The sequence below is a fragment of the Microbacterium sp. zg-Y818 genome, from assembly GCF_030246905.1.
Taxonomy (GTDB): domain Bacteria; phylum Actinomycetota; class Actinomycetes; order Actinomycetales; family Microbacteriaceae; genus Microbacterium.
This window is the reverse complement of record NZ_CP126741.1, coordinates 1,314,049-1,371,719: the sequence shown is the minus strand read 5'-3', so window position 1 is coordinate 1,371,719 and position 57,671 is coordinate 1,314,049. Positions and strand designations below refer to the sequence as shown.

General features: G+C 69.6%; 45 protein-coding genes, 1 tRNA gene and 1 other RNA gene (2 of these 47 only partly in view). 25 read left to right on the top strand and 22 right to left on the bottom strand.

What is annotated here, in order from left to right:
• The 4 genes from QNO21_RS06280 to QNO21_RS06265 all read right to left on the bottom strand — a co-directional run.
• On the bottom strand, positions 1-659 hold the 5' portion of the coding sequence (locus QNO21_RS06280; RefSeq protein ID WP_257518922.1) for an ACP S-malonyltransferase. Its footprint begins 253 nt before the window's first position; the window shows 659 of its 912 coding nt (coding positions 1-659); it begins with the start codon at positions 657-659; its stop codon lies beyond the left edge, outside the window.
• Between the two features lie 85 nt (positions 660-744).
• Positions 745-1,965, bottom strand: a complete 1,221-nt coding sequence (locus QNO21_RS06275) for a PucR family transcriptional regulator (RefSeq protein WP_257518921.1) — start codon at positions 1,963-1,965, stop codon at positions 745-747.
• A gap of 8 nt (positions 1,966-1,973) precedes the next feature.
• The gene (gene aceE, locus QNO21_RS06270) at positions 1,974-4,703 is read right to left on the bottom strand and encodes a pyruvate dehydrogenase (acetyl-transferring), homodimeric type (RefSeq protein WP_257518920.1); all 2,730 of its coding nucleotides are present in this window, start codon (positions 4,701-4,703) and stop codon (positions 1,974-1,976) included.
• Between the two features lie 170 nt (positions 4,704-4,873).
• Positions 4,874-4,945, bottom strand: a tRNA-Val gene (locus QNO21_RS06265).
• 53 nt (positions 4,946-4,998) lie between these two features.
• Here QNO21_RS06265 and QNO21_RS06260 point away from each other — a divergent pair.
• Both QNO21_RS06260 and QNO21_RS06255 read left to right on the top strand, forming a co-directional pair.
• Positions 4,999-5,730, top strand: a complete 732-nt coding sequence (locus tag QNO21_RS06260) for a zinc ribbon domain-containing protein (protein WP_257516654.1) — start codon at positions 4,999-5,001, stop codon at positions 5,728-5,730.
• 12 nt (positions 5,731-5,742) lie between these two features.
• A complete protein-coding gene (locus QNO21_RS06255) occupies positions 5,743-7,464 on the top strand; it encodes a bifunctional 3'-5' exonuclease/DNA polymerase (RefSeq protein WP_257518919.1) in 1,722 nt (573 codons plus the stop codon).
• A gap of 1 nt (position 7,465) precedes the next feature.
• Here the strand turns inward: QNO21_RS06255 and QNO21_RS06250 are convergent, their stop codons facing one another.
• Together QNO21_RS06250 and QNO21_RS06245 are read right to left on the bottom strand one after the other, a co-directional pair.
• Positions 7,466-9,202: a DUF4012 domain-containing protein gene (locus QNO21_RS06250; protein WP_257518918.1), complete on the bottom strand. Its 1,737-nt coding sequence runs from the start codon at positions 9,200-9,202 to the stop codon at positions 7,466-7,468.
• 32 nt (positions 9,203-9,234) lie between these two features.
• Positions 9,235-9,918 (bottom strand): cell wall protein, encoded by a 684-nt coding sequence (locus QNO21_RS06245; protein WP_257518917.1) that lies wholly within the window; start codon positions 9,916-9,918, stop codon positions 9,235-9,237.
• A gap of 139 nt (positions 9,919-10,057) precedes the next feature.
• Between QNO21_RS06245 and rnpB the strand changes: the two genes are divergently transcribed.
• Positions 10,058-10,418, top strand: an RNA gene (gene rnpB / locus QNO21_RS06240) — RNase P RNA component class A.
• Between the two features lie 6 nt (positions 10,419-10,424).
• Here rnpB and ppgK read toward each other — a convergent pair.
• Entirely contained in the window at positions 10,425-11,243 is an 819-nt protein-coding gene (gene ppgK / locus QNO21_RS06235; protein WP_257518916.1) for a polyphosphate--glucose phosphotransferase, read from the bottom strand.
• A 71-nt stretch (positions 11,244-11,314) separates the two neighbouring features.
• Here ppgK and QNO21_RS06230 point away from each other — a divergent pair, with 71 nt between their 5' ends.
• Genes QNO21_RS06230 through QNO21_RS06215 form a run of 4 tightly spaced genes read left to right on the top strand, consistent with a single transcriptional unit; the run spans position 11,315 to position 16,481 of the window.
• A complete protein-coding gene (locus tag QNO21_RS06230; protein WP_257518915.1) occupies positions 11,315-11,545 on the top strand; it encodes an SPOR domain-containing protein in 231 nt (76 codons plus the stop codon).
• Positions 11,546-11,579: 34 nt separating this feature from the next.
• Complete coding sequence (gene glnA, locus QNO21_RS06225; RefSeq protein WP_257518914.1) at positions 11,580-12,917, top strand: type I glutamate--ammonia ligase; 1,338 nt, start codon at positions 11,580-11,582, stop codon at positions 12,915-12,917.
• A gap of 12 nt (positions 12,918-12,929) precedes the next feature.
• Positions 12,930-15,929 (top strand): bifunctional [glutamine synthetase] adenylyltransferase/[glutamine synthetase]-adenylyl-L-tyrosine phosphorylase, encoded by a 3,000-nt coding sequence (locus tag QNO21_RS06220; RefSeq protein WP_257516199.1) that lies wholly within the window; start codon positions 12,930-12,932, stop codon positions 15,927-15,929.
• 9 nt (positions 15,930-15,938) lie between these two features.
• Positions 15,939-16,481, top strand: coding sequence for a GNAT family N-acetyltransferase (locus QNO21_RS06215; RefSeq protein WP_257518913.1), 543 nt, complete (start codon positions 15,939-15,941; stop codon positions 16,479-16,481).
• A 276-nt stretch (positions 16,482-16,757) separates the two neighbouring features.
• Here the strand turns inward: QNO21_RS06215 and glnA (QNO21_RS06210) are convergent, their stop codons facing one another.
• The gene (glnA, locus tag QNO21_RS06210) at positions 16,758-18,182 is read right to left on the bottom strand and encodes a type I glutamate--ammonia ligase (RefSeq protein WP_257516200.1); all 1,425 of its coding nucleotides are present in this window, start codon (positions 18,180-18,182) and stop codon (positions 16,758-16,760) included.
• 130 nt (positions 18,183-18,312) lie between these two features.
• On the opposite strand from glnA (QNO21_RS06210), the gene QNO21_RS06205 reads away from it, so the two are divergent.
• Positions 18,313-18,735, top strand: a complete 423-nt coding sequence (locus QNO21_RS06205; protein WP_257518912.1) for an RDD family protein — start codon at positions 18,313-18,315, stop codon at positions 18,733-18,735.
• A gap of 15 nt (positions 18,736-18,750) precedes the next feature.
• Here QNO21_RS06205 and QNO21_RS06200 read toward each other — a convergent pair whose 3' ends face one another.
• Positions 18,751-19,461 (bottom strand): DUF4191 domain-containing protein, encoded by a 711-nt coding sequence (locus QNO21_RS06200; RefSeq protein ID WP_257517166.1) that lies wholly within the window; start codon positions 19,459-19,461, stop codon positions 18,751-18,753.
• Positions 19,462-19,578: 117 nt separating this feature from the next.
• Between QNO21_RS06200 and QNO21_RS06195 the strand changes: the two genes are divergently transcribed.
• Positions 19,579-20,919, top strand: coding sequence for a hypothetical protein (locus tag QNO21_RS06195; protein WP_257518911.1), 1,341 nt, complete (start codon positions 19,579-19,581; stop codon positions 20,917-20,919).
• A gap of 12 nt (positions 20,920-20,931) precedes the next feature.
• Here QNO21_RS06195 and sucB read toward each other — a convergent pair whose 3' ends face one another.
• From sucB to QNO21_RS06180, 3 genes are all read right to left on the bottom strand, one after another.
• Positions 20,932-22,719: a 2-oxoglutarate dehydrogenase, E2 component, dihydrolipoamide succinyltransferase gene (gene sucB / locus QNO21_RS06190; protein WP_257518910.1), complete on the bottom strand. Its 1,788-nt coding sequence runs from the start codon at positions 22,717-22,719 to the stop codon at positions 20,932-20,934.
• 63 nt (positions 22,720-22,782) lie between these two features.
• A complete protein-coding gene (gene lpdA, locus QNO21_RS06185; protein WP_257518909.1) occupies positions 22,783-24,153 on the bottom strand; it encodes a dihydrolipoyl dehydrogenase in 1,371 nt (456 codons plus the stop codon).
• Entirely contained in the window at positions 24,153-25,625 is a 1,473-nt protein-coding gene (locus QNO21_RS06180) for a leucyl aminopeptidase (RefSeq protein WP_257518908.1), read from the bottom strand. Before QNO21_RS06180 ends, lpdA begins: the two co-directional genes overlap by 1 nt.
• An 83-nt stretch (positions 25,626-25,708) precedes the next feature.
• On the opposite strand from QNO21_RS06180, the gene QNO21_RS06175 reads away from it, so the two are divergent.
• The 3 genes from QNO21_RS06175 (at position 25,709) to QNO21_RS06165 (ending at position 28,942) form a co-directional block, all read left to right on the top strand.
• On the top strand, positions 25,709-26,644 hold the full coding sequence (locus tag QNO21_RS06175; protein WP_257516705.1) for a proteasome assembly chaperone family protein: 936 nt from the start codon (positions 25,709-25,711) through the stop codon (positions 26,642-26,644).
• A gap of 202 nt (positions 26,645-26,846) precedes the next feature.
• Positions 26,847-28,229, top strand: coding sequence for an RNA polymerase sigma factor (locus QNO21_RS06170; RefSeq protein ID WP_257518907.1), 1,383 nt, complete (start codon positions 26,847-26,849; stop codon positions 28,227-28,229).
• A gap of 14 nt (positions 28,230-28,243) precedes the next feature.
• Positions 28,244-28,942, top strand: coding sequence for a coenzyme F420-0:L-glutamate ligase (locus QNO21_RS06165; protein WP_257518950.1), 699 nt, complete (start codon positions 28,244-28,246; stop codon positions 28,940-28,942).
• A gap of 286 nt (positions 28,943-29,228) precedes the next feature.
• On the opposite strand, the gene QNO21_RS06160 is transcribed toward QNO21_RS06165, so the two are convergent.
• Entirely contained in the window at positions 29,229-30,254 is a 1,026-nt protein-coding gene (locus QNO21_RS06160) for a sugar-transfer associated ATP-grasp domain-containing protein (RefSeq protein WP_257516875.1), read from the bottom strand.
• 77 nt (positions 30,255-30,331) lie between these two features.
• Positions 30,332-30,556 (bottom strand): DUF7455 domain-containing protein, encoded by a 225-nt coding sequence (locus QNO21_RS06155; protein WP_374113686.1) that lies wholly within the window; start codon positions 30,554-30,556, stop codon positions 30,332-30,334.
• A gap of 188 nt (positions 30,557-30,744) precedes the next feature.
• Between QNO21_RS06155 and QNO21_RS06150 the strand changes: the two genes are divergently transcribed.
• Together QNO21_RS06150 and QNO21_RS06145 are read left to right on the top strand one after the other, a co-directional pair.
• Positions 30,745-32,829: a DNA gyrase/topoisomerase IV subunit B gene (locus tag QNO21_RS06150; protein WP_257518949.1), complete on the top strand. Its 2,085-nt coding sequence runs from the start codon at positions 30,745-30,747 to the stop codon at positions 32,827-32,829.
• 76 nt (positions 32,830-32,905) lie between these two features.
• Positions 32,906-33,289 (top strand): hypothetical protein, encoded by a 384-nt coding sequence (locus QNO21_RS06145; RefSeq protein ID WP_257518906.1) that lies wholly within the window; start codon positions 32,906-32,908, stop codon positions 33,287-33,289.
• 34 nt (positions 33,290-33,323) lie between these two features.
• Here QNO21_RS06145 and QNO21_RS06140 read toward each other — a convergent pair whose 3' ends face one another.
• Positions 33,324-35,801, bottom strand: coding sequence for a DNA gyrase/topoisomerase IV subunit A (locus QNO21_RS06140; protein ID WP_257518905.1), 2,478 nt, complete (start codon positions 35,799-35,801; stop codon positions 33,324-33,326).
• A gap of 68 nt (positions 35,802-35,869) precedes the next feature.
• On the opposite strand from QNO21_RS06140, the gene QNO21_RS06135 reads away from it, so the two are divergent.
• A complete protein-coding gene (locus QNO21_RS06135; RefSeq protein ID WP_257518904.1) occupies positions 35,870-37,000 on the top strand; it encodes an alkaline phosphatase family protein in 1,131 nt (376 codons plus the stop codon).
• On the opposite strand, the gene sepH is transcribed toward QNO21_RS06135, so the two are convergent.
• Complete coding sequence (gene sepH, locus QNO21_RS06130) at positions 36,997-38,046, bottom strand: septation protein SepH (RefSeq protein ID WP_257518902.1); 1,050 nt, start codon at positions 38,044-38,046, stop codon at positions 36,997-36,999. The genes QNO21_RS06135 and sepH overlap by 4 nt on opposite strands.
• Before the next feature lie 218 nt (positions 38,047-38,264).
• Between sepH and QNO21_RS06125 the strand changes: the two genes are divergently transcribed.
• Positions 38,265-38,558: a DUF4193 domain-containing protein gene (locus QNO21_RS06125; protein ID WP_257516535.1), complete on the top strand. Its 294-nt coding sequence runs from the start codon at positions 38,265-38,267 to the stop codon at positions 38,556-38,558.
• Positions 38,559-38,564: 6 nt separating this feature from the next.
• Here QNO21_RS06125 and QNO21_RS06120 read toward each other — a convergent pair whose 3' ends face one another.
• Positions 38,565-39,041, bottom strand: a complete 477-nt coding sequence (locus QNO21_RS06120; RefSeq protein ID WP_257516536.1) for a DUF3093 domain-containing protein — start codon at positions 39,039-39,041, stop codon at positions 38,565-38,567.
• Between the two features lie 12 nt (positions 39,042-39,053).
• Here QNO21_RS06120 and dut point away from each other — a divergent pair, with 12 nt between their 5' ends.
• The 6 genes from dut (at position 39,054) to pepN (ending at position 48,502) form a co-directional block, all read left to right on the top strand.
• Positions 39,054-39,506, top strand: coding sequence for a dUTP diphosphatase (dut, locus tag QNO21_RS06115; protein ID WP_257518900.1), 453 nt, complete (start codon positions 39,054-39,056; stop codon positions 39,504-39,506).
• The gene (locus QNO21_RS06110; RefSeq protein ID WP_257516538.1) at positions 39,503-40,108 is read left to right on the top strand and encodes a DUF3710 domain-containing protein; all 606 of its coding nucleotides are present in this window, start codon (positions 39,503-39,505) and stop codon (positions 40,106-40,108) included. The genes dut and QNO21_RS06110 overlap by 4 nt, the downstream gene beginning before the upstream one ends.
• On the top strand, positions 40,105-40,851 hold the full coding sequence (locus QNO21_RS06105; RefSeq protein ID WP_257518898.1) for a DUF3159 domain-containing protein: 747 nt from the start codon (positions 40,105-40,107) through the stop codon (positions 40,849-40,851). Before QNO21_RS06110 ends, QNO21_RS06105 begins: the two co-directional genes overlap by 4 nt.
• A gap of 85 nt (positions 40,852-40,936) precedes the next feature.
• The gene (locus QNO21_RS06100; protein WP_257518897.1) at positions 40,937-43,858 is read left to right on the top strand and encodes an aconitate hydratase; all 2,922 of its coding nucleotides are present in this window, start codon (positions 40,937-40,939) and stop codon (positions 43,856-43,858) included.
• A 120-nt stretch (positions 43,859-43,978) separates the two neighbouring features.
• Positions 43,979-45,958, top strand: coding sequence for a 1-deoxy-D-xylulose-5-phosphate synthase (gene dxs / locus QNO21_RS06095; protein ID WP_257518896.1), 1,980 nt, complete (start codon positions 43,979-43,981; stop codon positions 45,956-45,958).
• A 51-nt stretch (positions 45,959-46,009) separates the two neighbouring features.
• Positions 46,010-48,502 carry an aminopeptidase N gene (gene pepN, locus QNO21_RS06090; RefSeq protein ID WP_257518895.1) on the top strand — a complete coding sequence of 831 codons (2,493 nt, stop codon included), beginning with the start codon at positions 46,010-46,012 and terminating at the stop codon, positions 48,500-48,502.
• Positions 48,503-48,559: 57 nt separating this feature from the next.
• On the opposite strand, the gene QNO21_RS06085 is transcribed toward pepN, so the two are convergent.
• From QNO21_RS06085 to QNO21_RS06065, 5 genes are all read right to left on the bottom strand, one after another.
• The gene (locus QNO21_RS06085; RefSeq protein WP_257518894.1) at positions 48,560-49,033 is read right to left on the bottom strand and encodes a hypothetical protein; all 474 of its coding nucleotides are present in this window, start codon (positions 49,031-49,033) and stop codon (positions 48,560-48,562) included.
• Positions 49,034-49,209: 176 nt separating this feature from the next.
• Positions 49,210-51,363, bottom strand: coding sequence for a 3-hydroxyacyl-CoA dehydrogenase NAD-binding domain-containing protein (locus QNO21_RS06080; RefSeq protein WP_257518893.1), 2,154 nt, complete (start codon positions 51,361-51,363; stop codon positions 49,210-49,212).
• A gap of 7 nt (positions 51,364-51,370) precedes the next feature.
• Complete coding sequence (locus tag QNO21_RS06075; RefSeq protein ID WP_257518892.1) at positions 51,371-52,576, bottom strand: thiolase family protein; 1,206 nt, start codon at positions 52,574-52,576, stop codon at positions 51,371-51,373.
• A 73-nt stretch (positions 52,577-52,649) separates the two neighbouring features.
• The gene (locus QNO21_RS06070) at positions 52,650-53,846 is read right to left on the bottom strand and encodes a ribonuclease D (RefSeq protein WP_257518891.1); all 1,197 of its coding nucleotides are present in this window, start codon (positions 53,844-53,846) and stop codon (positions 52,650-52,652) included.
• Positions 53,839-54,429, bottom strand: coding sequence for a DUF3000 domain-containing protein (locus QNO21_RS06065; RefSeq protein WP_257518890.1), 591 nt, complete (start codon positions 54,427-54,429; stop codon positions 53,839-53,841). Before QNO21_RS06065 ends, QNO21_RS06070 begins: the two co-directional genes overlap by 8 nt.
• 25 nt (positions 54,430-54,454) lie before the next feature.
• Between QNO21_RS06065 and QNO21_RS06060 the strand changes: the two genes are divergently transcribed.
• The 3 genes from QNO21_RS06060 to QNO21_RS06050 all read left to right on the top strand — a co-directional run.
• A complete protein-coding gene (locus QNO21_RS06060) occupies positions 54,455-55,678 on the top strand; it encodes an alpha/beta hydrolase family protein (protein WP_257518889.1) in 1,224 nt (407 codons plus the stop codon).
• Positions 55,679-55,718: 40 nt separating this feature from the next.
• Complete coding sequence (zapE, locus tag QNO21_RS06055) at positions 55,719-56,747, top strand: cell division protein ZapE (RefSeq protein ID WP_257518888.1); 1,029 nt, start codon at positions 55,719-55,721, stop codon at positions 56,745-56,747.
• Between the two features lie 188 nt (positions 56,748-56,935).
• Positions 56,936-57,671 carry the 5' portion of an ammonium transporter gene (locus tag QNO21_RS06050; protein WP_257517236.1) on the top strand. 491 nt of this gene lie beyond the right edge of the window, so 736 of the gene's 1,227 nt are visible here — the first part of the coding sequence; it begins with the start codon at positions 56,936-56,938; its stop codon lies beyond the right edge, outside the window.

Here is a 57,671-nt window from a genome sequence, read left to right as displayed (position 1 = left end):
CACAGGGTGAGCGCGGGGTCCGCAGGCTCGAGGTCGGCAGCGGCGGTGCGCAGCGTCTCGACGGCGGGCACCATGTAGCGGGTGTGGAAAGCCCCCGCCACCTGCAGCGGGATCACGCGGGCGCCCTTCAGCGGTTCCGCGGACAGTTCCGCGAGCGCCGCCAGCGCTCCGGCTGCAACGATCTGCCCACCGCCGTTGTGGTTCGCCGCGGTGAGGTCGAGGTCCGCAAGTCGCGCGAGCACGGCATCCTGGTCGCCCCCGAGCACGGCGCTCATGCCGGTCCGCTCCAGGGCGGCGGCGTCCGCCATCGCACGACCCCGAACTCCCACCAGTCGCATGCCTTCGTCGAACGAGAGCACGCCGGATGCCACGAGGGCCGCAACTTCGCCCACGGAGTGGCCGGCGACCCCTTCGGGCCGGGCCGGCGCGGCGGCCAGCAGCGCCTCCCACGACAGCAGGCCGGCGGCGACGATGAGCGGCTGGGCGACGCTGGTGTCGCGGATGCGGTCGGCATCCCACTCGGTGCCGGCGGCGATCAGATCGACTCCTGCCGCGTCGGACGCGGCGGCGAGGCGCTCGCGAGCACCGTCGATCTCAAGCCAGGGGGAGAGGAACCCGGGGGTCTGCGAGCCCTGACCGGGGAAGACGGCGATGATCACTTCACCCATCCTGCCAACAAGAACGACCGGTCATCTGGCGAACACGTCACAAGAATCGCTGAATCCCTTGTACTGCCCCCACAGCTCACGCGTGCGGGCGACGGTGAGGGGAGGGTCGCCGACGCGCGGCATCCGTCCCGATCGAACCCAGGATGAGCGCAGTCTGCAGGATGAGTGCCTCGCGCGGCCCGGTCGCGTCCCAGCCGATGACGTCGGAGACGCGCTTGAGCCGGTACCGCACGGTGTTCGGGTGAACGAACAGCTCCCGGGCGGTCGCCTCGAGCGAGCGCCCGTTGTCGAGGTAGCTCCACAGTGTCGCCACCAGATCAGGGCTGTGCGCCTGCAGCGGCCGGTAGATGCGCTCCACGAGCGTCTGCTTGGCGACGGAATCGCCCGCCAGCGCACGCTCGGGGAGCAGATCGTCCGCCTCGACGGGCCGCGGGGCGTTGCGCCAGGCGCGGGCCACGGCGAAGCCCGCCAACGCCGCACGAGCGCTCTGACTCGCCTCGACCAGCGCCGGAACGGCGGGGCCGAGCACCAGGTATCCCGGGCCGAAGCACGGCTCGAGCCGCTGAGCGATCTCGGGGAACGGAAGCTCGTTCTCGGGTGCTTCCTCGCGTCCGGCGGGCTGCGAGCGCCCGATGACGAGCACGAGGCGCGAGCCCTGCACTCCGATCAGCACGTCGACGTCGAGCTTGCGCGCGGTGCGGCGCACCTGGTCGACGTCGAACTGCGGGGGCGTCGTGCCGACGAGCACCGCGACCTCGCCGTGACCGTGCCAGCCGAGGGCGGCGATGCGACTGGGAAGCTCTTCGTCGGTCTCGCCGGTGAGGATGGAATCGACCACCAACGCCTCGAGTCGTGCGTCCCAGAGACCGCGGGCCTCGGCAGCACGGGCGTAGACGTCGGCGGCGGCGAAGGCCACCTCGCGCGAGTAGAGCAGGATCGCCTCGCGCAGGTCCTCGTCGCGGCCCGCCACCCGCTCCTCGGTGACCGCGACGGTCACCCGGATGAGCTGCAGGGTCTGCGTGAGGCTGACGCTGCGCAGCAGCTCACGGGGAGCGGCGGCGAAGATGTCGGCGGCTATCCAGGGCGTGGACGTGGGGTCTTCGTACCACTGGATGAACGACGTGATGCCGGCCTGGGCGACCAGCCCCACCGCCGACCGGCGCGCCGGCGGCATCTCTGCGTACCAGGGGAGAGTGTCCTCCAGTCGCTTGATGGTCGCCGACGCGAGGTCGCCTGAGACGCGCCGGAGCCAGGCGAGGGTCTCGGCTTTCTCGGACGCGGTCGGTGGTGAGGCCATACGGTTTATCAGCTTTCGCCGCCCGCATTGCCGCTGGTGCCGGCGGTGACGTCGTACAGACGGTACTTGTCGATCGCCTGCGCCGAGAGGCCACGGTCGACGACGCCCTCCTGCGCGAGCGCCTGGAGCGTGCGCACCACGATCGACGGACCGTCGATCTTGAAGAAGCGACGCGCTGCGGGGCGGGTGTCCGAGAAGCCGAAGCCGTCGGCGCCGAGCGTGGCGAAACGCTGCGGCACCCAGGGCCGGATCTGGTCCTGCACCGCGTGCATGAAGTCGCTGACCGCCACCACAGGACCCTGCGCGTCGCGCAGCTTCTCGGTGATGTACGCGGTGCGGGGCTCTTCCGTGGGGTGCAGGAAGTTGTGCTCGTCGGCTGCGAGGCCGTCGCGACGCAGCTCCGACCACGACGTGACCGACCAGACGTCGGCGATCACGCCCCAGTCGTCCTTGAGCAGCTTCTGAGCCTCGAGCGCCCACTGCACGCCGACACCCGACGCGAGCAGCTGGGTGCGGGGACCCTCGCCCTCGCCGACCGAGATGCGGTGGATGCCGCGGACGATCCCGTCCACGTCGACGCCCTCGGGCTCCGTCGGCTGCACATACGGCTCGTTGTACACCGTGAGGTAGTACATGACGTTCGGATCCGGGTGGTTCCCGCCGTACATGCGCTCGAGTCCCGTGCGCACGATGTGGGCGATCTCGTAACCGAAGGCCGGGTCGTAGGAGATCGTGGCCGGGTTCGTGGATGCCAGCAGCTGGGAGTGACCGTCGGCATGCTGCAGACCTTCACCAGTGAGCGTGGTGCGGCCGGCGGTCGCGCCGATGATGAACCCGCGGGCCATCTGGTCGCCGGCTGCCCACTGAGCGTCGCCGGTGCGCTGGAAGCCGAACATCGAGTAGAAGATGTACACCGGGATGAGCGGCTCGCCGTGCGTGGAGTACGAGGTACCCACGTTGGTGAACGCCGCCACGGCACCGGCCTCGTTGATGCCGACGTGCAGGATCTGGCCCTGCGGGCTCTCCTTGTACGCCAGCAGCAGCTCGCGGTCGACCGAGGTGTAGTTCTGGCCGTGCGGGTTGTAGATCTTCGCCGTGGGGAAGTAGGCGTCCATACCGAACGTGCGCGCCTCGTCGGGGATGATCGGCACGATGCGGTGACCGAAGTCCTTCGATCGCAGCAGGTCCTTCAGCAGACGCACGAACGCCATAGTGGTGGCGATCTCCTGAGTACCGGAGCCCTTCTTCGGCAGGGCGTAGGCCTTGTCGTCGGGAAGGGGGAGCGGCACGTGCGTCGTGCGACGCTCAGGCAGGAATCCACCGAGGTTTCGACGACGCTCGACCATGTACTTGATCGTGTCGTCCTCCATACCGGGGTGGTAGTACGGCGGCAGGTACGGGTTCTCTTCGAGCTGCGCGTCGGTGATCGGGATGCGCATCGAGTCGCGGAAGTGCTTGAGGTCCTCGAGCGTCATCTTCTTCATCTGGTGGGTCGCGTTGCGTCCCTCGAAGTGGTGACCGAGACCGTAGCCCTTGATGGTCTTCGCGAGGATGACCGTCGGCTGACCCTTGTGAGCCTTGGCGGTCTTGTAGGCCGCGTAGACCTTCTGGTAGTCCAGCCCGCCGCGGCGGAGCTTGCCCCAGATGTCGTCGTCGGACCAGTCCTCGACCATCTTGGCGGTGCGCTCGTCGCGACCGAAGAAGTGGTCGCGGATGAACTTGCCGTCCTCGGCGCGGTACGTCTGGAAGTCCCCGTCGGGGGTGGTGTTCATGAGGCGCACGAGGGCGCCGTCGTCGTCCTGCTGCAGCAGCTCGTCCCAGCCACGACCCCAGACGACCTTGATGACGTTCCAGCCGGCACCGCGGAAGAAGCTCTCCAGTTCCTGGATGATCTTGCCGTTGCCGCGCACCGGGCCGTCGAGGCGCTGGAGGTTGCAGTTGACGACGAAGGTGAGGTTGTCGAGTCCCTCGTTGGCTGCCACCTGCAGCTGACCGCGGCTCTCGACCTCGTCCATCTCGCCGTCACCGAGGAAGGCCCAGACGTGCGAGTCCGAGAGGTCCTTGATGCCGCGGTTGGTGAGGTACTTGTTGGTCATCGCCTGGTAGATCGCGTTGATGGGGCCGAGGCCCATCGACACGGTCGGGAACTGCCAGTAGTCCGGCATGAGCCGCGGGTGAGGGTACGACGGCAGTCCGTTGGGCGCTTTCGACGCCTCCTGGCGGAACCCGTCGAGCTGCTCGGTGCTGAGGCGGCCTTCGAGGAAGGATCGCGCGTAGATGCCGGGGGAGGCGTGACCCTGGATGAAGATCTGGTCGCCACCGGACGGGTCGTCAAGGCCGCGGAAGAAGTGGTTGAAGCCGACTTCGTACAGCGACGCCGACGAGGCGTAGGTGGAGATGTGGCCGCCGACGCCGATACCGGGGCGCTGCGCGCGGTGCACCGTGATGGCGGCGTTCCAGCGGATCCACCGGCGGTAGCGGCGTTCGAGCTCCTCGTCACCGGGGAACTCGGGTTCGTTCTCGGGCGCGATGGTGTTGATGTAGTCCGTGGTCGGCACCTGCGGCACGTTCAGCTGCAGCTCGTGCGACTTCTGCAGCAGGCTGAGCATGATCTCGCGGCCGCGGCCGGAGCCCTTGGCATCGACGAGCTGCGAGAGCGACTCCTGCCACTCGGAGGTCTCCTCCGGGTCGCTATCGAGGGCCTCCTGCGAGTACGGATCCTGATCGTTGACAGTCACGGAAGACCTTTCTCGTATGGCAGATCGTGCCAGGTATTCGTGGCGCGGATCGCGCGGACGTTGTCCGCACCGCACAAAGCGCCATCGTTCAGCCTACCCACTCAGCGCGCCGCGGTCGCGGGCCTGAGTGGTGCAGTCCGCAACGGTTTTCGCCCGCTGGGGCCGCATCGTGGCCGGTACCAGGATCGAACTGGTGACCTTCTCCGTGTAAAGGAGCTGCGCTACCGCTGCGCCAACCGGCCACCAGCCATCCTAGGCCTCTGTGGGAGCGTCGCTCGGGCGGTAGGTTGAAGGGGTGAACGCCAGCCCCGCCGACCAGCGCCGACTCCTCGACCTCACTGAACTCGATGCCAGGATCGCTCAGGCCGATCGGCTGCGCCAGAACCCCCCGCAGGGAGTCCGGGTGAAGGAGCTGCTCGCGCAGCGCCAGGCCTATTCGCAGGAGCTGTCGCGGCTGCTGGGCGCCCGTGACGACGCCCGCACCGAACTGGCACGCATCGAGTCGGACGTCGCCGTCGTGCAGGCGCGCAGCGACCGGGATGCCGGCCGACTGGCATCCAGCGCCAACGCCAAGGAGGCGCAGGGCCTCGAAAGCGAGATCGCGTCGCTTGCCAAGCGCAAGAGCGCCCTCGAAGACGCGGAGCTCGAGGTTATGGAGCGCCTGGAGCAGTGCGAGGCGGCCGTCGTCGCGCAGGAGGCCCTCATGGCGGAGACCAACGCCGAGGGCGTGCGCCTCTCAGACGAGGCGAAGGCGGTCGTCGCCGATGCGACGGCGCGTCTGGACCAGGCCAAGCGCGACCGCGCGGCCATCGTCGCAGCGCTGCCGGCCGACCTGGTCGCGCTTTACGACCGCACCGCGGCGCGCTCGACGGGCGCCGCCCTGCTGCGCCGCGGCACCTGCGAGGGATGCCGCATGGTGCTCTCGGGCACCGACTTGCAGAACCTCCGCGAGACGCCGGACAACGCCGTCGTCACCTGCCCCGAGTGCGGCTGCATCCTGGTGCGCACGGAGGAGTCCGGCCTGTGACCGTCTCCGTCGGTGCCCGGCGCTGAGTCGTCGCCGACGTGGATCGCCGTCGGACGTGATGGCGACGGCATCACCGCCGCACTGCTGAACGACCAGGGCGGCGAGACCGCCCGCGTGGCGGTCGCCGATCTGCCGTCCTGGGTGGCCGACGCCGAGACGGCCCACGCACCCCGGTGGGTGTGGAGCGACACCCCCACGTGGTACGACGGGCTGCTGGATGCCGGCGTGCGCGTTGCGCGCTGCCACGATCTGCGCCTGTGTCACGCAATCCTGCGCGGCAGCGTCTACGTGACCGACTCCGGGCCCCTGCGCGATGCGGGGGAGTGGGATGCCGCTGCCCCCGATCCCGGCGATTCGCCGCCGACGCTGTTCGAGTTCGAGACGGCATCCGCCCCCTCTCTGCCGCAGTCCCTCGACGCCGCCCTCGCCGAATTCGCCCGCCAGCGGGCGGCACTTGCCGGCGCGACCGAAGCGGGACGTCTGCGCCTGCTGCTGGCGGCGGAGTCCGCCGGCGCGCTGGTGGCCGCAGAGATGCGCGCCGCCGGGCTGCCCTGGGACGAGGCGGCCCATGACGGCATCCTCACCGAACTGCTGGGTCCTCGCCCGGCAGCGGGCAGCCAGCCGCGTGAGCTCGAACGCGCCGCGGCGCAGGTGCGCGCGGCGCTCGGAGACCCGACGGCGGCCCTGGACTCACAGCCGAAGCTGCTGCGGTCGCTGCACCGGGTCGGGGTGCTCGCCACGTCGACGAGCAAGTGGGAGCTGGCGCAGTACGACCACCCGGCGATCGCGCCGCTTTTGGAGTACAAGCGCCTGGCAAGACTGCTGAGCGCCAACGGGTGGGCCTGGCTGGACGAGTGGGTGCATGACGGTCGATTCCGGCCCGTCTACGTCCCCGGCGGCGTCGTCACCGGCCGCTGGGCGTCATCGGGCGGCGGCGCGCTGCAGCTGCCACGCCAGCTGCGTGACGCCGTGCGCGCCGATCCCGGGTGGGTGCTCGTGGTCGCCGACGTCGCCCAACTCGAGCCGCGAGTGCTGGCGGCGATGGCCGGCGACGTCGCGCTGGCCGAGGCGGCCCGCGGGCGGGATCTGTACGCCGGCATCGTCGAGCGCGGCGCCGTGTCGACGCGGTCCGAGGCCAAGTTCGCCATGCTCGGCGCCATGTACGGAGCGACAACCGGCGACAGCGGCCGGCTCGTGCCGGCATTGCGTCGCACGTTCCCTCGCGCCATGGCCCTCGTCGATGACGCCGCTCGGACGGGGGAGGAGGGCGGCATCGTCGCCACCCGGCTGGGCCGCACCTCGCCGCCGCCGTCCGCAGTGTGGCGCGCGGCACAGGGGCAAGCCGGCGACCCGGAAGCCACCGGCGTAGACGAGACCCGCGCGCGGCGCTGGGCACGCGATCGAGGTCGCTTCACCCGCAACTTCGTCGTGCAGGGCACCGCTGCCGAGTGGGCACTGGCGTGGCTGGCGGACCTGCGCGGCAGACTCGCCGCGCTGCCGGCGGTCCCTGCCCACGAGTCGGCCTCACGGTCCGGGCCCGCCTTTGAGCGGCGGGCGCACCTGGCGTTCTTCCTGCACGACGAGGTGATCGTGCACGCCCCCGCTGCGCAGGCGGATGCCGCGGCTCACGCGGTCGCCGAGGCGGCGGCATCCGCCGGGCGACTTCTGTTCGGCACGTTCCCGATCGACTTCCCCCTCGACGTGCGCATCGCGCAGTCCGCCCAGAAGGACTGAGTCACCCGCAGATCGCGGGCTTGATCTCGACCGGCGGCGCGTCGATCATCGGGGTGTGGAGCACGCTCGGCAGCACTTCGCTCTGGACCGGCCCGACGAAACTGAAGGCGAGCGTGCCGGTCCCTCCCGGGTCCAGCCGCAACTCGGCGGCCGTGTTAGCGAACCCCGCCTCGACCGCCTCCACCGAAGGCTGGCCCGTGCCGTCGAGGTGAACCCCGGCGGCTGACCACCCCTCGGGAGCCGCGACGGAGACGATCGTCCCGATCTGACCCGCCGGCACGCCCCAGATCCCGCCGCCGGTGACGCTCGGCGGGAACCGCTCGCCGGCGTCCCCCGGTGCGTCGCTTTCGAGAACGACGGAGACCGTCACCTCGGCGCGGCCGTCGGCGCCGCATGACGCCGCCACCTCGATCCCCGTGTGCAGGAAGACCCCCATCTTGCCGCCGGTGGTGTCGTTGAAGTACACGCCGAAGGCGTCGGGCCCGGCAGCGTCGTGGCGCGCCGCGGCGCCTCCCAGAACCGTGCCGGTCAGCCCGGCTTGAACGTCGGCATCGGGGCTCCACAGAGCCAGCCGCCCGGCCGCGACCGGTTCGGCCAGGACGCGCGCCCAGGCGAGAGGATCGATGCTGCGTGAGGTCAGCGCGCCGAACACCGAGTTGGTGACCCCCTGCAGGAACACCGTCTGCTCTTCGACGCTCAGGTTCTGGTACGGCTCGACCAGCAGCCGGGGGACCAGGTTGTCAGCGGTCAGTTCGCTGCCGTCGGCAAGGGCGATCGGGCCGGTCGCCTCGATGAAGGCGCGCATGACCAGCGGGTCCAGCGAGAGGACGGCATCCGGTGCTGTGCCGGTGCGGCCCAGCCACCACGCCGACGCGAGCTGGCCGGTGACGGCGAAATCGGCCGTCATCGACGCGTTCTGCGCCGATGTGGCCACGCCGTCACCGTAGAGCGCGGTCGTCCCCTCGGGCAGGGCCATGATCGGTTCGCTCTGGCGACGGAACTCGGTCGAATCGGCCTGCTCTTGCAGCGTCAGCGCGCCCCGGTCAGCGCCCACCAGCGCGAACGACTCCGTGATCCCCCCACCCGTGCGCAGTTCGGCGTTGTTCTGGAGCACGACCAGCAAGGTCCGCGGCCCGTCGGCACCGAGGAGACCCGGCAGTACGCCGGACGCCTGCGCCGCGATGTTGAGCGCGGGCTCCACCTGCTCGAGGGCGACCTGCAGCAAGTCCACGCCGGACGCGAGCGGCGGGAGCAGGCCTGCCTGTTCCACGGCATCGATCTCACTTCGCGCATCGGTCGACGCCTCGGCGGCGATCGTCAGGGGTTCGTGTGCGGCTGCGAGGGCGACGACGTCGACCATGGCGCCGTTGCCGGGAGGGCGGAACAGACCTGCGGCGGTATCGCCGACCGCGGCCATCGCGGAGGCGAGCGCGTGCCCGTGTTCCGCGATCACCCCGAGGGCGCCGACATCATCCCCGAACCAGGGCATCGTCTCGGCGACCGCCCACACCGGATCAGTCGCCGCCTGCGCGGCTCTGTCTGCGGAGCCCGACAGCTCGCCGACCAATCCTTGCGCGGCGGCGAGGTCACCTCGGTCCACGGCGCTGGAGAGGTGGCGCGCCGTCGACGCGACTTCGGACAACGCCAGACCCGCGCCGACGACCCGTAAGGCAGCCCAGCCCACCCCGGCGAGGAGCAGGCACAGCATCGCGATGCTCGCCCACACCAACCTGCGCACCGGAACAATCCGGTGCGCAGGAGGTGTCTGACTCACGACCGCGCGGAGCGGTGGCGACGAAGCAGCAGCAGACCCGCGCCGCCGGCGACGAGGGCACCGGCGCCGAGACCCAGCGGCAGCAGAGCGGCTGTCGTGCCGCCGGTGGCGGCCAGATCGCCCGATGCCGCGGCGCGCGGGCCGTTGGAGCCGGCGGTGGTCGCCGTGAGGCACTCAGGCGTCGCCTGCGGGTACGCGAGCGGCACGGAGACCGTCGGATTCACGCTGAGCACAGCGTTGACACCGGCGCGGGTCCACGCGAACTCAGGATCCGAGAGCACCCACTTTCCGTCGACAATCTCGTGTCCCGGCATTCCGAGGTCCGTGCCCTCCGCCCCGACGACGGTGCCGGGCCACGGCACCGTGCCCGACAGCCGGCCGTCGACGAGGTCGCCCAGCGCGATGGGGTCTGTCGACTGCACGCCGTTCGTCAGCACCAACGTCACCGCGGTCTCGGTCACCTGGGAGTCAGGGTCGTCCAAGGTTACGGAGTACTCGATGAACGGTGCGCCGCGAAGGCACTCGCCGACGGCGACCGCCGCGATCAGGCTGGACTCGACGGGCAGCTCCGGCGTGTACTCGTCTGGCGGCGGCGGCGTCGCGGCGGATGCCGCGGCCGGAGCTCCGAAGATCACGAGCGCGGCAAGCGCGAACGCAGAAACGGATGAACGAATCATCATGCCTCCCCAAAGGCTGATTGCGGACACCCCCGTGCCCGACCCCAATGGCGAGAGGCTACCTCAGCTCGGGCCAGGAAGCAACGGTGCGTGGGGCACGTCGGATGCGTCCGGACGGGCACCGGTAGACTTCTGGGGCGAATGGGTCGGCCGGACGGTCGCGTAGCGGGAAACCGCGCCGAGGAACGTCCGGGCTCCACAGGGCAGGATGGTGGGTAACACCCACCCGGAGTGATCCGCGAGACAGTGCCACAGAGAGCAGACCGCCGGGACTACCGTCCCGGTAAGGGTGAAAGGGTGGTGTAAGAGACCACCGGGGTCGTGGTGACACGACCTGCAAGGTAAACCTCGTCCGGAGCAAGGCCAGACAGGGGATGACGACGCGGCCCGCCGAGTCCCCGGGTAGGCCGCTGGAGCGGCACGGCAACGTGTCGCCGAGAGAGATGACCGTCGACGGGGCTTCGGCCCCCGAACAGAACCCGGCGTACAGGCCGGCCCATTCGCTCCGCTCAGCCCGCAACCGTATCCGCGAGAGAATCGGCGGCGCCGCCGACGGCATCCGCCCCGGCCGTCGTCAGTGCGAGAGCCGCAGCGCCGATGATGCCCGCATTGTTGCGGTGCACCGCAGGCACGATCGGGGTCTTCAGATCCAGCAGCGGCAAGAACTGGTCGGCGTGCTTGGACACGCCGCCGCCGACGATGAAGAGGTCGGGGCTGAAGAGGAACTCGACGTGGCTGTAGTACCACTGCAGCCGAGCGGCCCACTGCGGCCAGTCGAGGTTCTCGCGCTCCATCGCCGAGTACGCGGCGTAGGCCTCGGCGTCGGTCTGCTCGCCGGCGCGCTGCAGGTGGCCGAGCTCGGAGTTCGGGATGAGCACGCCGTCGTGGATCATCGCCGACCCGATGCCGGTGCCGAGGGTGGTGAGAATCGTCAGTCCGGCCTGTCCCCGCGCCGCGCCGAAGCGCAGTTCCGCGACGCCGGCCACATCGGCGTCGTTGGCGAAGTGGATCTCGCGCCCGAGACCCTCCTCGAAGAACTTCTCCGCTTCGAAGCCGATCCAGGTGTCGGCGACATTCGCCGCGGACAGCGTGCGGCCGTGCTTGACGATGGCGGGGAAGGCCACGCCCAGCGGTATCTCGGCGTCGCTGACGCCCAGCGAGTCCAGCACCTGGCGCACGGCAGCCAGCACGTCATCCGGCTCCGCGCCGGCGGGCGTGCGGACCTTGACGCGGTCGCTCAGAAGAACTCCGGACTCCAGGTCGACCAGGGCGCCCTTGATGCCGGTGCCGCCGATGTCCACCCCGACTGCCGTGATCGCATTGCTCATGACTCCAGCCTATCCAGGCCGTCGGGGGCCCTCGGTAAGATCGGGCTCGCACACCCACGAAGGAGCGGATCATGAGCAGCGGCGCCGAGAAGTTCTGGTACAACCTGACCACGGGCAAGGTCGAGCGGGGATACGAGTCACCGGCCGTCGATCGCGCCGGTCCGTTCGACACCGAAGAAGAAGCGGCGCGCGCACCGAAGCTGCTCGCCGACCGGTCCCGGGCATGGGCCGACGAAGAGGCCCGAGAGGACTCTTGGGGAGCCGGTTCCGCGCGGAGCGGCGAAGGCGCCGACGACCAGTAGGCTGGCCGAGGCGACACCCGCCGGAGGGGAAGCGATGGACAAGCAGCGTGACTTCGTACTGCGCACGATCGAGGAGCGCGGCGTCAAGTTCGTCCGCCTGTGGTTCACCGATGTCATCGGAACCCTGAAGTCGGTCGCGATCGCCCCCGCCGAGGTCGAAGGGGCCTTTGCCGAAGGTCTGGGATTCGACGGCTCGGCCATTGAGGGCCTCACCCGCTCGTACGAGTCGGACCTGCTCGCGCACCCCGACCCGTCGACCTTCCAGATTCTGCCGTGGCGCGGTGAGATCGACCCGACCGCGCGCATGTTCTGCGACATCACGACGCCAGACGGGCAGCCGGCCGTCGCCGACCCGCGCAATGTTCTCAAGCGCGCCCTTGCCAAGGCAGCCGACGCCGGCTTCACGTTCTACACGCACCCCGAGATCGAGTTCTACCTGCTCAAGTCGTCGTCGTACGGAGCGGATGGCCCCGAGCCCGTCGACTCGGCGGGCTATTTCGACAACGTCCCGGGTGGCACCGCACACGACTTCCGCCGTCGCTCGGTGCGCATGCTCGAAGACCTTGGAATCTCGGTCGAGTACAGCCACCACGAGGGTGGTCCCGGTCAGAACGAGATCGATCTGCGGTACGCAGACGCCCTGGCGACCGCTGACAACATCATGACGTTCCGCACCGTGATCAAAGAGGTGGCCATCGAGCAGGGCGTGTATGCCACGTTCATGCCCAAGCCCCTCAGCGGCAAGCCGGGCAGCGGCATGCACACGCACATGTCGCTCTTCGAGGGCGACACGAACGCGTTCTACGAAGCCGGCGCGCAGTACCAGCTGTCCAAGACAGGCCGTCACTTCATCGCGGGCCTGCTGCACCACGCACCCGAGATCGCGGCGGTGACCAACCAGTTCGTCAACTCGTACAAGCGCCTGTGGGGCGGCGACGAGGCTCCGAGCTTCATCTGCTGGGGCCACAACAACCGCTCCGCGCTGGTGCGCGTGCCCATGTACAAGCCCAACAAGGGGCAGTCTTCGCGTGTGGAGTACCGCGGCATCGACTCGGCGGCGAACCCCTACCTCGCCTACGCGCTGCTGCTGGCAGCGGGGCTCAAGGGAATCGAAGAGGGATACGAGCTGCCCCCCGAGGCGGAGGACAACGTCTGGTCGCTCACCGACGCCGAGCGCCGTGCCCTCGGCTACCCGCCGCTGCCTGCCAGCCTCGACCGGGCGCTCGAGCGCATGGAGGATTCGGAACTCGTCGCCGAGACGCTGGGCGAGACGGTGTTCAACTACGTGCTGCTCAACAAGCGGCGCGAGTGGCAGGAGTACCGCTCCCAGGTGACGCCCTTCGAGCTGAAGAGCAATCTGGAGATGCTCTAAAACCCCGCGCCCATGTCCACGAGCGAACGGTCGTCGGCTCTCACCGCTCTGGCGCGACAGGGGTTCACCCGTCTCGCCGAAGCGGATCAGCTCTTCGGTGAGCTGGAGGAGTGCCTCGGCCTGAGCCGGGCCCAGATCGGCGCGGACGCCGAGATCGCGGCCGACCCGAACGGCGCGCTCGACGCTCTGGCCCGCATCGCACGACGCGACCCCGAGCCGGTGCGCGCGCTCTTCGCCCCGCGCGGCGCGGCGCGATCCGCCTGGACCCTGCTGGGCGCCTCGACGGGGTTCGGCCAGTTCTACCTGCGGCATCCGGGGGAACTCGCGCACCTGCCGGTGACCGCCGAGGTGCTTCCCACCGCGACGGAGCTGCGGCAGAGCCTGCTGCAGTCGGTGGATGCGGTGGACGGGTTCGCCGCGGCGGGCGACGAGGCGGCGTGGGTCGCCCTGCGCGTGCGCTACCGGCGCATGCTCGCGCGCATCGCCGTGTATGACCTGTGCAGCCCCGCGCCCGAAGAGGTGCTCGCCCCGGTCGCCGCAGCGCTGGCGGATGCCGCGGGTGCGGCCTTGGAAGCATCGCTGTGCGTGGCGCGCACCCGGGTGACGGGGCCGACCGGTCCCGGGTTGTTCTCGCGGGAGCACGTGGCGGCGACGCAGCTGGCGATCATCGGAATGGGCAAAGCCGGGGCCCGCGAGCTCAACTACGTCAGCGACGTCGACGTGATCTTCGTCGGCGACGGTGATGACACCGTCGTGTCGGACCTCGGCGAGGGCCGCGTGATCGACATCGCGACGCGGCTGGCGGTGCTGACCATGCGCGGCGTCTCCAGCGTCGAGACGGAGCCGCCGCTGTGGGAGGTTGACGCGAACCTGCGCCCCGAGGGCACGCAGGGCGCGCTCGTGCGCACCCTCGACTCGCACCTGGCGTACTACGACCGGTGGGCCAAGAGCTGGGAGTTCCAGGCGCTGCTCAAGGCACGGCCCCTCGCCGGCGACGCCGACCTCGGCGCGCGCTACGTCGCCGCGGTGCAGCCGAAGATCTGGACGAGCGCCGCGCGGGAGAACTTCGTCGACAGCGTGCAGCGCATGCGCGAGCGCGTGACCGAGCACATTCCGGCGGACGACGTCCCGTACCAGCTGAAGCTCGGCCCCGGCGGCATCCGCGACATCGAGTTCACGGTGCAGCTGCTGCAGCTGGTGCACGGGCTCGCCGACGAAGCGATTCGGCAGCGGGGCACCCTCGACGCCCTCGACGCGCTGGTGGCCGAGGGCTACATCGCGCGCACCGACGCGGGCGTGTTCGGCCGCGACTACCGCATCCTGCGGGTGCTGGAGCATCGACTGCAGCTGCGTGGACTGAGTCGCACCCACCTCATGCCCCGCACGCCCGAGGGCCTGCGCGAGCTCGCCCGCGCCTCGCGCCTGGCCGAAACCGGCGACGCGGTCTGGACCCTCTGGGAATCCGTCAAGCGCGAGGTGCGGGAGATCCACGTGCGGCTGTTCTACAAGCCGCTGCTGTCGGCCGTGGCGGCACTCCCCGCCGAAGAGCAGAGGCTGTCGCCCGCGCAGGCGCACGATCGGCTCGCTGCGATCGGTTTCCGTGATCCCGCGGGCGCCCTCCGTCACATCGGAGCGCTCACCAGCGGCATCAGCCGCAAGGCCGCCATCCAGCGGCACCTCATCCCCGTCATGCTGCGCTGGTTCGCCGACGGCGTCGATCCGGACTATGGCCTCCTCGCCTTCCGCCGCATCAGCGAGCGACTGGGGGACACCCCCTGGTTCCTGCGCATGCTGCGGGATTCGTCGGGCGCGGCCGAACGCCTCACCCACGTGCTGTCGGGCTCGCGCTACGTCGGCGAGCTGATGGAGTGGATTCCCGAGTCGGTGGCCTGGCTCGATTCCGGCGAGCAGCTGCGCCCGCGCGCGGGTGTGGTGCTCGAAGAAGAGGCGCGGGCGATACAGGCCCGGCACCGCACCATCGAAGATGCCATGCGCGCCGTGCGGGCGCTGCGCCGCAGGGAGTTGCTGCGCCTGGCAATGGCATCCATGCTCGAGGATCTGTCGATCGAGCAGATCGCCCACGCGTTGACGACCGTCACCGAGGTCACGATCCAGGCGACGCTGCGGGCGGTGCGCCGCGAGGTCGTGCCGCCCGAAGACGACGAGCTGGACTTCTCGGTCATCGCGATGGGCAGATTCGGCGGCGCGGAGCTCGGCTTCGGGTCGGATGCCGATGTCCTCTACGTCTACCGCGCCAACGGCGTCGACCCGCAGCGGGCGCACGAGCTGGCGCTGAAGCTCGTGGCGGGTCTGCGCGCCCACTCCGAGGACAACCGGGTTCCGCTGGACCTCGACGCCGACCTCCGCCCGGAGGGGCGCAACGGCCCGCTCGTGCGCTCGCTCGAGGCGTATGAGGAGTACTACCGCCGCTGGTCGGTGTCGTGGGAGGCGCAGGCTCTGCTGCGCGCACGCGGTGTGGCCGGCAGCGTGAAGCTCATCGCCGCCTTCACCGAGATGGCCGATGCGGTGCGTTATCGGGCATCCGTCGATCAGCAGGCGGTGCGGGAGATCAAACGCATCAAGGCCCGCGTCGAGAACGAGCGTCTGCCGCAGGGCGCTGACCGATCCCGGCACCTCAAGCTCGGCCCCGGGTCGCTCAGCGACGTGGAGTGGCTGGTGCAGCTGCTGCAGCTGCAGCACGGGCACGAGATCGCAGGGCTGCGCACCACCTCGACGATGACGGCGCTGGCCGCCGCCGTGGAGGCCGGTCTCGTGCCGCAGGCCGCGGCCGAGCGTCTCGCCCACGCGTGGCGATTGGCCAGCCGGTTGCGGTCGGCCAACACCCTGCTGTCGGGTCAGACGAGCGACATCCTGCCCACCGACCGCCGGCGGCTGGACGGCATCGGGCGGCTGCTGGAGTATCCGCCCCGCTCGGCGACGCAGGTCGAAGAGGATTACCTCGGCGCCGCCCGCCGTGCCCGGCGCGTGTTCGAGAAGCTCTTCTACGGCTGAGTGGGGATCATGAGCGCAGCACGGGAGTCGGGTGGGTCCGTGACGACGATCCGCGCCATGACACCGGGGGACTGGCCCGAGGTGGCGGAGATCTATCGCGAAGGCATCGAGGACGGCGAGGCGACGTTCGAGACCCGTGTGCCGTCATGGCACGACTTCGACGCCGGAAAGCTGTCCGAGATGCGTCTGGTCGCCGTGGACGACGACGGCCGAGTGCTCGGCTGGGCCGCGGCGGCGCCCGTGTCGGCCCGTGAGGCGTACCGCGGGGTCGTCGAGCACTCCGTCTACGTCCTGCGCGCCGCCCGCGGGCGCGGCGTCGGCCGCTTGCTGCTCAGCGCGTTCGTCGATGCCGCCGATGCCGCCGGCGTCTGGACGATCCAGGCCAGCGTGTTCCCCGAGAACGCCGCGAGCCTGCGCCTGCACGAAGCGGCCGGGTTCCGCATCGTGGGTCGCCGTGAACGCATCGCCCGCGCCGGTGCCGGCCGGCACACCGGCAGCTGGCGTGACACCATGCTCATCGAGCGGCGCAGCGCCCGCAACGGCATCCGCTGAGTCCCGGCGACGGTGTCGCTGGAGACGCCACAACGCGCGTGCGCGAGCGTGGCCTGCGCATGCTCCCTCGAGGTGCCGCAGCCCGACGCGCACACCGTCGCCGATCCGGGTCGCCCGGCGGCGAAAACCTGACCGGAGAGGCCGCCCAGGCGGGAGATTGCCGACGTTGTGCACAGCGACGACCCAGGACCCGTCCCCACCCGCCCGTGATGCCGCCGCAGACAGCAGAAACCCCCCGGGCCGTGACCCGGAGGGGCTCCTGTGTGCGCTGGTGCGTCAGACGCCGAAGTACAGCTCGTACTCGAACGGGTGCGGACGGGCCGCGATCGGCTTGATCTCGTTCTCGATCTTGTACTCGATCCACGTCTCGATGAGCTCGGGCGTGAACACGTTGCCGCGCGTGAGGAACTCGTGGTCGGCACGCAGCGCCTCGAGCGAGTCGAGCAGCGAGTTCGGCACCTGCGGGATGTTCTTGGCCTCCTCGGGCGGCAGCTCGTAGAGGTCCTTGTCGACGGGCTCGTGCGGCTCGATGCGGTTCTGGATGCCGTCCAGGCCCGCCATCAGCTGCGCCGCGAAGGCGAGGTAGGGGTTGCCCGAGGCGTCCGGCGCACGGAACTCGACACGCTTGGCCTTGGGGTTCGAGCCCGTGATCGGGATGCGGATGGCGGCCGAGCGGTTGCCGGCCGAGTAGACCAGGTTGACCGGCGCCTCGTAGCCCTTGACCAGACGCTTGTAGGAGTTCAGCGTCGGGTTGGTGAACGCCAGCAGCGCGGGTGCGTGCGCCAGGATGCCGCCGATGTACCACCGGGCGAGGTCCGAGAGCTGCGCGTAGCCCTTCTCATCGTAGAAGAGCGGCTTGCCCTCGAGCCACAGCGACTGGTGGGTGTGCATGCCCGAGCCGTTGTCACCGAAGAGGGGCTTGGGCATGAAGGTCGCGACCTTGCCCCACTCGAGCGCGGTGTTCTTGACGATGTACTTGAACTTCAGGATGTCGTCGGCCGCGTGCACCATCGTGTCGAAGCGGTAGTTGATCTCCGCCTGACCGCCGGTGCCCACCTCGTGGTGCGAGCGCTCCAGGTGAAGGCCCGAGTCGATCAGACGCAGGCAGATGTCGTCACGCAGGTCGGCCTGCTTGTCGACGGGGCTGACGGGGAAGTAGCCGCCCTTGTAGGGCGTCTTGTTGGCGAGGTTGCCGCCCTCTTCGACGCGACCGGAATTCCAGGCCCCCTCCTCGGAGTCGACGTGGTAGAAGCTCGAGTTCTGCTTCACCTCGTAGCGCACGTCGTCGAAGATGTAGAACTCCGCCTCGGGCGCGAAGAACGCGGTGTCGGCGATGCCGGTGGAGGCGAGGTACTTCTCGGCCTTCTTGGCGACCTGACGGGGGTCCTTCGCGTAGATCTCGCCGTTGCGCGGGTTGTAGATGTCGAAGATCATGATCAGCGTCTTCGCCTCGCGGAACGGGTCGAGGTACGCCGTCGACACATCCGGGATCAGCTGCATGTCGGATTCGTGGATGTTCGCGAAGCCGCGGATCGACGATCCGTCGAACAGCTGGCCGACGGTGAAGAACTCCTCGTCGACCGTGGATGCGGGGATGTTGAAGTGCTGCTGCACACCGGGAAGATCCGTGAAACGGATGTCGAGGAACTTGACGTCCTCGTCCTGGATGAACTTCAGCACCTCTGATGAATCACGGAACATGCGCTCTCCAAAGGTGGGGCTTGTGTCGGGACCCGTCGGGACGGGCACTATCGAACCTATCCCGAGGGGGTTGCCCTGCAGTATCTCCCGTGTTTCGGGCGTGTTACGTGGAGCCGGTTAGGCTTGATACGTGCCCGAAACGCCTGTCGACAACGTCTATCCCGGCGAGCGGCTGGGTCTTCCCGCCGACGGACCGGGGAGTATCGCCCCGCTGGGGCGTCGCGTCGGAGCGCTCTTCATCGATTACACGAGCGCCTACATCATCGCCATCGCGATCACGCTCGCCACGTCGGGGGACTACTCCGCGCCACCCCTGCTGATCCTGTCGATCTTCGCGGTTCTGCAGGTGCTGTTCATCCCCACGCTCGGCGGCAGCCCGGGGCACCGCCTGCTCGGCATGCGGGTGAACCTCGCCACCGGTGGCTGGCCGGGGCTGTGGCGTCCGATCGTGCGCACGCTGCTGCTGGTGATCGTCATCCCCGCCGCGATCTGGGACGCCGACCAGCGGGGTCTTCACGACAAGGCCGCCGGAACGGTGCTCGTCCGCGGGTGAGACCCCGACGCCCGCTCAGCGGGGACGGGGCGCGCGCACCTTGGTGGGGTCGATGCCCTTGGGGATCGGCAGCGACGTCACAGACTTCGACACCGAGTCCACGCGCTTGATGACGGCGGCCATGGTCGCCCGGTCGATCTTCTTCGGCAGCGCCTTGATGGTGGATGCCAGCTTCGAGATCGGCACCTCGTCCTCGCCGTGGCCGACGTAGAGCACGGTCACCGGCACGCCGGATGCCACGCGCTGCACCTTGGCGCGCTCGTCGGCGACCAGCCGCGTGAGGCGACCGCGAGACCCCTCACCGACGATGACCACACCGCCGCGACCGATCACTCGATACACCGCATCCTGGGTCTTGGGGTTCACGCCGACGGGCATCTCCGTGGCCTGCCACTTGCGACCGAGGCCGGTTGAGAGGATGTGACCCGCTGCACCCGGCATCCCGTCGAGCTTCTGGTACATCGCACGCGTCGACAGTCTCGTCATCGTGATCATCGCGCCGAGGAAACCGGCCATGAGACCGCTGAGGCCCCAGAGGATGACGCTCCAGACGGCGAAGGGCGGGATCAGGAATCCGACCAGGATGCCGAGCGCGATGCCCAGCACGATGATCCCGATCAGGACCCATCCGAGCCACGGATAGACGTTCTTGGTGAAGACGAACAGCGACTTGATCTGGGAGAAGAAACCCGGGCGCTTCTCTGGTGCGGGCGTGCGTGCGGCCATACCCTCCAGCCTACCTTTCGCCACCTCGTCTCCTGCACAGGACTGCGTCACGGCGATGCATCCCCGGATGCCGCCTCCAGCCGTCCCGCCGAGGGGACGCTCGCGCAGACTCGTCGCATGCACAGCGACGCACGCCTCGTCGGGTCGACGCCCCTCCCCGGAGGCGGGGCGGTGCTCCGCGTCGTGCGGGAGGGAGCACCCTGGCCGGGCACCATCGTGCGACACGACGACGGGCACAGCGCCCTGCATGTCGACGTTGACCTGCTCGAGGGCACCGCGGTGTGGCGCGCGGAGCCCGACGGCCACATCCTCGCGCCGAGCGAGGTCGTGCGCACCGCGTCCGGCCACGAGGCGGTGTTCGCGCTGTGTCACGGCAGGTTGGACCACGTGCTTCACGAACGACGAGAGGCGCAGGTCCCGCCTTCGGCAGGGGAGTGCGTGACCGTCGCGGTGAGCGTGCTGCGCGGCACCGACGAGGCCGGGCCGGGTGCGTGCGGCCAGTGGTGGGTGACCGATGAAGGCCGCCCCGTCCTCGCGTTGGGCGGCACGACCCCGGTCGCCGATGCCTCGCGCCACATCCTGGGTCTGATGTGCGCCGACGCCCAGGGCGGGCTCGCCGATGCTCTGCGGGCAGCGGGCGCTGCCCTCGAAGATCCGCTTCGAGACGCCCTCGAGCGCGCCGAGGACGCCCTGTTCGCGGCGGCGCAGGCGGCGCCGCTGCTGACCGCCCTTCCCGGACCAGCCCGAGCACTCACGGTCTCGGTCACGGCGCGACCCGGCGCGGGTGCGGGTGCGGGTGCAGCGTTGCGAGGCGCGGTGGAGCGCCACGTCGACAGCGAGGTCGCCGAGCAGGTCGCGCAGGCGGGCGAGGAATTGCGGCGAAGGTGGCGGCAGCGCCGGGAGCGGCGGGCGACACGACGCGCGGCACGGCCGGCCAGGCGCCCCGTCGGCAGGCCACCCGCGACCGCCGGCGTCTCCGCCGGCACGCGGGCGACGCGCATCAGGCCGATGCTGGCGGGATGCGTGGTCGCTGGCATCGTCCTGGCGGGCGGGTTGCTGTGGCCCTCGGATGACGGCCCCGCGACGGCGACGGCGCCTACGCCCGGGACGCGCGGCGCCCCGCTGTCGACAGACACCCCTTCGCAGGCCCCGACCCAGACCCCGACGCCGGCCGGCGATCCGGTCGCGGCCGCCGAGGCCCTGCTCGCCGCCGCCGCGGCGTGCGTCGACGACGCCTGCCTGAGCGCGCTGCGGGAGTCGCCGGGACGGCCTGCGATCGAGGGCGTGCTCGCACTGCCGCCCGCCGAGCGCCAGATCACGCTCGTCGACGACTACGGGGGAGTGGCGGTCCTGCGCGTGTCGGCGGAGGGGGTCGCCCCGGATCGCCTGCTGGTCATCGTCGACGCCGGCCACACATGGCTGATCCGCGACGCCTACGACGTCGCGGATCAGCTGTGAGAGGTGCCGGGGTCAGATTCCGAGGGAGCCCTCGAAGTCCGCCGCCTCCAGGCGTGCCTTGACCGCACCCAGGAAGCGCGCAGCGTCGGCGCCGTCGACGACACGGTGGTCGTACGACAGTGCGAGGTAGACGTAGGAGCGCACCGAGATGGCATCCTTTCCGTCCACCGACACGATGCCCGGGCGCTTCACGACGATGCCGGTACCCAGGATCGCCGTCTGCGGAAGGAACACCACCGGGGTGTCGAACAGCGCGCCGCGCGATCCGGTGTTGGTCAGCGTGAACGTGCCGCCGGCCAGCTCGTCGGGCTTCAGCTTGTTGTTGCGGGTGCGAGACGCGAGGTCGGCGATCTCGTGGGCGATCTGGGCGATGGTCTTGTCACCGGCGTCACGGAGAACCGGGGTGAGGAGTCCTCGCTCGGTGTCCACAGCGATCGAAAGGTTCTCGCTGGCGGGGTAGACGATCTTGTCGCCGTCCACCGTGGAGTTGATCACGGGGAACGCCTTGAGCGCCTCGGCCGCGGCCAGTGCGAAGAACGGCAGGAACGACAGCTTGTCGCCGGTCTTCTCCTGGAACGTGCCCTTCATCTTGTCGCGGTAGTTCGCCAGCTTGGTGACGTCGACCTCGACGACCGTCGTCAGCTGCGCCGTCTGCTGCATCGACGCGACGGCACGCTCGGCGAGCACCTTGCGCAGGCGCGACATCGGCTGGGTCGTGCCACGCAGCGGCGACACTTCCAGCGCCGGAGCCGCAGGAGCGGCGGGCGCCGCCGCTGCAGCGGGAGCGGACTCGGCCGGCTTGGCTGCAGCCTCGGCGGCGGCGAGCACGTCTTCCTTGCGGATGCGACCACCCACGCCGGTGCCCTTGACCGTGGACAGATCCACGCCCTGCTGCTGCGCCAGGCGACGCACGAGCGGGGTCACGTACGTGAGCGAGTCGTCGTCGGCAGCGACCGAGAGCGAAGGCGAGGTCGCCTGAGCCTGCTGCTGAGCCGGGGCAGCCTCGGCGGGAGCTGCCTGCGGAGCAGGAGCCTGCTGGGCGGGAGCCTCGGCGGCAGGAGCCTGCTGGGCGGGAGCCTCGGAAGCCTCGGGCGCCTGGGCCGGAGCCTCCTGCGCAGCCTCTGCGGCGGGCGCCGAGTCCTGCTGCGCCGGCGCCGCGGCCGGCGCGCCGGAGCCGATGCGGGCCAGGGCGGAACCGACCTCGACGGTCTCGTCCTCCTGGACCAGGATCTCGAGGAGGGTGCCGGCGTACGGCGACGGGATCTCGGTGTCGACCTTGTCGGTCGAGATCTCCATCAGCGGCTCGTCGACGGCGATTTCGTCGCCGACCTGCTTCAGCCAGCGGGTGACGGTGCCCTCGGTGACGCTCTCGCCGAGTTCGGGAAGAAGCACGTCCTTCGCGTCGGAGGTATCGGTGTCTGCCGCGGGGGCGGGCTGCTCAGCCGGGGCGGGCTGCTCGGCGGGCGCGGGCTGCTCGGCCGCGGGGGCCGCGGCGGGCGCGGTGGCCGCGGCGGCGGGGGTCTCTGCGGCGGGCGCCTCGGCGGCGGGTGCCGAAGCACCGGAACCGTCACCGATCTTCGCCAGCACCGCGCCGACCTCGACGGTGTCGTCCTCCTGCACGAGGATCTCTTCGATGACGCCGCTGACCGGCGAGGGGATCTCGGTGTCGACCTTGTCGGTGGAGATTTCCAGCAGACCCTCGTCCGCCTCTACCGTGTCCCCGACTTGCTTGAGCCAGCGGGTGACCGTTCCCTCGGTGACGCTCTCGCCGAGCGCGGGGAGGACCACGGAAGTGCTCATGAGCTTTGTCTCCTTCTGATGGCGAATTCTCGACCAGCTTAGTTGCCTGGGCGCTTTGGCGCGTCAGCGTGCGTGCAGCGGCTTGCCCGCGAGGGCCAGGAAGGCCTCGCCGAGCGCCTCGCTCTGGGTGGGATGCGCGTGAATGAAGGGCGCGATGTCCTCGGGGTGGGCTTCCCATCCCACCGCGAGCTGTCCTTCGGTGATGAGTTCCCCGACGCGGTCGCCGACCAGGTGCACGCCGATCACCGGTCCGTCAGCCAGGCGAACGACCTTCACGATGCCGGCCGTCCCGAGGATCTCGCTGCGGGCGTTGCCGGCGAGGTTGTACTCGTAGGTCACCACCGCGTCGCCGTGCGCCTCGCGCGCGGCGGCTTCGCTGAGACCGACGGATGCCACCTCGGGGCTGCTGTAGCTGACCCGAGGAACCTGGGAGTCGGGGACGATCACGGTGCTGAGTCCGGCGATGCGCTCGGCGACCGCGATGCCCTGTTGGAAGCTGCGGTGCGCCAGCTGCAGGCCCGCGACGATGTCGCCGACAGCCCAGATTCCGGGAACACCCGTGCGCAGCTGCTCGTCGACCACAACGAACCCGCGGTCAAGCGCGACGCCGGCATCCTCGAGCCCCAGTCCGTCCGTGACCGGGCCGCGGCCCACGGCCACCAGCAGGTAGTCCGCCTCGAGCTCGCTGCCGTCCTCGAGCCGAACCGTCACGCCATCGGGAGTCTGCGCCACGCCGGCGAAACGCACGCCCAGGCGTGATGCGATGCCGCGCTTGCGGAACGCCCGCTCGAGCGCCTTGCTCAGCGCGATGTCCTCAGTGGGCACGAGGTGATCCAGCGCCTCGACGATCGTCACCTCTGCACCGAACGAGCGCCAGACGCTGGCGAACTCGACGCCGATGACGCCGCCACCGAGGATCACCACGTGCGCCGGGACCTCGTCGAGCTCGAGCGCCTGCTCGCTGGTGAGGACCCGGCCGCCGATCTCGAGCCCCGGAAGGGTGCGGCTGTACGAGCCTGTGGCCAGCACGATGTCGCCGCCGCGGTAGAGGTCGTCGCCCACCTGCACGGCACGGTCGGCCGTCAGCCGGCCGGTGCCGGAGACGACCGTGATGCCGCGGGCGGCGACGAGCCCCTGCAGGCCCGCGAACTTCTTCGCCACGATGGCTTCCCGGTACGCGCGGACCCCGGCGACGTCGACTCCCTCGAGCGAGGCGCGCACACCCACCGCCGCGGCATGACGGGCCGAGTCGGCCACCTCGCCCGCGTGCAGCAGCGCCTTCGTGGGAACGCACCCCCGGTGCAGGCACGTGCCGCCGAGCTTGTCCTTCTCGATGAGCACGACGCTCTTGCCGAGCTCGGCCGCGCGCAGGGCGGCGGCGTACCCGCCGCTGCCGCCGCCGAGGATCACGACATCCGAGGTGTGCTCGGCCATCAGCGTCCTCCCGCGGCGACGAATTCGATGAGGCTGCGCACCGCGGCAGCGGTGGGTCCCTTGTCGGTCGCGCCGAAGGCGGCTCCCTTGTTCCATCCGGAGCCGGCGATGTCCAGGTGCACCCAGGGGATGCGCTCGGCATCAGGGGCGTCGGAGACGCGGCCGACGAACCGCTGCAGGAACAGCCCGGCGAACATCGTGCCGCCCGCGGAATCGCCGATCTTGGCGTTCTGCATGTCGGCGATGGGGGAGTCGAGCTCCTCTTCCATATGTGCGGGGAGCGGCAGGGGCCATGCATCCTCGCCGGCACGGGCGGCGGCGTCGAGGAACGCCTGCACCGCGGCATCCTCACCCATCACACCCGTGTGACGTGTCCCGAGCGCGACCATGACGGCGCCGGTGAGCGTGGCCACGTCGACGAGCACGTCGGGGTGCTCACGGCTGGCGGCCACCAGGCCGTCGGCCATCACCAGTCGGCCTTCGGCGTCGGTGTTGAGCACCTCGACCGTCGTGCCGTCGAGCATGCGCAGCACGTCGCCCGGGCGGGTCGCCTGACCCGAGGGCATGTTGTCGGCGATGCAGAGCCATCCCGACACCCGCACCGGCATCTTCAACGCGGCCGCGGCGCGGACGACGGCCAGCACGACGGCCGCACCGCACATGTCGTACTTCATCCCGACCATGCTGGCCGCGGGCTTCAGCGACAGCCCGCCACTGTCGAAGGTGATTCCCTTGCCCACGAGGGCAACGTGACGATCGGCGCCCTCGGGGGCGTAGTCCAGACGCACGACACGCGGGGGCCGCGCGGAACCCTGGCCGACACCGAGGATGCCGCCGAAACCCTGCTCCTGCAGCTGCTTCTCGTCGAGCACGGTGACGGTGACGGGGAGTTCCGCCACCGATTCGACGGCGCTGTCCGCGAGCTGCGCGGGCGACTGCCACTCCGCCGGGGTGTTCACGAGGTCCTTCACCAGCGCGGCGGCTTCGCCGATGGCGGTCACCTCGGCGAGATCGGCCTCGGTCAGCGCCTGCGAGGTGTGCACGATCACGCGGGTGGCGCGCCGCTTTCCGGGGTCGCTCTTGTATCCGTCGAACTGGTAACCGCCCAGCACCGCGCCTTCGGCCGCGGCGCGCCACAGCTCCGCCGCCGCGAGCGGCGCGGCGACAGCCAGCGTCTCGTATCCGGTGGTGGTGCGCAGCACCGCGCCGACCGCGTCGCGCACGTCAGCGGCATCCGGGGCGTCGCCCGTGCCGACAACGATCAGCGGAAGGGCCGAGACCTCGGGGAGGAACACGCGCTGCTGAGCGCCCGCGGCGCCGGTGAAGGCGAAGGCGGCGAGGGCGGATGCCAGGCCGGGCCATGCGTCAAGCGCATCGCCGGCGGCATCCAGCGGAGGAAGCGCGAGGACGAGGGCATCTGCCTGCGCCTCGGTCAGCGGAAGGGTGCTGTGTGCGAGCTCAGGGAAAGGCATTTCACCATCCTAGGTCGGCCGTGTTCGCTGTCAGCGGGCGTCACGACAGCCATGGGGCCACGCGCGGATCGTAAAGTTGGGGCATGCCTTATCCCGGACCCCTCTATGAGCGTGTCGCTTCCGCGCCGCCGGTCCCCGCCGGGCTCCCCATGATCATCGCGATGACCGGCTTCACCGACGCCGGGGGCGCCGTGGCACAAGTCCTCCAGCATTTCCGCGACGACCTCGAGCCGTCGCCGGTCATCACCTTCTCCAACGACGCCCTGCTGGACTACCGGGCGCGGCGCCCGATCGTGTCGTTCCAGGCCGACCACCTCACCGACTACCGGCCGCAGCGGCTCGAGCTCTCGCTTGCGCATGACGCAGTCGGTCAGCCCTTCGTGCTGCTCTCCGGCTACGAGCCGGACTTCGGGTGGGAAGCATTCTCCGAGACCGTGCTCGGTCTGGCCGAGGGCCTCGAGGTCTCGACCGTCACCTGGGTGCACGCCATTCCCATGCCTGTGCCGCACACCCGCCCGATCGGCACGACCGTCAGCGGGACCCGCTCCGACCTGACCGAGGCCCATTCGGTGTGGCAGCCCCACACGCAGGTTCCCGCCACCATCGGCCACCTGCTGGAGTACCGGTTCGCGCAGTCGGGCACACGGGTCGCGGGCTTCGTGCTCCTTGTTCCGCATTACCTCGCCGACACCGAGTACCCGGCCGCGGCGCTGGCGGCCCTCGACAGCCTGACCGTTGCGACCGGCCTCGTCTTCGACGGCGACGAGCTGCGCGAAGACAACCGCGAGTTCGTCGAGAAGGTCACCGAGCAGGTGTCGGGCAGCGACGAACTGAGCCGCATGCTGCAGGGACTGGAAGAGCGCTACGACTCCTATATGGCAGGATCCAACCTCGGCCAGCCCATCATCCACACCGGCGACCTCCCCAGCGCCGATGAGCTCGCCGCAGAGCTGGAGCGCTTTCTGGCGAGCCGGCCCCGGGGCGACGACGACAAGCGGGGCGGCGGGGGACTGGGCTGACAAGCCTGGGAATGCCGGAGGGACACTCAGCGTTATCTCAGGTGCGCGTCGTCAGGACGCGCGCACAACGTATGAGAGAATGGGCAATCTGACCCGTTGTCGACTGGTCGTGGCTCCGCCCGCGGAGGCTCGACGGACTTGACAAGGGTCTTAATAGTGTCCGAGAACCAACCGGCGAATGTTCGTCGGTGAAAGGCGAACCGTGACGTCAGGCACGAAGACAACCACGCGCTCCCGCGCCACCGCGGAGACCGCGGCCGCTGAGCCCGAGACCGACGAGACGACGACGTCCCCGGCAACGAAGGCACCCGCCAAGAAGACCGCCGCAGTCAAGAAGCCGGCGGCCAAGAAGGCGCCCGCGAAGAAGGCACCCGCGAAGAAGGCGGCCACCTCGAAGGCCAAGTCCGACGAGGAAGACATCGACGAAGAGGAGATCGTCGACGTCGACCTCGACGTCGACGTCGACGCATCGGATGCCGACGACGACGCGCCTGCCACCCCGGCTCGCACCAAGGCCAAGCCGGGCGACGAGGCGGCATCCGACGACGATGACGACGATGACGACGACAAGAAGAAGCCGGCCTTCAGTGAGCCGCTTCCGACGGGCGCGATCGTCATCTCCTCGAGCGATGAGGACGACGTCCCCGTCTACTCGACGCAGATCACCGGCGCGACCGCCGACCCGGTCAAGGACTACCTGAAGCAGATCGGCAAGGTGCCGCTGCTGAACGCGGCCGAAGAGGTCGAGCTCGCGATGCGCATCGAGGCGGGACTGTTCGCCGAAGAGAAGCTGTCGCACATGTCGGCTTCGGAGAAGTCGTCGCAGCTGGGCCTGGACCTGCAGTGGGTCGCCCGCGACGGCCACCGCGCCAAGAGCCACCTGCTGGGCGCCAACCTGCGCCTGGTCGTCTCGCTCGCCAAGCGCTACACCGGTCGTGGCATGCAGTTCCTGGACCTCATCCAGGAGGGCAACCTGGGCCTCATCCGCGCGGTCGAGAAGTTCGACTACACCAAGGGCTTCAAGTTCTCGACGTACGCCACCTGGTGGATCCGTCAGGCGATCACCCGCGCCATGGCCGACCAGGCCCGCACCATCCGCATTCCGGTGCACATGGTCGAGGTCATCAACAAGCTGGCCCGCGTGCAGCGGCAGATGCTGCAGGACCTGGGTCGCGAGCCCACGCCCGAGGAGCTCAGCCGTGAGCTGGACATGACGCCTGAGAAGGTCGTCGAGGTTCAGAAGTACGGCCGTGAGCCCATCTCGCTGCACACCCCGCTCGGCGAGGACGGCGACAGCGAGTTCGGCGACCTGATCGAAGACACCGAGGCGGTCGTGCCGGCCGACGCGGTGGGCTTCACCATGCTCCAGCGCCAGCTCGAGTCGCTGCTGGACTCGCTCTCGGAGCGCGAGGCCGGTGTCATCCGCATGCGCTTCGGCCTGGGCGACGGCCAGCCGAAGACCCTCGACCAGATCGGCGACACCTTCGGTGTGACCCGCGAGCGGATCCGCCAGATCGAGTCGAAGACGATGGCGAAGCTGCGGCATCCGTCGCGTTCGCAGTCGCTGCGGGACTACCTCGAGTGATGGGCGAGGTTCCGATGTCGGCCGTGCCCAACGATGGCAAGGCCCTGACCGTGACGGTGGACGGCGCCACGTTCGAGCGGATTCCGATCCGCACGCGCGTGGTCATGCCCGAGGACGATCTCGACGCATTCATCCGCGAGTATGCGGCGGACGTCGTGCAGCCGGGCGACCTGCTGTTCGTGACGGAGAAGATCGTCGCGATCACGCAGGGCCGGTCGTACCCGATCGACTCGGTGCAGCCCCGCAAGCTGGCGACGTTCCTGTCGAAGTACGTCACGAAGACCTCATACGGCATCGGCCTCGGCATGCCCGAGACGATGGAGATGGCGCTACGGGAGTGCGGCACGCCGCGCATCCTGTTCGCCGCCGCCGTCGCCGCGGTCACGAAGGCGTTCGGTCGCAAGGGCGACTTCTACCGCATCGCCGGCGACAAGGCGCGCGCCATCGACGGCCCGACCAGCGGCACGATCCCGCCGTACAACAAGGCTGTCGTGCTCGGGCCCGAGCGTCCGCGTGAGGTTGCCGCCCACCTGCAGCAGCTGCTGGGTGGCGGCTTCGACGTCGCCGTGGTCGACATCAACGACATCGGCGGCAACATCCTCGGCTCGACGCTGGACAAGGGCAGGGAGGCGCTTCTCGTGCGCATCCTCCGCGACAACCCGCTGGGCCAGGGCCACCAGTCCACGCCGCTCGGGATCGTCCGCCCCTCCTGACGCCGACGCCGACGCCGACGCCGACGCCGACGCCGACGCCGAGTGAGTATTCGGCACATCGAGTGAGTATTCGACCCCGCGAGTGAGCACTCGCGGGGTCGTTTGCGTCGGCCGAGTGAGTATTCGTCCCCTCCGTCGTGGCGGATGCTCACTCGGGTTCGGTCGCACGGTGGACGCGTCCTCAACGGCATCCATTCGACGCCCGCCGGACATTCGCCGTGTTGCAGGCGCGGCTCAGACACCGCGAATACTCACTCGGCAACGCGAATACTCACTCGGCAGCAAGTCAGAAGCCCATCGCGGCACGGTAACGGGGGAGGTGCCCGTGACGGATGCCCGTCGCGGTCGGCTTGTTCTCGAACACGCCCGCACCCCAGTTGCCCTCGACCAGCAGCGGCCGCTCCGGCCCGACGACGATGTCCCAGCCGACGTAGCGCACCTGCGGCACCACGAGGGCGACGTCCGTGACCAGCTCGCGCACCTGATCCATCAGCGGCAGCTGGAAATCCGCGATGCGGTAGCCGGTCTCGGGGTGCGTCTCGTACAGGTGCCCATGGACGTCATAGCCCTTGCCGAGCGCGTGCCCGTTCTCGTCGAGCACCGTGTAGAAGCCGCCGAACGACCCCTGGTCGCTCACCTGCCCACGCCCGAACTTCTGCGCCATGTTGATGATCTCGACAGTGCCGTCGTCCTTCACGAACGTCGTCACCCGCGTGGTGTTGACGGTGCCGGGGCACGTTGCCGCGATGTCAGGGTGCTGCTCGATGTTCTCCTCGATCAGCACCTCGCCGCGCGAGATCAGGTCGCTGTGGAAGGCCGCCCAGTCCTCGACCTCCGAGGCCAGGTACCGACGCACGCCCAGCCCGGACTTGCTGACCGGCACCTTGGCGATGAGCACGGGATGCCGCTGCGCGAAAGCCTCGAGTTCGGCCGCGTTGCCGGCGGTCAGCTCGAGCCACTCCCGACCGAGGAACCGGTCGAAGTCACGGTTGAAATCGATCTTGTTGTGGAACCGGTGCACGTGCGCGGGGTCGTCATACCGGTTGGAGAGCTCCAGCGCGAGCGGACTGGTCACCCAGGTGGCGCGCTCGGCGCGTGTGAGGATCGCGAAGTCGAACTCCAGATAGTCGTTGAACCCGACACGGTGGCGGGCGGCCGACCAGAGCATGTCGGCGAGGACGACGGGGTATCGCTTGCCGTGCACCTTCGCGGTGAAGCGTGCCCGGTCGGTCACCGACGCGACGTCGATACGACGGGCGCGCTCGAGCAGAACGCGGAAACGGTGTTGAAGCGCGAGGCCACGCGAGGCCATGAAAGTCCTCCCCGGACGAAAAAGCGGTGCCCCGCCAGTCTAGGCGGGGCACCGCAACAGGCCGTGACGGCCCTGGGTCAGTGGGACTCGATCAGCCGCGCCGTCTCGTCGTGCCAGCTCGTGGCGACGGCACGCAGCTTCTCTTCGTACTTGCGCCCGTGGTGAGCGCAGAAGAGCAGTTCGCTGCCGTTCACCTCTGCGGCGATGTACGCCTGCGCTCCGCAGGAATCGCATCGGTCGGCCGCGGTCAGGCGGTAGTCGAGGACGGCGGTCTGGTGGTCGTGTGTTGAGGTCATGCTCATCTCGGTGCCTCCTCGGGATGTCGCGCTGCTGTCGGTCTCCACATACAACCACGCAGACCTCCGAATCATGCCCCGCGGCAGGGACATTTCGCTCAGCGCGTACGCCCGCGACCGCGCCGGGCGTGTCAGTCTGCTGTCGGCCGAGTGTGTCGAGGGCCTGCTGTCGGCCGCCCCGGATAATCTTGAGGATTGTGACTTCCGAGTACTCCGCCCATCATCTCCAGGTATTGGAAGGCCTCGAGGCCGTACGCAAGCGGCCCGGCATGTACATCGGCTCGACCGACTCGCGCGGCCTCATGCACTGCCTCTGGGAGATCATCGACAACTCCGTCGACGAGGCCCTCGGCGGGCACGGCGACCGCATCGACATCGTCCTTCACTCCGACGGCAGCGTCGAGGTGCGTGACCGCGCACGCGGCATCCCGGTCGACATCGAGCCGCGGACCGGGCTGTCCGGTGTTGAGGTCGTCTTCACGAAGCTGCACGCCGGCGGCAAGTTCGGCGGCGGCTCTTACGCGGCATCCGGTGGCCTTCATGGTGTCGGCGCTTCGGTCGTCAATGCCCTGTCCGAACGCCTGGACGTCGAGGTGGATCGCGGCGGCAAGACGTGGGCGATGTCGTTCCACCGTGGAGAGCCGGGCAACTTCGCCGGCCCGACCCCCGACTCCCCGTTCAGCCCCTTCGAACGCGCCAGCGAACTGCGGTTGGCCGGCAAGACCCGCAAGGGCGTCACCGGAACGCGCATCCGCTACTGGGCCGATCGGCAGATCTTCACGAAGGATGCCGCGTTCATCCTCGACGAGCTCGTGCAGCGCGCCCGTCAGACCGCCTTCCTCGTGCCCGGCCTCGAGATCGTCATCCGTGACGAGCGCGGCACCGCGCGCGGCGAAGAGGCGGTCGAGACCAGCTACCGGTTCGACGGCGGCATCTCGGAGTTCGCCGAGTTCCTCGCCCCCGACGCCGCCATCACCGACGTATGGCGCCTCACCGGCACCGGAACCTTCACCGAGACGGTGCCCGTGCTGCAGCCGACGGGCGCGATGGTCCCCACCGATGTCGAGCGTGAGTGCGTGGTCGACATCGCGCTGCGCTGGGGCACGGGCTACGACACCGTGACGCGCTCGTTCGTGAACATCATCGCAACCCCCAAGGGCGGAACCCACCAGCAGGGATTCGAGCAGGGCCTCATGAAGGTGCTGCGCGCCCAGGTCGAGCAGAACGCCCGGCGCCTGAAGGTCGGCAACGACAAGCTCGAGAAGGACGACATCCTCGCCGGGCTCACGACCGTGCTGACCGTGCGGCTGGCCGAGCCGCAGTTCGAGGGCCAGACCAAGGAGATCCTGGGCACCCCGGCGGTGCGCCAGATCGTCGCGAACGTCGTCACGCGCGAGCTGACGTCGCGCTTCACCTCCACCAAGCGCGACGACAAGACGCAGGCCGCCCTGGTGCTCGACAAGGTCGTCTCGGAGATGAAGGCGCGCATCTCCGCGCGCACCCACAAAGAGACCCAGCGGCGCAAGAACGCCCTGGAATCCTCCTCCCTCCCCGCAAAGCTCGCCGATTGCCGCACGAACGACGTCGCGCAGTCCGAGCTGTTCATCGTGGAGGGTGACTCGGCCCTGGGGACGGCCAAGCTGGCCCGCAACAGCGAGTACCAGGCGCTTCTGCCGATCCGAGGCAAGATCCTCAACGTGCAGAAGGCCTCGGTGAGCGACATGCTCTCCAACGCCGAGTGCGCCGCGATCATCCAGGTGATCGGCGCCGGGTCGGGCCGCTCGTTCGACCTCAGCACGGCCCGCTACGGCAAGATCATCCTGATGAGCGACGCCGACGTCGATGGCGCGCACATCCGAACGCTGCTGCTGACGCTCTTCTTCCGGTACATGCGCCCGCTGATCGAAGAGGGCCACGTGTACGCGGCCGTGCCTCCGCTGCACCGCGTCATCGTGGTGAACCCCGGCTCCAAGCCCAATGAGACGATCTACACCTACAGCGAGGCGGAGCTGCACGCCCTGCTTGCCAAGCTCACCAAGGCGGGCAAGCGCTGGCAGGAACCGATCCAGCGGTACAAGGGTCTGGGTGAGATGGATGCCGATCAGCTCGCGACCACCACGATGGACCGGGCCGGGCGGACGCTGCGCCGCGTGCGCCTGCAGGATGCCGACGCCGCCAACTCGGTGTTCGAGCTGCTGATGGGAAGCGACGTGGCACCCCGGCGTGAGTTCATCGTCGAATCCAGCGACCGGCTCGGCCGCGAGCGCATCGACGCCTGATCCCTTTGGTCGGTGAGCGAGCGCAGCGAGACGAAACGACCCGCTCGCAGGAGCCACCGATCAATAAGGTGGGCAGATGACCCTGAGCCACCCGCGCGTCATCCCCGTCCGCAAGGGGCATGTGCGGCCCACCGGATCCTGGCTCTACGTCTGGATCGACGTCAACACCGGCGCAGTCGCCTACGTCGGCGGTACGGGCTTCGATCCCGAGTTGCGGGCGCATCTGCACCTCGCGAGTGAGGATCCTCAACTCGGACGAGTGCGGGCGAGCGTCCCTCAGTACGACGATCGGGACTTCGACGTGCTCGCGTTCGAACTGCCGGAGGGTATCGACCGGCGGGCGGCGAAACGTGCTCTGATTGCGCGGCTGTCCGCGGTTGACGGTGAAGCGGATGGCCTGCGGCATGTCACCGATCCGGTCATCCAGTCACTGAACACCCACCGCACCACCGGTAGGTGAGCGAGCGCAGCTGCGCTCCCTCGCTCAGCGACCGTCAGGAGATGACGGTGCCGACGGCGCCGATGACGTCTTCCAGCGGCTGACCCGAGGCGTCGCGCTTCGCGCCCGGCGCGGCGAGCGTGCGCACGGCGCCGTCCGGACCGACCGCACGCGGCTCGACGCCCACCCACGCGAGCGAGAGGGTGTCTTCGCCCTTCAGGAAGCGCTGAGCCCGCACACCGCCAGTGGAGCGCCCCTTCGTCGGGTACTCCGACAGGGCGGAGACCTTGCCGCTGCCGGCATCCGTTCCCGTCAGGGTCTGCGAGGTGTCGGCGATCGTCACCACGACCGCCTCGTCCTCGGCGCCCGCGTCGACCACGCCGAAGAAGATCACGTGCTGCCCATCGGCGAGGCGGATGCCGGCCATGCCGCCGGCCGACCGACCCTGGGGGCGCACCGCGGTCGCTTCGAAGCGCAGCAGCTGCGCATCGGTGGTGACGAAGACGAGCTGGGAGTCGTCGGGGGCGACTGCCGCGCCCACCACGCGGTCGCCGGGCTTGAGCGCAATGATCTCGACATCGTGCTTGTTGCCGATCTCGCTGGCGGCGACGCGCTTGACCACGCCCTGCGCCGTGCCGAGCGCGATCGGCGGGTCCTCCGACAGCGGCACGATCGCGAGGACATGCTCGCCGCCGCTGAGGCCGAGGTACTGGTCGGCCCGGGTGCCGGCCGCCAGCTGCACCGAGTTGCCCGGCACTGAGGGCAGGTCGACGGGGGAGAAGCGCACGAGGCGTCCCGCGCTGGTCACGGCGCCGAGGTCGCCGCGCGTGGTGGTGTCCACGCTGCAGCGGACCGCGTCGTGCTTGCTGCGGCGCGCCGGCGGCACGATGCCGGTTCCGCCGTCGCCGTCCACGTCGCTGCGCAGGTCGGCGCGGACCATGCGCCCGGTGGCCGAGAGGAAGACGCGGCAGGGCGCGTCGGCGATCTGCAGATCGGCCGGAGCGGCGGCGCGCGAGCGGGCCGACACCGGCGGACCGCCGTTGAGCAGCAGCGTGCGCCGCGGCGTGCCGAAGGTCTCGGCCGCGGCGTCGAGCTCGCGGGCCACCTGCGCGCGCAGCAGCACCTCGCTGGCCAGCAGCTCCTCGAGGTGGGCGATCTCGGCCTTGAGCTGATCGCGCTCGGCCTCGAGCTCCACGCGCGAGAACTTGGTGAGCCGACGCAGCCGCAGCTCGAGGATGTACTCCGCCTGCGCCTGCGACAGGTCGAACACGTCCATGAGGCGTGTGCGGGCCTGGTCGCTGTCATCGGAGGCACGGATGACCTGGATGACCTCGTCGATGTCGAGGATCGCGATGAGCAGACCCTCCACCAGGTGGAGCCGGTCCTGTCGGCGCGCCAGCCGATACCGGCTGCGGCGCGTGACGACCTGCAGACGGTGCTGCAGGTATACCTGCAGCAGCTCCTTCAGCCCGAGCGTCTGCGGCTGACCCTCCACGAGGGCGACGTTGTTGATGCCGAACGAGTCCTCGAGCGGTGTGAGCCGGTAGAGCTGGGTGAGCACGGCCTGCGGGTCGAAGCCGGTCTTGATGCCGATGACCAGACGCAGGCCGTTGTTGCGGTCGGTGAAGTCGGCGACGTCGGAGATGCCGGTGAGCTTCTTGGACGTCACAGCGTCCTTGATCTTCTCGATCACCCGCTCCGGCCCGACCATGTAAGGCAGCTCGGTCACGACCAGACCGGTGCGCCGCGGCCCCAGGGACTCGATCGAGACCTTCGCGCGGGTGCGGAAGGTGCCGCGGCCAGTGGCGTAGGCATCCTTCACCCCGTCGAGACCGACGATCACGCCACCGCCGGGCAGGTCCGGCCCCGGAACGAACTCCATGAGCTCTTCGAGCGTGGCCTCGGGGTTGTCGAGCAGATGCACGGCCGCGCCGACCACCTCGATGAGGTTGTGCGGTGCCATGTTGGTGGCCATGCCGACGGCGATGCCGGTGGTGCCGTTGACGAGCAGGTTCGGGAACGCGGCGGCGAGGACTTCGGGCTGCTGGAACTGCCCGTCGTAGTTCGGCACGAAGTCCACGACGTCTTCGTCGAGGCTCTCGGTCAGCGCCAGCGCCGACGGCGCGAGGCGGGCTTCGGTGTAGCGCGCGGCAGCCGGGCCGTCGTCGAGTGATCCGAAGTTGCCGTGTCCGTCGACGAGGGGCACGCGCAGTGCGAACGGCTGCGCCAGGCGCACCAGCGCGTCGTAGATCGCGGTGTCGCCGTGGGGATGGAGCTTTCCCATCACCTCGCCGACGACACGGGCGCTCTTGACGTGTCCACGGTCTGGCCGCAGGCCCATCTCGGCCATCTGGTACAGAATGCGCCGCTGCACGGGCTTGAGCCCATCGCGGGCATCGGGCAGCGCGCGCGAGTAGATGACGGAGTAGGCGTACTCCAGGAACGAGCCCTGCATCTCGGTGGAGACGTCCACGTCCTCGATGCGCTCGACGAGGGCGGCGGCGGGGGCGGGGGCTTTGCGCGATGCGGCCATGTACGGTGTTGCGTCCTCGGGTGACGGGGGAGAGTGGGCCGTCGACCCCGTATGGGAGACTGGCCGCGATGTCTTCCAGCCTACCTGCGGACCCGGCCGCGGCCCGGAACCTCACCGGCGTCGTCACGCACCTGCGGGCGTCGCTCGCCGGCGAGGACGACTGGCTGCCGCCCGCCCAGAGCGCGATCGTCTTCGTCGTCGACGGGTTGGGCCGCTCCAACCTCGCCGCCCGCTCCGGACACGCCCGCTTCCTCGCCGGCGCGATGACCAAGAAGGACCTCGCGCACACGGTGTTCCCGAGCACCACCGCCGCCGCCCTCACCAGCCTGCTGACCGGGGTCGAGCCGGGTACGCACGGCATCGTCGGGTACCGCCTGCGCATTCCCGGGACGGACGAGGCCCCCAACCAGCTCAAGGGCTGGGAGAGCCACGGTCTCGACCCGCTGACGTGGCAGCGCGCTGAGCCTCTCTTCGCACGGGAGTCCCGCGCGGGACGGCCCTGCTTCGTCGTCACGAAGTCCGAGTACGCGAACACCGGATTCACCGAGGCGACTCTTCGCGGGGCCACGTTCGTCGGGGCCGACGACCTCGACGAACGCATCGAGCGCGCGGCCGACGCGGCGGCCCGGCATCCGGGCGCCCTCGTCTACCTCTACGCGCCCGAGCTGGATTCGCTCGGCCACCGCCACGGGTGGGAGTCCGACGAATGGTCGGCGGGGTTGGAGCGGGTGGATGCCGCGGCGCGGCGACTCTCGCAGCTCGTCGCGCCACGCACCGGTGTCGTCGTCACCGCCGATCACGGGATGGTCGACGTGCCGCGGCACCGCCACCTGCTGCTGCGCGACGGCGACGGACTCACCGACGGCGTGCGGGTGATCGGGGGCGAGCCCCGGATGCTGCACCTGTACGCCGAACCCGGCCAGGCCGCGGCGGTGCACGCCGCGTGGGAGGCTGCGGAGGGTGCCCGGTCGTGGGTGCTCACCCGCGAGGAGGCCGTGCGTGCCGGCCTGTTCGGCCAGACCGATCCCGAGGTGCTACCTCGGATCGGCGACGTGCTCGTCGCCGCCCGCGCCGGCGTCGCCTATTACGACGACCGCCTGAGCGACAAGGGGCCGCAGCGCATGGTCGGCCAGCACGGTTCGTTGACCCCGGAGGAGCGGATCGTCCCGCTCATCCGCATGGGGGCGTACGCGGGCTAGGACTCCTCGGTGCGCGCGCCGAAGACGATCTCGTCCCAGGAGGGCATCGACGGGCGTCCGCCACGGCGTCGTCCGCCGTTGTCGTCGGAGCGCGGCTCCTGGCCGGCTGGGGCCGCGTGCTCGGCCGGCTGTGCTGCGGCGGACCGTGCCTGTGCGGCATCCGCCGACTCGAAGAGCGCGACCGGCGACGGCGACGCGGTCTGCGGCGTGGCCGCCGTTCCGGGGAGCGGTTCGCGCTGACCGCGGCGTCGGCGCAGCGCTTCGAGCAGGTCTGCCGTCTCGGACGAGGTCACCGGCATGTCGGGCGCGCGCTTGATCGCGGCGGACTGCGCCGACTGCCCGGTGGGCGTGCGCACATCGGGGGCGTCGGACTCGGGTTCGGTCTCGAGCGGGCGTCGGGGTCCGAACGCGCCGCTGTCGAAGCGCGACTCGTCCTTGCCCATGGGGTGGTCAAGCGCGCGCAGTCGGGGGATGAGACCCTCGGGCAGCGATCCCTGTCGCGACAGCTGCGTGGCGTCGCTGTTCTGCGGCGCGAGGGTGCTGCGGCGGGGGTCGAACGTCCAGCGGGCGTCGTGGGCCACGTCGTTGGCGGTGAACTCGAGCTTCACGATCCAGCCGGACTGCTCGCGCCAGCTGGTCCAGCGTTCGCCCACGGCGCCGGCCTCGGCCAGCTTGGCGCGCACGGCCGCGCCGAAGGTCGGCTGCGCGTCGGGCTCGAGTTCGCTTCCGACGAGCACGGGGACGGCGAGAGCCTGCCCGACCACGTGCTCACGTTCGGCGAGCACCGGACCCTCGTAGCGCTGGACGTCCTCGAGGCGGGCGCCCAGCAATTCGGCGACCTCGGCCGCCGACAGCCCGGAGCGGATGTGCGCCTGCACGTCGCGGGGACTGGGCTTCGAACCGCGCCGGTCGCCGTCGCGGTCGCGCCGGGCCTTTCGCAGTTCGACGCGCAGCACGTCGTCGATGGGGAGGGCGAAGCGCTCGCCCCTTTCGGTGGCGAGGACGATCGTGCCGTCTTCGGTGCCGATCACCTTGAGCTGTTCCATACGAAACACGCCTCCCAATCTGCCGTGTGCCGCCATGCTGTCACGCCCCGGCCCCACACCCGGGAATATCCAGGGCGCGCCGCGAGTTTCACGGGTCGGCCGTAGGCGCACGCTGGGCGTCCGCCGAGAGCATTTGCGAAAAGGCATCCCGTCATGCAAACTATGGCCGCCCGATCGGGCGAACATGCACGCTGAACTGGAAGTAGAGACGTTCGAGAATGGCCACCGATTACGACGCACCGCGCAAGACCGAGGATGACAGCGAGTCGATTGAGGCGCTCAAAGAGCGCGTGCCCGACAAGCTCTCGGGCGCCGTTGACGTCGAGGATTCCGACAACCCGTCGGGGTTCGAGCTCCCCGGCGCCGACCTCTCCGACCTCGAGCTCGACGTGGTGGTGCTGCCCCCGCAGGAAGACGAGTTCACCTGCTCGAACTGCTTCCTCGTGAAGCACCGCTCGCAGCTCGACCACGATGGCGCCGATGGCGCCGTGTGCCTGGAGTGCGCGGCGTAATACCCGTCAGACGCCCGACCGTGCGGCGCGGATCACCGCGCTGAGACGGTCGGGCGTTCTGCTTGACAGCAGCCACATCGGGGCGGGGTCACGCGGATCCTCGAGCGGGATGCGCACGAGGCCGTCGATGCCGGGACGCACGAGCATCCACGCACGCGTGTCGAGCTCCGGCCCGCGTGCGGCGCGCGCCGCCTCGCCGACGAGGGCTTCAGGGTCGCCCAGAAAGCGCAGCTCGATCTTCGCCCGACCCGCGTACAGCCAGCCGTCGCGCACCTCGATCACGGGGGAGAGGCCCATCATGAGGGCGACCACTGCGACCGTGATCACGCCTCCCACGACCAGGCCCACCGAAGGGTCGAACGCCGTGAGGACGAGAGCGGCCATCGGGCCGACCACCGCGGCGCTCACAAGCACCCAGAGCGAGGGACTGAGCCGCTCGCGATACGCGTATGCCGGGCGCGTGCCGGCCTCTGTCTTCTGCATTAGCCTCTTGTGGTGACCGATTCCGTGGACGTCCCCATTGTTGCATCCGAGGTGCCGGCATACGCCCATCCCGGCGACGCGGGAGCCGACCTGGTCTCGACCGAAGCCGCGCGTCTCGAGCCCGGGCAGCGCGCGCTGATCGGCACCGGCGTGCGCATCGCGCTGCCGGAGGGCTATGCCGCCTTCGTCGTGCCGCGCAGCGGTCTCGCGGCCAAGCACGGCATCACCATCGTCAACGCGCCGGGCACGATCGACGCAGGCTACCGGGGCGAGATCAAGGTCGCACTGCTGAACACCGACGCCAGCGAGCCCTACGACATCGGTGTGGGCGACCGCATCGCGCAGCTGATCGTCATGCCGGTGCCGCGCGCGCGGTTCATCCCCATGGCCGAACTGCCCGACAGCGTCCGCGGGGTCGGCGGCTTCGGCTCTACGGGCTACGACAAGACAGGAACCGACGCATGAGCGACGAAACCCCGCAGGGCGATTCCGCCTCGAAGGCCGCGCCCGACGACCGTGCCACAAACGGGCCGTTCGACGAGTCGGAGGCGAACCCGGTACGCCCGTACATCGACCTGGGTGGCATCAAGGTGCTGCCGCGCGAGGGTCTGAATCTGCGTCTCGAGGTGGAGGAGCAGACCAAGCGCATCGTCGCGGTGGGTCTGGACTACGCCGACTCGACGCTTCAGGTGCAGCCCTTCGCCGCCCCGCGCTCCACCGGGCTGTGGGACGAGACCCGCGAGCAGATCCGCCAGCAGGTGCGCCAGCAGGGCGGACGCGTCGAGGAGCGCGAAGGTCCCCTCGGCCCGGAGCTGCTCGCCGAGGTGCCTGTCGTGGCAACCGGCGATGGCACGCCCGCGGGGATGCGCCTGGCCCGCTTCGTCGGCGTGGACGGCCCCCGCTGGTTCCTTCGCGGGGTCATCGGTGGCGCTGCGACCTCCGACACGGATGCCGCAGCGCGCGTGGAGGATCTGTTCCGCTCGCTCGTGGTCGTTCGCGGCAGCAGCCCCATGCCGCCGCGGGACCTCATCCCCCTGAAGATGCCCGCCACCCCGGGCAGCGCGTGAGCACTCCGTCCGAGGGGCCGGGCACCACACCGCCCGAGCCCGAGCCGCGCGCGAGCGACATCCTCGGGCAGGCGCTCGGCGGCGCCGCACGTCGTGCGGGTCTGGACCCGAACGAGGAGCGACCGACCGGCCACGTCGTCTGGCACGCCATGGGCGGCTGGCGGGGCGTCGCGGAGTCCGTGCTGCCGGGCCTGGTGTTCGTCGTCACCTACACCCTCACCTACGACCCTGCGACCGATGAGTCGAACCTGCCACTCAGCCTGGGGCTGTCGGTCGGCCTCGCGCTGGTGCTCACCGTCATCCGGCTCGTTCAGCGCACCCCGCCATCGGCGGCGCTGGGCGGACTCATCGCCACCGCCGCGGCCGCCGCGCTGGCACTGTTCACCGGGCGCGGTGAAGACAACTTCCTCCCGGGCTTCATCACGAACGCCGCGTACGGGACGGCCCTGCTCGTCTCGGCCCTCATCGGCTGGTCGCTCATCGGACTCGCCGCCGGCTACCTCATGGGTGAAGGAACCGCCTGGAGACGTGACGCCCGTAAGCGCCGCGTGTTCTTCTGGCTCACCCTGGCCTGGTCGGCATTGTTCTTCACCCGCCTCGCCGTGCAGCTTCCGCTGTACTTCGCCGGCGACGTCACCACCCTCGGGACCCTCAAGCTCGTCATGGGCCTGCCGCTGTTCGCACCGCTCATCGCGGTGACGTGGCTCGCCGCGCGCGCTCTCTACCGCCCCCGCCCGGAGTGATACATTTATCTTGATATCAAGATAAATGTCACCCCGGATGGGTAAGGCGCGCCTCACTAGCCGCGATCTGCCGCGCCGGGGGAAGATGGAGGGCGGGCCTGTGTACTGCCCGTTCCCGCGGCCGACGAAGGAGACACGCGTGTCCAGTGTTGACAGCTTCGGTGCCAAGAGCACCCTGACGGTCGGCAGCACCGACTATGAGATCTTCCGCATCGAGACGGTGCCGGGATACGAGAAGCTCCCGTTCAGCCTCAAGGTGCTGCTGGAGAACCTGCTGCGCACCGAGGACGGTGCGAACGTCACCAAGGAGCAGATCCAGGCGCTCGGCTCCTGGGACCCCGCTGCTCAGCCCGACACCGAGATCCAGTTCACGCCCGCACGCGTGGTCATGCAGGACTTCACCGGTGTGCCCTGCATCGTCGACCTCGCCACCATGCGCGAGGCCGTCACGGCCCTCGGCGGCGACCCCAACAAGATCAACCCGCTCTCGCCGGCCGAGATGGTCATCGACCACTCGGTCATCGCCGACCTGTTCGGCACGCCCAACGCACTCGAGCGCAACGTCGAGATCGAGTACGAGCGCAACGGCGAGCGGTACCAGTTCCTGCGCTGGGGCCAGACCGCGTTCAACGACTTCAAGGTCGTCCCGCCCGGAACCGGCATCGTGCACCAGGTGAACATCGAGCACCTCGCCAAGGTCGTCTACGACCGTGAGGTCGACGGCGTGCTGCGTGCGTACCCCGACACCTGCGTCGGCACCGACTCGCACACCACGATGGTCAACGGCCTCGGCGTGCTCGGCTGGGGCGTCGGCGGCATCGAGGCCGAGGCCGCTATGCTCGGCCAGCCCGTGTCGATGCTGATCCCGCGCGTCGTGGGCTTCAAGCTCACCGGCGAGATCCCCGCCGGCGTCACCGCCACCGACGTCGTGCTCACCATCACCGACATGCTGCGCAAGCACGGCGTCGTCGGCAAGTTCGTGGAGTTCTACGGCGCCGGCGTGGCATCCGTCCCGCTGGCCAACCGCGCCACCATCGGCAACATGAGCCCGGAGTTCGGCTCCACCGCGGCCATCTTCCCGATCGATGACGTCACCCTCGAGTACCTGCGCCTCACCGGTCGCCCGGAAGAGACCGTCGCCCTGGTCGAGGCGTACGCGAAGGCGCAGTCGCTCTGGCACGACGCCGACCGCGAGCCCGGCTTCAGTGAGTACATGGAACTCGACCTCTCCACGGTCGTGCCGTCCATCGCAGGCCCGAAGCGCCCGCAGGACCGCATCCTGCTGTCGGAGGCCAAGACCCAGTTCCAGCAGGACATCCTCAACTACACCGATTTGACCGTCGAGGACGCCGTCGAGGTCGAGGGCACGTTCCCGGCCTCCGACCCCGGCACCGCTCCCGGCGTCGAGCACGAGACCGTGTCCGCGGACGGCGTCTCGCACCAGCACGAGGACCAGCACGCCGAGTCCGCTCTGCTGTTCAGCGGCTCAACGCACCCGGCATCCAACCCGGTCAAGGTGACGCCCCCGGAGGGCTCGCCCTACCTGCTCGACAACGGCGCGGTGACGCTCGCGGCCATCACGTCGTGCACCAACACGTCGAACCCGTCCGTCATGATCGCCGCCGGTCTTCTCGCCCGCAAGGCGCGCGAGAAGGGCCTCAAGCAGAAGCCGTGGGTCAAGACCACGCTCGGGCCGGGCTCGAAGGTCGTCACCGACTACTACGAGAAGTCGGGGCTCGACAAGGACCTCGAGGGTCTCGGGTTCTACACCGTCGGCTACGGCTGCACGATCTGCATCGGCAACTCGGGCCCGCTCATCGAAGAGGTGTCGCAGGCGGTCAACGACAACGACCTCGCCGTCACCGCAGTGCTCTCGGGCAACCGCAACTTCGAGGGTCGCATCAGCCCCGATGTGAAGATGAACTACCTCGCGTCGCCGCCGCTGGTCGTGGCCTACGCCCTGGCCGGGTCGATGAACTTCGACTTCGAGACCGACGCGCTGGGCAAGGACACCGACGGCAACGACGTGTTCCTGAAGGACATCTGGCCCGCCACCGACGAGGTGCAGGAGATCATCGACTCGTCGATCTCGCGCGAGCAGTTCATCAAGCAGTACGCGACGGTCTTCGACGGCGACGAGCGCTGGCAGACGCTGCCGACGCCGACCGGCCCGATCTTCGAGTGGGATGAGGACTCCACCTACGTCCGCAAGGCGCCGTATTTCGAGGGTATGACGACCGAGCTGACCCCGGTCACCGACATCCGCGGCGCGCGCGTCATGGCAGCGCTCGGCGACTCGGTCACGACCGACCACATCAGCCCTGCCGGCAACATCAAGATCGGCACCCCCGCCGCGCAGTACCTGACCGAGCACCGCGTCGCGCAGAAGGACTTCAACTCCTACGGCTCGCGCCGTGGCAACCACGAGGTCATGATCCGCGGCACGTTCGCGAACATCCGCCTGAAGAACGAACTGGTCGCCGCCGTCAACGACGGCAAGATCGTCGAGGGCGGTTACACCCGCGACTTCACGCAGCCCGGTGGGCCGCAGTCGTTCATCTTCGACGCGTGCATGAACTACCAGGCGCAGGAGACCCCGCTCGTCGTCTTCGGCGGCAAGGAATACGGCTCCGGCTCGTCGCGCGACTGGGCGGCCAAGGGCACGAGCCTTCTGGGAGTGAAGGCGGTCATCACCGAGAGCTTCGAGCGCATCCACCGCTCGAACCTCATCGGCATGGGTGTCGTGCCGCTGCAGTTCCCGGAGGGGGAGAGCTGGAAGTCCCTCGGCCTGGACGGGACGGAGATCATCTCGATCACCGGTCTCGAGCAGCTGAACGAGGGCGTCACTCCCAAGACGGTGCGCGTGGTCGCCGAGCCCAGCGAGTTCTCGGCCGAGGGCAAGCAGACCGTCGAGTTCGACGCCGTCGTGCGCATCGACACCCCCGGTGAAGCGGACTACTACCGCAACGGCGGCATCCTGCAGTACGTGCTTCGCAGCCTGGTCTGACGCGAGCGCGCACACCCGGCGAACAGGCCCGGAGCCCGACGGCTCCGGGCCTGTTTCCATCCCTCTGCCGGATGGCGCGGGTACAGTGGGAACCCCGTCCCGATCACAGGAAGAGGACACATGTCGCTGCTTGATTCGGTGGACGGCCCGCGCGACCTGGACCGCCTGACGACGGCTCAGCTCGAGCAGCTGGCCGGTGAGGTCCGCGAGTTCCTCGTCGACAACGTCTCCCGTACGGGGGGCCATCTGGGCCCGAACCTCGGCGTCGTGGAACTCACCATCGCGATCCACCGGGTGTTCCACTCCCCGGATGACCCGATCATCTTCGACACCGGCCACCAGTCGTACGTGCACAAGCTGCTCACCGGCCGCAAGGACTTCTCGCAGCTGCGATCGCGCGGAGGGCTCGCCGGCTACCCGCAGCGCAGCGAGAGCCCGCACGACGTGGTGGAGTCCTCGCACGCCTCGAGCTCGCTCAGCTGGGCCGACGGCGTCTCGCGCGCGCTCACACGCACCGGTCGCACCGATCGGCACGTCGTGGCCGTCGTCGGCGACGGCGCCCTGACGGGCGGCATGACATGGGAGGCGCTCAACAACATCACCGACGACAACGACCGCAACCTCGTCATCGTCATCAACGACAACGGCCGCTCCTACGCCCCCACCATCGGCGGCATGGCACGGTACCTCAACCGCGTGCGCACGGCAGAGACCTACCGTTCGCTGCACCGCGGCTCCGCGACCCTCTCTCGTCGCCTCGGCCCCGCAGCGCGGGCGGTGTACCGGGGCGTCCGGGGTGGCACCCACGGGTTCCTGTCGCGGTTCGTCAACAACGCCGCGCTCTACTCGAACCTCGACATCAAGTACCTCGGGCCGGTGGACGGCCACGACATGGCATCGCTGGTCGAGACGCTGGAGCTGGCGAAGTCGTACGGCGCGCCCGTGATCGTGCACGCCATCACCGAGAAGGGCCGTGGCTACGCGCCCGCCCGCAGCGACGAGGCCGACCAGTTCCACGCCGTCGGCAAGATCGATCCCATCACCGGCGAGGCGATCGGCGGCGCGGGATCCGGAGCGTGGACCGACGTGTTCTCCGAGGAGCTCGTCCGCGCCGGTGAGCAGCGCGAGGACATCATCGCGATCACTGCTGCGATGCTGCGCCCGACCGGGCTGCTCCCGTTCGCGCAGCGCTTCCCCGACCGCGTGTACGACGTGGGCATCGCCGAGCAGCACGCCGTGGCATCGGCCGCCGGCCTCGCCTACGGGGGACTTCACCCCGTCGTGGCGCTGTACGCCACCTTCATGAACCGCGCATTCGACCAGGTTTTGATGGACGTCGCCCTCCACAAGGCGGGCGTGACGTTCGTGCTCGACCGCGCCGGAGTCACCGGCCCCGACGGGCCCAGCCACCACGGCGTGTGGGACCTTGCGATGCTGCAGCTCGTTCCCCACATCCGCATTGCCGTGCCGCGCGACGCGGAGCGGCTGCGCGAGGAGTTCCACGAGGCGATCGCCGTCGAAGACGGCCCCACGGTGGTGCGCTTCCCGAAGGGTGCCGTGGGAGACGATCTGCCGGCGATCGAGCGTCTGTCCGACGGCGTCGACGTGTTGGCCCGCAGCGGCGCACAGGACGTGCTGCTGGTCGGCATCGGACCCATGGCGCACCTGGCGATGGAAGTCGCCGAGCGGCTACGGGCGCAGGGGATCGGCGCGACCGTCGTCGACCCGCGCTGGGTCATCCCGGTGCAGCCGTCGATCGTCGAGCTCGCGGCATCCCATCGCCTCGTCATCACGATCGAGGACGGCATCCGCGTCGGCGGCATCGGCACACGGGTGCGCCAGGTGCTGCGCGAAGCGGGCGTGGACACGGCTGTCGACGAGCTCGGTCTTCCCGACGAGTTCATCGACCACGCCAGCCGTGAGCAGATCCTCGCCGACGCCGGCCTCACGGCCGCCAAGATCGCGCAGGACGTGGTGTCCCAGGTGCTGGGAACCCGCATCCCCGTCGCGCGTCCGCCGGCTGATGGCAACGGGACCTGGACGACGGAATCCGTCGACGCCCACGACCACGCGACACCGGGACGCGACGACCGCCGCTGAGCGCAGCGGTCGTCGCCGCGGTCAGGCTCGTCGACGTGAAAGCATGGATGGATGGACACCGCCACCGCCAACCTGACCCGCGGAGAGACAGCAGCACGATCGGCCGCGGTGACCGTGCAGAGCATCCGGGTGGAGCTCGACCTGACCACGGCACCGGACCCTGACCGCACCGGGTTCAGGACCGTCAGCGAGCTGGAGTTCGGCTCCCGCACCGAGTCGACGTGGATCGACTTCATCGGCGAAGCGGTGGAGCTGGTCGAGGTGAACGGCGCCGCTCAGCCGGTGCAGTGGGACGGGGCGCGCATCCGCGTCACGGGCTTGGGGCCCCGCAACACCGTGCGCATCGTCGCCCGCGGCGCCTACAGCCGCTCCGGTGAAGGACTGCACCGCTTCGTGGACCCCGTGGACGGCGCGACGTACCTGTACACCCAGTACGAGCCGGCCGACGCGCGTCGCGTCATGGCGTGCTTCGAGCAGCCCGACATGAAGGCGCGGTACACGTTCGTCGTGACCGCCCCCAAGGGCTGGGAGGTCCTGTCGAACCGCCAGGCGGTCGCCGAGATCGACCTCGGCGACGCCCGCACGACCGAGTTCGCGCCCACCCTGCCGCTCTCGAGCTACATCACCGCCGTCGCCGCCGGGCCCTACCACCGGGTCGACGCGCAATGGAGCCGCGGCGAGCAGACCGTCGCTCTCGGCGTGCTCTGCCGCGCGTCTCTGGCGCGGCACCTCGACGCCGAGGAGATCATCGAGATCACCCGTCAGGGGCTGGACTTCTTCACCGACGCCTTCGCCTACCCGTACCCGTGGGGCAAGTACGACCAGATCTTCGTGCCCGAGTACAACCTCGGCGCCATGGAGAACCCGGGCCTGGTGACCTTCACCGAGGCGTACGTGTTCCGGGGCGCGGCCACCGTTGCGCAGCGCGAAGGACGGGCGAACACGATTCTGCACGAGATGGCCCACATGTGGTTCGGCGATCTCGTGACGATGAAGTGGTGGGACGACCTGTGGCTGAAGGAGTCGTTCGCCGATTACATGGGCGCCCACGCCACGGCCGCGGCGACACGGTTCGGCGACGCCTGGGTCACCTTCGCGGCCCGCCGCAAGGCGTGGGCCTATCAGCAGGACCAGCTGCCGACGACGCATCCGATCGTCGCGGACATCCCCGACCTCGAAGCGGCCAAGCTCAACTTCGACGGCATCACCTACGCCAAGGGCGCCGCCGTACTCAAGCAGCTGGTCGCCTTCGTCGGCGAGGAGGCGTTCTTCGAGGGCGCCCGCCGCTACTTCGCCGCGCACGCCTTCGGCAACACGACGCTGGACGACCTGCTCACCGAGCTCGGGACGGTTTCGGGCCGCGACGTGCGGGCGTGGTCGCGTGCCTGGCTGCAGACCACGGGCATGTCCACCCTGTCCGTCGAGCGGGGCGACGACGGGTTCACCCTCGTGCAGACCGACCCGCGCCCGCATCGGCTGGGGGCAGCGGTGTACCGCCTCAGCGATGGACGGCTGGTGCGCGGCGAGGCCGGTGAGTACGACGTCGACAAGGCACGCACGCCGCTGCCGCTCCCGGACGACGCCGACCTGATCCTGCTCAACGACGGCGACCGCACCTACGCCAAGGTGCGCCTGGATGCCACCTCGCTCGACGCCGTGCAGGCGGCGCTGTCGACGATCGACGACGCGCTGGCGCGCGCGGTGGTCTGGTCAGCCCTCTGGAACGCGGCCCGGGACGGCGAACTGCCCGTCGCACGGTACCTGGACATCGTGCGCCGCCACGCGCCCGCCGAGTCGAACATCGCGCTGCTGACCGACGTGCTGGCCAACGCCGGTTTCGCCGTCGCCCACTACGTGCCCGAGGCGCGGCGTGCCGAAGAGAGCGCGGCGTGGCTGCAGACCACGTGGCAGGGGATGTGGGACGCAGAGCCCGGCAGCGGAGCACAGCTGGCCTGGGCTCGCGCCGTGGGTCACGCTGCCGCCTACGACGGGTCGCGGGCACCTGCGCTGCGCTCCATGCTCGAGGGTGCAGATGCCGCGCCGCAGGGCCTCGCCCTCGACCCCGAGCTGCGCTGGAGCTGGTGGACCGCCCTGGCGACCACCGGCGAAGCGTCGACGGCGGATGCGGATGCCCAGCTGACCCGTGACGATACCGCGACCGGTCGCACCGCCTACATCGAGATGTGCGCCGCCCAGCCCGTCGCCGACGTCCGCGCTGCGGCGTGGCAGCGTGCCTGGGACGACGTGGCCCTCACCAATGACCATCTGAGCGCCACCATCGCCGGTTTCCGCGCGGGCGGGCGGCGCGACCTGATCGCAGGCTTCGATGCCGACTACTACGCCCGCCTCCGCGGGACATGGTCCGAGCGCAGCATCGAGATCGCACGTCGCCTCGTGCGGGGCCTCTTTCCGGCATCCGAGTCGCTCGAACCCGCAGATCGCTGGCTCGCCGAGAACGCCGACGCCCCCGGCGCCCTCCGGCGCATCGTCATCGAGCAGCGTGACCACCTGGCCCGCGACCTGCGCGTGCGCGCAGCGCAGTAGGCAACCGGCGGCTTGCCCCGTTGAGTCGGGGCGGGGGTCCCGACGGCGTGGCCGCCGTCAGCGCGCGTCGTCTGCGGCCGCCCCGCGCGCGACCGCGGCATCCTCGGCGACCGCGTCGTGATCGATCCTCGCCGCACGTGGACGCAGAGCCTGGCGAGCGGTCCAATACCACCCGAGTGGCACGCTCACCGCGGAGAGCACGGTGTTCACCAGGTAATACAGCGCCCCGCCGCCCAAGTCGCCGCGGATGAGGAGGAAGAGGGCGGTCGCGACGAAGCCCACCACCGCGCCGTAGACGACGAAGCTGACGAGGTGCACAGCGATACGCCGGGATCGACGTAAGGACCAGCCCAGGAGGTACGCGGGAAAGGACCCCATCACGAGGACGACGGCCGATACCGGGACGTAGAACACCGCTGCGACGACGACGTAGCCTTGCAGCACGGCCAGGTACGCGACCGTCGCGAGAACGAGGTACGCGACCCACGCGGCCACAGCCCCTCGCGCGAACTCAGCCGTTGTGAAGGCCATGGGGAATTCCGGCGTCCGCGGGGACGCCTGCGCGGCGATGGCGTTCCGCCCATGCTCCGGGGTGCTGATCACGGGCACGAACGTAGCACGGTCCCGATTCGGCTCGATCGCGCCGCCCCCGCCGAACGAACGGCGGCCCCGAGCCGAAGCCCGGAGCCGCCGTGATGCGTGCCGCGTCAGCGCTGCGAGATGCCGCGGATCGGCGGGGTGTGGAACGTGCCGCCGAAGACGCGCTCCGACGCTCCCTCGCGGTCGAGATACGGCGAGGCGCCGCCGTCGATGAACGGCCACCCGGCGCCGAGGATGAGGCAAAGGTCGATGTCCTCGACCTCGGGCACCACGCCCTCGTCGAGCATGATGCGGATCTCCTGAGCCAGACCGTCCTGCACACGGCGCAGGATGTCGGCCTCGGATGCCGGGGACGACCCCACCGCACCCTTGAGCACCTTCTCGGCCTGCTTGGTCCAGCCCGACACGCGTCCGGACTTGTCCTTCTCGACCACGGCGTCCAGCTGCGCGAGAGCGTGGAAGTTCTCGTTCGCGTAGAAGCGGTCGGGGAAGGCGGCGACCATCGTGTCCTGCACGTGGGCCGCGACCTTCCAGCCGACCAGGTCGATCAACTGGAACGGGGTCATCGGCAGACCGAGCGGACCGAACGCGCGCTCGACCGTCAGCAGCGGGGTGCCCTCGTACACGGCTCGCGCCGCCTCGCCCATGACCTTCGCGAGCAGACGGTTCACCACGAAGCCGGGGGCATCGGCGGTGAGCACCGCGTTCTTGCCCAGCCCCTTGGCGACGACGAACGCCGTCGACAGCGCAGCGTCGGCGGTGTGCGGTGTCTTCACGATCTCGATGAGCGGCATGACCGCCACCGGGTTGAAGAAGTGGAAGCCGACGAGCCGCTCGGGGTGCGCGAGCGTTGAGCCGATCTCCTCGACCGACAGCGATGAGGTGTTCGTCGCCAGGATCGCGTCGTCGGCGATGATCTTCTCGATCTCGCCGAACACCTGCTGTTTGACGCCGACCTCCTCGAACACCGCCTCGATCACGAAGTCGCAGTCCGCGTACTGGCTCTTGTCCGTCGTGCCGGTCACGAGGCCCCGCAGCTTGTTGGCGGTGTCCGCGTCGAGGCGGCCCTTCGCCTCGAGCTTGCCGATCTCCTCGTGGATGTAAGACAGACCCTTGTCCACCCGCGCCTGGTCGAGGTCGGTGATGAGCACCGGCACCTGCAGCTTGCGCACGAACAGCAGGGCGAACTGGCTGGCCATGAGACCGGCGCCGATGACGCCGACCTTGGTGACCTTCTTCGCGAGCTGCTTGTCGGGAGCGCCCACGGGACGCTTCGCCCGCTTCTGCACGAGGTCGAACGCGTACATGGATGCCGCGAACTGGTCGCCGGTGATGAGCTCGGCCAGCGCCTCGTCCTCGCGGGCGAAGCCGTCGGCCTTCGTGCCGCTCTTCGCCTTGTCCAGCAGGTCCAGCGCCACGTACGGCGACTTCGGAACGGTGCCGATCTTCGACTCGAGCATGCCGCGGGCCATCTTGATGGCGACGGGCCACTTGGTGAGACGCTCGATCTTGCCGGGCTCGTGCTTGCGGCTGACCTTCACCGCGCCGCTGAGCACGCCGTCGGCCCACATCAGCGAATCCTCGAGGTAGTTCGAGGCGGGGAAGATCGCGTCCATGATCCCGTAGTCGAACGCCTGCTGCGGCTTGAGCATGCGGTTCTGCTTCAGCGGGTTCGAGATGACGACCTCGAGCGCGTTCTCGATGCCGATCAGGTTCGGCAGCAGGTAGGCGCCGCCCCAGCCGGGGATGATGCCGAGGAACACCTCGGGAAGCGCGATGGCCGCCGCGGATGCATCGACGGTGCGGTAGGTGGAGTTGAGCGCGATCTCGAGTCCGCCGCCGAGCGCGAGCCCGTTGACGAACGCGAACGACGGCACGCCCAGTTCCGACAGGGACCCGAGCACCTTGTGACCGAACTGGGCCACGAGACGCGCGTTGTCCTGGGAACCCAGCTTCGAGATGTCGGACAGGTCGGCACCGGCAGCCAGGATGTACTGCTTGCCGGTGATGCCCACCGCCTGGATCTCGCCGGCGGCCGCGCGGGCCTTGAGGCCCGCGAGGGTCTCGCCGAGCTCGGCAAGGGTCGCCGGGCCCAGCGTGTTGGGCCGGGTGTGGTCGCGCCCGTTGTCGAGCGTGATGAGGGCCAGCACCTTGCCGCTGGGCAGCGTGATGTCACGCACGGGGGAGTGGGTGACCACTTCTCCGTCGGTGGCGTCGGCGGAGAGGATCGGGGAGAAGTCGATGGAGTCGTAGTCGGTCATCGCAGCGTTACTTCCTCTTCTTGCCGTCGAAGTGCGGGTTCTCCCAGATGACCGAGCCGCCCTGGCCGAGGCCCACGCACATGGCCGTCAGGCCGTACCGGACGTCGGGACGCTCCGCGAACTGGGCGGCGAGCTGGATCATCAGGCGCACACCGGAGGCCGCGAGCGGGTGACCCACGGCGATGGCGCCGCCCCAGGGGTTCACGCGCGGGTCGTCGTCGGCGATGCCGAAGTGGTCCAGCAGCGAGATGACCTGGATCGCGAATGCCTCGTTGAGCTCGAACAGGCCGATGTCCGAGATCGTGAGGCCCGCCTTGCGCAGCGCCTTCTCAGTCGAGGGAATCGGGCCGATGCCCATGATCTCCGGCTGCACGCCCGCGAAGGCGTAGGAGACCAGACGCATCTTGGGTGCGAGGCCCAGTTCCTTCACGGCTCCGCCACCGGCCAGCAGCGACATCGTCGCGCCGTCGGTCAGCGGCGACGACGTGCCGGCGGTGACGCGACCGTGCGGGCGGAAGGGCGTCTTCAGGCTCGCGAGGTCTTCCATCGTGGTCTGCGGGCGGCGGCCCTCGTCGGCGGTGGCCAGACCCCAAGCACCCTCGGCATCCTTGATCGCCACCGGCACGAGATCGGGCTGGATCTTGCCGGCGTCGTAGGCGGCCTGCAGCTTCTGCTGGCTGAGCATGCCGTACCGGTCGGAGCGCTCCTTGGTCAGGTGCGGGAAGCGGTCGAAGATGCGCTCGGCCGTGACACCCATGTTGAGGGCACCGGGGTCGACCATCTTCTCCGCGACGAAGCGCGGGTTCGGGTCGGCGTTCGTGCCGATGGGGTGGTGCCCCATGTGCTCGACGCCGCCGGCGAGGGCGATGTCGTACATGCCGACGCCGATCGAGCCTGCCATCGTGGTGACGCTCGTCATCGCGCCGGCGCACATGCGGTCGATGGCGAAACCGGGAACCGTCTGAGGGAGTCCTGCGAGGATCGCCACCGACCTGCCCAGGGTCAGCCCCTGGTCGCCGGTCTGGCTGGTAGCAGCGATCGCGACGTCGTCGATGCGGTCGGCGGGCACTTTCGGGTTGCGCTGCATGAGTCCGATGGTCGCCTTGACGGCGAGGTCATCGGATCGGGTGTTCCAGTACATGCCTTTTTCGCCGGCGCGCCCGAAAGGGGTGCGCATACCGTCGACGAAGAAGACGTCCGAAATCTCGGCCACTCTGCCTCCAAAAATAGGGATTTCCACCAGCCTAGGAATCCCTATGAGGCGGCGAGAATCGGTTGGGCTGAACCTACGAAGCGGTTTCCGGCGCGTCCGACACCGTTTGCACGGAACGCACAAACGCGTCGGTGATCGCCTGTGCAGTTCGTTCAATCTGCCAGGGCCGCGCTCCCTGCGCCGCGAGGGCGGCAGAGACGGATGCCACGTCGATCGGCTCCGGCGGCGTCCAGGCGAGACGGCGCAGGGTGTCGGGGGTGAGGAGGTTCTCCGTCGGCATCCCGAGTTCCTCGGCGATCTTCTCGACGTCCGGCCGCGCGGCCTTGAGCCGGGCGTCGGCCGCAGGGTTGCGGTCCGCCCACGCGCGCGGCGGCGGCAGGCTGTCGCCCGACCCGCGCTCGGGCGGCAGGGACTCGTCGGCGCGACCGGCTTCGATCGCCGCCCACCAGCGGTCCAGCTGCGAGCGGCTCGCGCGTCCGGTGAACTCCTTGACCTTCGACAGCTCCTGCTTGCTCGCAGGGTCCGCCCGCACCGCGGCGACCAGCGCCCGATCGGGCACCAGCCTGCCCGGTGAGACGTCCTGTTCACGCGCGTACTCCTCGCGCGCCGTCCACAGCGCCCGCGCCACGGCGAGGCCTCGGCGGCCACGCACCGTGTGCAGTCCGCTCAGACGGCGCCAAGGCTCCTCACGGGGTGGCTTGGGAGCGCGCTCGAGCACCGCCTGGAACTCCTCGGCGGCCAGCTCCGTCTTGCCCTGCTCGGCCAGCTCTTCTGCGAGCACATCGCGCACGTCGACCAGCAGCAGCACGTCGAGGGCGGCATACTCCAGCCACGCCTGCGGCAGCGGGCGAGTGGACCAGTCCGCGGCCGAGTGGGCTTTGTCGAGCGTGATGCCGAGGGTGTCTTCGACGACGGCTCCGAGGCCCACGCGATCATGCCCGAGCAGCCGGGCCGCCAGCTCGGTGTCGAAGATCGAGGGCGGCTCGAGGCCGATCTCGCGCAGCGACGGGAGGTCTTGGCTCGCCGCGTGCAGCACCCACTCCTCGCCGCCGATGGCCGCTTGCAACGGGGTCATGTCGCCGATGGCGGGCGGGTCGAACAGGTAGACGCCGGCGTCGCGCCGGAAGACCTGCACGAGGTAGGCACGCTGGGAGTAGCGGAAGCCGCTGGCCCGCTCCACGTCGACGGCGACGGGGCCGTGCCCGGCGGCCAGAGCCTGACAGGCCGCCTCGAGCCCCTCGGCATCCTCGATCACGCGGTACTCAACCACGGGGGCTCCGACGCGGTCCGAACACAGCTATCTCCTCCGACCCTGGCGGCAGACCCGCCAACATGCATACCAATTCTGCCCACGCCCGTACGTGGTGCGCGATGTCGCTGGTCGGAGACCACGACGCGCGCAGCTCGATCTGCGCACCGTCGCCCTCGTCGGCGAGCGAGCCGAACCCCTTTGACAACGTCTTCGTCGCCGTGCCGGATTCGGAGTGATACCGGGCTCCGCGGGAATCCAGTGCGTCGACCAGCCATGACCAGGCGACGTCGGCGAGCAGGGGATCGGTGCCGATCTCGGTCTCGAGCGGCGCCTGCGCGAAGCAGACGATGCGCCACGATCCACCCCAGGCGTCGTCACCGGTCGGATCGTGCAGCAGGACGAACCGTCCCGTGCCGTACGGCGAGTCCACGCCGTGCTCCTCGGGCCGCACATCGCCGGCGAGCGCAAGGGCGTCGGGGGCGAGCCCGCTGGGCGCGGGGATCTCACGCACGACGTAGTCGGAGCGGAAGGCGAGGGAGCGCATTCGGTCCGCCGCTTCGGCGAACGTCTGGGGCTCCGCAGGAGGGCGCGGATCATCCACGTCGACAGACTAGAGTGAGCGCACAATGATGGCTTCCAGGCGCGCCGTCACGCCCGGCGCCTCGCTCTCGTCGCGAACCCTCGTCGGCGCCGTCCTCGTCACCCTCGGCACCGCCCTTGGCGGCGTGCTCGGATGGATGGGGCTTCTGTCCGTCAGCATGGCACGTCGTGTGGTCACGCCGGCCGGGCGCACCCCCGACACGACCATCGTGCAGGTCGACCCCGCCGCGCAGACCATCACCCTCTCGCGCACGCCCGACACCGAGCTTCCGGGGCGCTACGGCCTCTTCACCACCGGAACGGCCTCGTACGTCAAATTGGGTTCGGTGCTCTCGGAGGACCGGGCCACCGTCACCCGCAAGCTCCTCACCCATGTTCCCGCGGACGCGACACTCGCACCCGACGCCGCCTTCAGCGGCTGGTACTACAGCGACCCCGGTCAGCTGCACCTGCCCTACACGACGGAGCTGATCGGCGGACCGGTCGGCCCGTGCCCGGCGTGGCTCTTTCCGGCTGAAGCGGCCACCGACACCTGGGTGATCCAGGTGCACGGGCGCGGCACGACGCGCGCCGAGTGCCTGCGCGCGGTCCCGGTGTTCCATGCCGCCGGCATCACCTCGCTGCTGGTGTCGTACCGCAACGACGGCGACGGCCCCCGCAGCAGGTCGGGCACCTACGCCCTCGGCGCGACGGAATGGCGCGACATCGAAGCCGCCCTCGAGTTCGCGCGGCGCCACGGGGCGAAGCGCGTCGTGCTCATGGGATGGTCGATGGGGGGCGCGATCGCGCTGCAGGTCGAGCTGAACTCGCCGCACCGCGATCTCATCGCCGGCATCGTGCTGGACTCGCCGGTGATCGACTGGCGCATCGTGCTCGCCTACCAGGCAGATCTGCTGAAGGTTCCCAGAGTCGTCACGAAGCTGGCGATCACCGCGCTGGGCGCCGGATGGGCTACGCCCGTCACCGGTGCCGGGGCGCCGATCCCGTTCGACCGACTTGACGTCGTCGCGCGGGCGGGGGAACTGCGGCATCCGACCCTCATCCTCCACAGCGACGACGACGGGTTCGTGCCCTCCGACGCCTCCCACGACCTGGTCGTCGCGCGGCCCGACCTCGTCGAGCTCGAAGTCTTCGACGTCGCCCGCCACACCAAGCTGTGGAACTACGACGAGCAGAGGTGGAGCAGCCGCATCACCGGCTGGCTGCGTGCACACCGGCTCGCCTTCGCGGACTCCGCCTCCGAGGCGTGAGCGGGCCCCGCCCGTCGTGCCACGACTAGGATCGACTCACATGACCACCACCGGCACGGGCATCGTGCATCTGAGCGAGCGCCAGCCCCGGGTCACCGGCGACGAGATGGTCGCATCCCTGGTACCCCCGCCGCAGTTCGACGACGCGACGTTCGACACATACCGTGCGGATGACACCTATCCGTCACAGCAGCAGGCGAAGGAGCTCCTCTCCGCGTTCGCGGACGGTGGAGCCCCGGCGGCGCGCGGCGGTTTCTTCCGCCGCGCCAAGAAGGCGCCCGAGCTCAAACCGGGCATGTACCTCGACGGCGGGTTCGGCGTCGGCAAGACCCACCTGCTGGCCGCGATCTACCACGCGCTGCCCGCGCGGCGAAAGTACTTCGGCTCGTTCATCGAGTACACGGCGCTGGTCGGGGCGCTCGGCTACCAGAAGACCGTCGAGCTGTTCCGCGGCGCGGACCTGCTGTGCATCGACGAGTTCGAGCTCGACGACCCGGGCGACACGATGGTGATGACGCGCCTGCTGGGTGAGCTCGTGGCCTCGGGTACCCGTCTGGCGGCCACGTCGAACACTCCGCCCAACGCCCTGGGCGAGGGTCGCTTCGCCGCCCAGGACTTCCTGCGCGAGATCCACGCCATGTCCGAGAGCTTCCAGACACTGCGCATCGACGGCACCGACTACCGTCAGCGCTCTGTAGACGGCCACGCCGTGGTGCTCGATGAGGCGCAGTACCAGCGTGCGCTGGAGGATGCCGCCGCTTCGGGTACCGTGTCGGACGACGAGTTCTCCGCCGTCATCGCACATCTGGCCACGGTTCACCCATCGCGCTACATCCGCCTCATCGAGGGACTGCATGCGGTGGGGCTTCGCGACGTCACCCGTCTCGAGGACCAGTCCGCCGCCCTGCGGTTCGTGGCCTTCGTCGACAGGGCGTACGACGCCGAACTGCCGATCCGGGCCACCGGCGTGGCGCTGGACCAGGTCTTCGGCGACGAGATGCTGGCCGGCGGCTACCGCAAGAAATACCTCCGGGCGATCTCGCGCCTCGTGGCACTCACTCACTCCTGAGCGATTCGGGAGGGCCCTCACGGCGGCGCGAAACGTGATGTTTACCGTGCGCGCCACCGCGTAACCAACGCGAAACACGACCTGCACGCTGGCAGAAACGGCGCCTCGCGAGACTGGGCGTGCACGCCGCGGAAACCCGTACTCACCGCGACGTGACCCCTGTCACCGATCAATGTGAGGTACCACCTATGGACGCACCCGGCAACATCGCCTGGGGGATCATGGCCACCGCGCTCGTGCTATTCATGACGCCCGGTGTCGCCTTCTTCTACGGCGGTCTGGTCAAGGCCAAGAGCGTCGTCAGCATGATGATGATGAGCTTCGGAGCGCTCGGACTCATCAGCGTGCTGTGGATTCTCTACGGCTACAACATGAGCGCAGTCGGCAGCCCGTGGGAGTTCGCGGGCAACCCGTTCAGCGACTTCGCCCTCAGCGGGCTCGCCACCGGTGAGGACGCGAACACCTCGCTCATCGGCGTCGCGTTCGGGGCTACCTTCGCCATCATCACCGTCGCGCTCATCTCCGGTGCCATCGCCGACCGCGCGAAGTTCGGCTCGTGGATGCTGTTCGCCGGGCTGTTCGCGACCATCGTCTACTTCCCGGTGGCCGCATGGGTCTGGGGCGGCGGCTGGATCTTCAACCTCGGCTCGAGCATGGGCTTCGGCACGGAGGTCATCGACTACGCCGGTGGCACCGCGGTGCACATCAACGCCGGTGCGGCGGCCCTCGCCCTCGCCCTGGTGCTCGGCAAGCGCATCGGATTCCAGAAGGGCATCCACAAGCCGCACAACGTGCCGCTGGTGATGCTCGGCGCGGCCATCCTGTGGTTCGGCTGGTTCGGCTTCAACGCCGGCGCGGAGTGGCTCTCTGAGGACATGGGCGGTGTCGGTCTCATCGGCCTCAACACGCTCGGCGCCACCGCCG

Excerpts from the sequence above, each read along its gene's own strand:
- QNO21_RS06245 (WP_257518917.1), bottom strand. The coding sequence starts at position 9,918 with ATGATGATTCGTTCATCCGTTTCTGCGTTCGCGCTTGCCGCGCTCGTG.
- QNO21_RS06140 (WP_257518905.1), bottom strand. The coding sequence starts at position 35,801 with ATGGCCGCATCGCGCAAAGCCCCCGCCCCCGCCGCCGCCCTCGTCGAG.
- QNO21_RS06160 (WP_257516875.1), bottom strand. The coding sequence starts at position 30,254 with ATGGCCTCGCGTGGCCTCGCGCTTCAACACCGTTTCCGCGTTCTGCTC.
- sepH (WP_257518902.1), bottom strand. The coding sequence starts at position 38,046 with ATGGAACAGCTCAAGGTGATCGGCACCGAAGACGGCACGATCGTCCTC.
- sucB (WP_257518910.1), bottom strand. The coding sequence starts at position 22,719 with ATGAGCACTTCCGTGGTCCTCCCCGCGCTCGGCGAGAGCGTCACCGAG.
- QNO21_RS06215 (WP_257518913.1), top strand. The coding sequence starts at position 15,939 with ATGAGCGCAGCACGGGAGTCGGGTGGGTCCGTGACGACGATCCGCGCC.
- QNO21_RS06145 (WP_257518906.1), top strand. The coding sequence starts at position 32,906 with ATGACCCTGAGCCACCCGCGCGTCATCCCCGTCCGCAAGGGGCATGTG.
- QNO21_RS06230 (WP_257518915.1), top strand. The coding sequence starts at position 11,315 with ATGAGCAGCGGCGCCGAGAAGTTCTGGTACAACCTGACCACGGGCAAG.
- QNO21_RS06175 (WP_257516705.1), top strand. The coding sequence starts at position 25,709 with ATGCCTTATCCCGGACCCCTCTATGAGCGTGTCGCTTCCGCGCCGCCG.
- QNO21_RS06200 (WP_257517166.1), bottom strand. The coding sequence starts at position 19,461 with ATGGCCGCACGCACGCCCGCACCAGAGAAGCGCCCGGGTTTCTTCTCC.
- ppgK (WP_257518916.1), bottom strand. The coding sequence starts at position 11,243 with ATGAGCAATGCGATCACGGCAGTCGGGGTGGACATCGGCGGCACCGGC.
- QNO21_RS06100 (WP_257518897.1), top strand. The coding sequence starts at position 40,937 with ATGGAGGGCGGGCCTGTGTACTGCCCGTTCCCGCGGCCGACGAAGGAG.
- QNO21_RS06120 (WP_257516536.1), bottom strand. The coding sequence starts at position 39,041 with ATGCAGAAGACAGAGGCCGGCACGCGCCCGGCATACGCGTATCGCGAG.
- QNO21_RS06155 (WP_374113686.1), bottom strand. The coding sequence starts at position 30,556 with ATGAGCATGACCTCAACACACGACCACCAGACCGCCGTCCTCGACTAC.
- QNO21_RS06275 (WP_257518921.1), bottom strand. The coding sequence starts at position 1,965 with ATGGCCTCACCACCGACCGCGTCCGAGAAAGCCGAGACCCTCGCCTGG.
- zapE (WP_257518888.1), top strand. The coding sequence starts at position 55,719 with ATGACCACCACCGGCACGGGCATCGTGCATCTGAGCGAGCGCCAGCCC.
- QNO21_RS06085 (WP_257518894.1), bottom strand. The coding sequence starts at position 49,033 with ATGGCCTTCACAACGGCTGAGTTCGCGCGAGGGGCTGTGGCCGCGTGG.
- pepN (WP_257518895.1), top strand. The coding sequence starts at position 46,010 with ATGGACACCGCCACCGCCAACCTGACCCGCGGAGAGACAGCAGCACGA.
- lpdA (WP_257518909.1), bottom strand. The coding sequence starts at position 24,153 with ATGGCCGAGCACACCTCGGATGTCGTGATCCTCGGCGGCGGCAGCGGC.
- QNO21_RS06180 (WP_257518908.1), bottom strand. The coding sequence starts at position 25,625 with ATGCCTTTCCCTGAGCTCGCACACAGCACCCTTCCGCTGACCGAGGCG.
- QNO21_RS06135 (WP_257518904.1), top strand. The coding sequence starts at position 35,870 with ATGTCTTCCAGCCTACCTGCGGACCCGGCCGCGGCCCGGAACCTCACC.
- QNO21_RS06060 (WP_257518889.1), top strand. The coding sequence starts at position 54,455 with ATGATGGCTTCCAGGCGCGCCGTCACGCCCGGCGCCTCGCTCTCGTCG.
- dxs (WP_257518896.1), top strand. The coding sequence starts at position 43,979 with ATGTCGCTGCTTGATTCGGTGGACGGCCCGCGCGACCTGGACCGCCTG.
- QNO21_RS06195 (WP_257518911.1), top strand. The coding sequence starts at position 19,579 with ATGCACAGCGACGCACGCCTCGTCGGGTCGACGCCCCTCCCCGGAGGC.
- QNO21_RS06125 (WP_257516535.1), top strand. The coding sequence starts at position 38,265 with ATGGCCACCGATTACGACGCACCGCGCAAGACCGAGGATGACAGCGAG.
- QNO21_RS06165 (WP_257518950.1), top strand. The coding sequence starts at position 28,244 with ATGTCGGCCGTGCCCAACGATGGCAAGGCCCTGACCGTGACGGTGGAC.
- glnA (WP_257516200.1), bottom strand. The coding sequence starts at position 18,182 with ATGTTCCGTGATTCATCAGAGGTGCTGAAGTTCATCCAGGACGAGGAC.
- QNO21_RS06110 (WP_257516538.1), top strand. The coding sequence starts at position 39,503 with ATGAGCGACGAAACCCCGCAGGGCGATTCCGCCTCGAAGGCCGCGCCC.
- QNO21_RS06080 (WP_257518893.1), bottom strand. The coding sequence starts at position 51,363 with ATGACCGACTACGACTCCATCGACTTCTCCCCGATCCTCTCCGCCGAC.
- QNO21_RS06220 (WP_257516199.1), top strand. The coding sequence starts at position 12,930 with ATGTCCACGAGCGAACGGTCGTCGGCTCTCACCGCTCTGGCGCGACAG.
- glnA (WP_257518914.1), top strand. The coding sequence starts at position 11,580 with ATGGACAAGCAGCGTGACTTCGTACTGCGCACGATCGAGGAGCGCGGC.